This is a genomic window from Mesonia profundi, assembly GCF_031085155.1.
GTDB classification, from domain to species: domain Bacteria; phylum Bacteroidota; class Bacteroidia; order Flavobacteriales; family Flavobacteriaceae; genus Mesonia; species Mesonia profundi.
The window spans coordinates 1-45040 of the sequence record NZ_JAVHUL010000024.1 but is presented as its reverse complement, the minus strand read 5'-3'; the positions used below and the strand labels follow the sequence as shown (position 1 = coordinate 45040).

General features: G+C 35.4%; 39 protein-coding genes, 2 pseudogenes and 2 riboswitches. Of the genes and pseudogenes, 24 read left to right on the top strand and 17 right to left on the bottom strand.

Translation table 11 applies throughout. The features are described from left to right. A partial coding sequence (locus RBU60_RS09805) for an integrase core domain-containing protein (RefSeq protein WP_308864729.1) occupies positions 1–423 on the top strand: 423 nt, incomplete at its 5' end. A 40-nt stretch (positions 424–463) separates the two neighbouring features. Here RBU60_RS09805 and RBU60_RS09800 read toward each other — a convergent pair. From RBU60_RS09800 to RBU60_RS09790, 3 genes and pseudogenes are all read right to left on the bottom strand, one after another. Further along, a pseudogene (locus tag RBU60_RS09800) lies at positions 464–571 on the bottom strand (pirin family protein); the annotation flags it as partial. 93 nt (positions 572–664) lie between these two features. Beyond that, the gene (locus RBU60_RS09795; RefSeq protein WP_308864727.1) at positions 665–1189 is read right to left on the bottom strand and encodes a YceI family protein; all 525 of its coding nucleotides are present in this window, start codon (positions 1187–1189) and stop codon (positions 665–667) included. A 255-nt stretch (positions 1190–1444) separates the two neighbouring features. Further along, positions 1445–2038, bottom strand: coding sequence for a Crp/Fnr family transcriptional regulator (locus tag RBU60_RS09790; RefSeq protein WP_308864726.1), 594 nt, complete (start codon positions 2036–2038; stop codon positions 1445–1447). Positions 2039–2529: 491 nt separating this feature from the next. On the opposite strand from RBU60_RS09790, the gene RBU60_RS09785 reads away from it, so the two are divergent. Then, positions 2530–2706 carry a histone H1 gene (locus RBU60_RS09785; RefSeq protein ID WP_308864725.1) on the top strand — a complete coding sequence of 59 codons (177 nt, stop codon included), beginning with the start codon at positions 2530–2532 and terminating at the stop codon, positions 2704–2706. Positions 2707–3508: 802 nt separating this feature from the next. On the opposite strand, the gene moeB is transcribed toward RBU60_RS09785, so the two are convergent. Genes moeB through thiS form a run of 8 tightly spaced genes read right to left on the bottom strand, consistent with a single transcriptional unit; the run spans position 3509 to position 10584 of the window. Next, positions 3509–4588 (bottom strand): molybdopterin-synthase adenylyltransferase MoeB, encoded by a 1080-nt coding sequence (moeB, locus tag RBU60_RS09780; RefSeq protein WP_308864724.1) that lies wholly within the window; start codon positions 4586–4588, stop codon positions 3509–3511. Between the two features lies 1 nt (position 4589). After that, on the bottom strand, positions 4590–5711 hold the full coding sequence (gene thiH, locus RBU60_RS09775) for a 2-iminoacetate synthase ThiH (protein WP_308864722.1): 1122 nt from the start codon (positions 5709–5711) through the stop codon (positions 4590–4592). Then, on the bottom strand, positions 5704–6477 hold the full coding sequence (locus tag RBU60_RS09770; protein ID WP_308864721.1) for a thiazole synthase: 774 nt from the start codon (positions 6475–6477) through the stop codon (positions 5704–5706). Before RBU60_RS09770 ends, thiH begins: the two co-directional genes overlap by 8 nt. Position 6478: 1 nt before the next feature. Next, complete coding sequence (gene thiE, locus RBU60_RS09765) at positions 6479–7129, bottom strand: thiamine phosphate synthase (RefSeq protein WP_308864719.1); 651 nt, start codon at positions 7127–7129, stop codon at positions 6479–6481. Further along, positions 7126–7890, bottom strand: coding sequence for a hydroxymethylpyrimidine/phosphomethylpyrimidine kinase (locus tag RBU60_RS09760; RefSeq protein ID WP_308864718.1), 765 nt, complete (start codon positions 7888–7890; stop codon positions 7126–7128). Before RBU60_RS09760 ends, thiE begins: the two co-directional genes overlap by 4 nt. After that, entirely contained in the window at positions 7883–8473 is a 591-nt protein-coding gene (locus RBU60_RS09755) for a thiamine phosphate synthase (RefSeq protein WP_308864717.1), read from the bottom strand. Before RBU60_RS09755 ends, RBU60_RS09760 begins: the two co-directional genes overlap by 8 nt. 3 nt (positions 8474–8476) lie before the next feature. Beyond that, positions 8477–10336, bottom strand: a complete 1860-nt coding sequence (gene thiC / locus RBU60_RS09750; RefSeq protein WP_308864716.1) for a phosphomethylpyrimidine synthase ThiC — start codon at positions 10334–10336, stop codon at positions 8477–8479. Positions 10337–10380: 44 nt separating this feature from the next. Then, positions 10381–10584 carry a sulfur carrier protein ThiS gene (thiS, locus tag RBU60_RS09745; RefSeq protein ID WP_308864715.1) on the bottom strand — a complete coding sequence of 68 codons (204 nt, stop codon included), beginning with the start codon at positions 10582–10584 and terminating at the stop codon, positions 10381–10383. Between the two features lie 117 nt (positions 10585–10701). Then, positions 10702–10797, bottom strand: a riboswitch (TPP riboswitch). An 869-nt stretch (positions 10798–11666) separates the two neighbouring features. Between thiS and RBU60_RS09740 the strand changes: the two genes are divergently transcribed. From RBU60_RS09740 to RBU60_RS09720, 5 genes are all read left to right on the top strand, one after another. Then, entirely contained in the window at positions 11667–12641 is a 975-nt protein-coding gene (locus RBU60_RS09740) for a ribonucleotide-diphosphate reductase subunit beta (RefSeq protein ID WP_308864714.1), read from the top strand. Between the two features lie 423 nt (positions 12642–13064). Continuing rightward, positions 13065–14711, top strand: coding sequence for a ribonucleoside-diphosphate reductase subunit alpha (locus RBU60_RS09735; RefSeq protein WP_308864713.1), 1647 nt, complete (start codon positions 13065–13067; stop codon positions 14709–14711). 396 nt (positions 14712–15107) lie between these two features. After that, a complete protein-coding gene (gene sbnA / locus RBU60_RS09730) occupies positions 15108–16103 on the top strand; it encodes a 2,3-diaminopropionate biosynthesis protein SbnA (protein WP_308864712.1) in 996 nt (331 codons plus the stop codon). 14 nt (positions 16104–16117) lie between these two features. Beyond that, positions 16118–17875, top strand: coding sequence for an FAD/NAD(P)-binding protein (locus RBU60_RS09725; RefSeq protein WP_308864711.1), 1758 nt, complete (start codon positions 16118–16120; stop codon positions 17873–17875). Further along, positions 17865–19322: a type III PLP-dependent enzyme domain-containing protein gene (locus RBU60_RS09720; protein WP_308864710.1), complete on the top strand. Its 1458-nt coding sequence runs from the start codon at positions 17865–17867 to the stop codon at positions 19320–19322. Before RBU60_RS09725 ends, RBU60_RS09720 begins: the two co-directional genes overlap by 11 nt. A gap of 722 nt (positions 19323–20044) precedes the next feature. On the opposite strand, the gene RBU60_RS09715 is transcribed toward RBU60_RS09720, so the two are convergent. The 4 genes from RBU60_RS09715 to RBU60_RS09700 all read right to left on the bottom strand — a co-directional run bounded on the left by RBU60_RS09715 (position 20045) and on the right by RBU60_RS09700 (position 22671). After that, positions 20045–20350: a PepSY-like domain-containing protein gene (locus RBU60_RS09715; RefSeq protein WP_308864708.1), complete on the bottom strand. Its 306-nt coding sequence runs from the start codon at positions 20348–20350 to the stop codon at positions 20045–20047. 89 nt (positions 20351–20439) lie between these two features. Then, the gene (locus RBU60_RS09710; RefSeq protein WP_308864707.1) at positions 20440–21411 is read right to left on the bottom strand and encodes a quinone oxidoreductase family protein; all 972 of its coding nucleotides are present in this window, start codon (positions 21409–21411) and stop codon (positions 20440–20442) included. A 70-nt stretch (positions 21412–21481) separates the two neighbouring features. Further along, on the bottom strand, positions 21482–21988 hold the full coding sequence (locus RBU60_RS09705; protein ID WP_308864705.1) for a DoxX family protein: 507 nt from the start codon (positions 21986–21988) through the stop codon (positions 21482–21484). 98 nt (positions 21989–22086) lie between these two features. Next, entirely contained in the window at positions 22087–22671 is a 585-nt protein-coding gene (locus tag RBU60_RS09700) for a Crp/Fnr family transcriptional regulator (RefSeq protein WP_308864704.1), read from the bottom strand. 854 nt (positions 22672–23525) lie between these two features. On the opposite strand from RBU60_RS09700, the gene RBU60_RS09695 reads away from it, so the two are divergent. The 4 genes from RBU60_RS09695 to RBU60_RS09680 all read left to right on the top strand — a co-directional run bounded on the left by RBU60_RS09695 (position 23526) and on the right by RBU60_RS09680 (position 29688). Beyond that, on the top strand, positions 23526–24629 hold the full coding sequence (locus RBU60_RS09695) for a PepSY-associated TM helix domain-containing protein (RefSeq protein ID WP_308864703.1): 1104 nt from the start codon (positions 23526–23528) through the stop codon (positions 24627–24629). A gap of 95 nt (positions 24630–24724) precedes the next feature. After that, positions 24725–27115 (top strand): TonB-dependent receptor, encoded by a 2391-nt coding sequence (locus RBU60_RS09690; protein WP_308864702.1) that lies wholly within the window; start codon positions 24725–24727, stop codon positions 27113–27115. Positions 27116–27157: 42 nt separating this feature from the next. Further along, positions 27158–28387, top strand: a complete 1230-nt coding sequence (locus tag RBU60_RS09685) for a DUF4374 domain-containing protein (protein ID WP_308864701.1) — start codon at positions 27158–27160, stop codon at positions 28385–28387. A 119-nt stretch (positions 28388–28506) separates the two neighbouring features. Continuing rightward, positions 28507–29688: a PepSY-associated TM helix domain-containing protein gene (locus tag RBU60_RS09680; RefSeq protein ID WP_308864700.1), complete on the top strand. Its 1182-nt coding sequence runs from the start codon at positions 28507–28509 to the stop codon at positions 29686–29688. Between the two features lie 37 nt (positions 29689–29725). Here the strand turns inward: RBU60_RS09680 and RBU60_RS09675 are convergent, their stop codons facing one another. After that, entirely contained in the window at positions 29726–30070 is a 345-nt protein-coding gene (locus RBU60_RS09675; RefSeq protein WP_308864699.1) for a hypothetical protein, read from the bottom strand. A gap of 787 nt (positions 30071–30857) precedes the next feature. Here RBU60_RS09675 and RBU60_RS09670 point away from each other — a divergent pair. The 13 genes and pseudogenes from RBU60_RS09670 to RBU60_RS09610 all read left to right on the top strand — a co-directional run bounded on the left by RBU60_RS09670 (position 30858) and on the right by RBU60_RS09610 (position 44611). Further along, positions 30858–31211, top strand: a complete 354-nt coding sequence (locus tag RBU60_RS09670; RefSeq protein ID WP_308864698.1) for a single-stranded DNA-binding protein — start codon at positions 30858–30860, stop codon at positions 31209–31211. Positions 31212–31287: 76 nt separating this feature from the next. After that, positions 31288–31668: a DUF6876 family protein gene (locus RBU60_RS09665; RefSeq protein ID WP_308864696.1), complete on the top strand. Its 381-nt coding sequence runs from the start codon at positions 31288–31290 to the stop codon at positions 31666–31668. Between the two features lie 12 nt (positions 31669–31680). Beyond that, complete coding sequence (locus tag RBU60_RS09660; RefSeq protein ID WP_308864695.1) at positions 31681–31878, top strand: hypothetical protein; 198 nt, start codon at positions 31681–31683, stop codon at positions 31876–31878. Between the two features lie 430 nt (positions 31879–32308). After that, the gene (locus RBU60_RS09655; protein WP_308864694.1) at positions 32309–32689 is read left to right on the top strand and encodes a BfmA/BtgA family mobilization protein; all 381 of its coding nucleotides are present in this window, start codon (positions 32309–32311) and stop codon (positions 32687–32689) included. A gap of 11 nt (positions 32690–32700) precedes the next feature. Continuing rightward, positions 32701–33752: pseudogene (gene mobB, locus RBU60_RS09650) on the top strand (MobB family relaxase). A 5-nt stretch (positions 33753–33757) separates the two neighbouring features. Continuing rightward, the gene (locus RBU60_RS09645; protein WP_308864693.1) at positions 33758–35341 is read left to right on the top strand and encodes a type IV secretory system conjugative DNA transfer family protein; all 1584 of its coding nucleotides are present in this window, start codon (positions 33758–33760) and stop codon (positions 35339–35341) included. An 86-nt stretch (positions 35342–35427) separates the two neighbouring features. After that, positions 35428–35817, top strand: coding sequence for a hypothetical protein (locus RBU60_RS09640; protein ID WP_308864692.1), 390 nt, complete (start codon positions 35428–35430; stop codon positions 35815–35817). Between the two features lie 69 nt (positions 35818–35886). Further along, complete coding sequence (locus RBU60_RS09635; RefSeq protein WP_308864691.1) at positions 35887–36909, top strand: transporter; 1023 nt, start codon at positions 35887–35889, stop codon at positions 36907–36909. 628 nt (positions 36910–37537) lie between these two features. Continuing rightward, a riboswitch (TPP riboswitch) is annotated at positions 37538–37634 on the bottom strand. 1729 nt (positions 37635–39363) lie between these two features. After that, a complete protein-coding gene (locus tag RBU60_RS09630) occupies positions 39364–39522 on the top strand; it encodes a hypothetical protein (RefSeq protein WP_308864689.1) in 159 nt (52 codons plus the stop codon). Between the two features lie 116 nt (positions 39523–39638). Then, entirely contained in the window at positions 39639–41297 is a 1659-nt protein-coding gene (locus RBU60_RS09625; protein ID WP_308864688.1) for an RHS repeat domain-containing protein, read from the top strand. A 476-nt stretch (positions 41298–41773) separates the two neighbouring features. Next, the gene (locus tag RBU60_RS09620) at positions 41774–43228 is read left to right on the top strand and encodes an RHS repeat domain-containing protein (RefSeq protein ID WP_308864686.1); all 1455 of its coding nucleotides are present in this window, start codon (positions 41774–41776) and stop codon (positions 43226–43228) included. Positions 43229–43236: 8 nt separating this feature from the next. Further along, complete coding sequence (locus tag RBU60_RS09615; RefSeq protein ID WP_308864685.1) at positions 43237–43905, top strand: hypothetical protein; 669 nt, start codon at positions 43237–43239, stop codon at positions 43903–43905. Positions 43906–44119: 214 nt separating this feature from the next. After that, the gene (locus RBU60_RS09610; RefSeq protein WP_308864684.1) at positions 44120–44611 is read left to right on the top strand and encodes an RHS repeat-associated core domain-containing protein; all 492 of its coding nucleotides are present in this window, start codon (positions 44120–44122) and stop codon (positions 44609–44611) included. A 6-nt stretch (positions 44612–44617) separates the two neighbouring features. On the opposite strand, the gene RBU60_RS09605 is transcribed toward RBU60_RS09610, so the two are convergent. After that, positions 44618–45040, bottom strand: a 423-nt coding sequence (locus RBU60_RS09605; protein ID WP_308864683.1) for an integrase core domain-containing protein, incomplete at its 5' end; no start/stop codon positions are given.

Below are 45040 nucleotides of genomic sequence, written 5' to 3'. Positions count from 1 at the left end.
GATGATGCCAATCGCGAAGTATTGTTCGTAGAGTCTGACTATTCTTTGGCTAGTAAACGAGTGCTTTGGGTGTTAACTCACCTGATCAAACAACGAGGGAAACCAAAAAATATTCGGATGGATAACGGTCCGGAGTTTATTGCAACGATAACAAAAGATTGGAGTGAGGCCTACGGAATAGTTTTTAAATATATACAGCCTGGAAAACCCACACAAAATGCTTTTATAGAGCGTTTTAATGGTTCATTCCGTAGAGGTGTTTTAGATGCTCATATTTTTAAAACCATACATCAAGTGAGAGAAATCACAGCAGTTTGGGTGGAGGATTACAATAATTTTAGGCCACACGATAGCTTAAAAAATCTTCCTCCAATAGTCTTTGCTAAAATCCATTTGAACCAAAATCAACGTCTAAATGAATAATATTTTCTAATTTAGCACTGTCCTAAAAAGGGGAAGTCTACATATTCATTCGAAAACCACTCGGTTTAAAATTATGCACTCGAAATCCGTCACCAACAAAATGGGGCTCCCTTGGACTTGCTATCAGTTCTACTGTTTTTGTTTTCATTTTATAAATATTTTAAATTCAAGATATAAAGGTAGGTAGTTGTTTTAATATTAAATTACCCCTACCTATTACCTTTATAATTTATGTTTTCAATTACTGCTTGATAAATTGAAGATTGGCTACCAACTTCACTTTATCGCTCACCACTACATTTCCAGCTTCGGTTACTGCACTCCAGTTTAAATTGAAGTCCTTCCGGTTAATAGTTCCTGTAGCTTCAAAACCTGCTTTGGTCTGTCCATATTGATCATCTGCTATTCCGTTGAAGTCAACATTAAGAGACACCTCTTTGGTTATGTCTCTAATCGTCATATCGCCAATCATGATTTCTCCGTCAAAAGATTTTGATTCAAAAATTAAATTCGGATGTTTTTTTGCATTAAAAAAATCATCTGACTTTAAATGCGTATCCCTATCCTTGTTTTTTGTACTTATAGAGTTGACTTTGGTAGTAAATCTAAATTTTGCATCTTTAAAACTTTCATCGGCTGCTTCAATTTCTGAATCAAATTCTCTAAAACTGCCTGATACTGTTGAAATCATCATGTGTTTTACTTTGAATTCAATATCAGAATGTGATTGATCTACTTTCCAATTTGTTTTTTCAGTGGTTTCCATTTTAATAATTTTTTTGTTAAATGTTATAATTTGATACAAAACTATGTTACAATAGTGTACTGTGCATTGATGTATGGTAAGAAGCTAAATTCAGGACAATCTACCACCTAATTTGAAAAAAATAATGATTCACTTTTAACCTTAAGTTAATCTGATTTGCTCAGCTCTTAAAGTAAGTTAAGGGAAAAGAAAGATGTAGCAGTAGAACGAACTTAAGCGAAGTTCAACTTATTCACATTGATGTAGAGAGGAAAGCTAATTTTTGAGGTTTTTCCGCGTCAGTTTTCTACGGACACGGCTTAAACTTTCTGGTGTAATTCCTAAATAGGAAGCGACCATTGTTTGGGGAACACGCAAAAGTATATCAGGGTACATAGCAACAAACTGGAGGTATCGTTCCTCTGCGCTCGCGCTTAATAACATATTGATCCGGTTCTGCAAATGGCGAATGTGATTGTGGAGTAATTTATTATTAAAATCTGTAAATGAAGGAATTTTTTCTGAAAGTTTATGGATGAAACCCTCATCTATCATTGCTATTTTGCTATTTTCCAAGGCTTGAATATAATAAGCAGATGGTTGATCAAAATAGACACTTTCTCTATCTGTTACAAACCAATTTTGAGGTGCAAAAGATATGGTGTGCTCTTTCCCCTTATCATCTATGGAATATTGTCTTAAAAGTCCATTTTCTACAAAAAATGTATACTTGCAATGTTCATTCTCTCGCAATAAGAACTCCTCTTTTTTGATCTTTTTTACCATACAGTTTTCAGCTAATGATAAAACATCATTTTCATCAATATCAAGGTTTGAAGTGAAGTATTTTATGAGTTTGAGACTCTCCATTATAGTTTAGAGTGTTGTTTTTGATTACTGTCAATTAAGTATATCAATCAAAAATACAATTTTAACCGTAAGTATTTAATAAACAATCATATATTTAACGCACAGTAGCCACTCAGCCTATTCCTCTACTCTCAATACTTCGGGACTACAAAAAGGCTTTTCCTGAGCCTGTTCAAAAGATTACATTCGGGGAAAAGTGCTCTATAACAAAGGTCTTGGACACAACTCCAAAGCTTCCGATTTCCATTTCGCTAATTATGTCGAAAAATAACAGGATTAGTTCACTCCAATTTTCATACTTGATGTTAAGTCCGTTTTAAACTATAGTCCATAAAAAAAATAATCACCTCTTATAACCGCTTTGATAAGTTTAAAAAACAGAAAACCCTTAAAATTGTGACCTAGTCTACTAATTTAATTTAGATGAAAAGTGGAATTTAACTAGAATAAATATATTTTCGCTTTTTAAATAAAAATTTAAACTAAATCTTATGAAAGAACTTATTGAAAACATGCAAAACACTTTTGAATCATTTGAAAGTGATGCTAAAGTACAATTAGAAAACGGAAATAAAGCAGCAGGAACAAGAGCTAGAAAATCCTCATTAGCCTTGGAGAAACTATTGAAAGAATTCCGCAAGGTGTCGATTGCTGAATCAAAAAAATAAACAATGGGAATCCTCTAGCAATAGAGGATTCTTTTTTTATCTCCCAAATAGAAAAAGGATTTTAAAAGGAATGTAAGTTAAAAACAACTCATATTCTGCATTGCACTCGATACTTTGGGACTACATCAAAAGGTTTCTCTTGAGCCCGGTCAAAAAACTACATTCCGAGAAAAGCGCTTTATTAGAAAAAATCTTGAACCCAACTCCAAAGTTTTCGGATTCTATTTCACTTGTAAGCTCATTCCTGATAAAAATCGGAAAACTACCAGACTCTACTTCGATTAAACTCAGCACAAGTATTCCATCTACAGCTTTGAAATCAAGTTCTTTTTAAATACTACTTCAAGAGGATCATCTGTTTTCATTACTCGGTCAGCACATTGCCCATTGAGGAGCAGGAATCGCTTCATTCAATCCAAGATTTTTTTACCTGATTTTAATATCTCAATTTTATATATTTTCCATAGTAAATGTCGTAGCTTTTGGTGTATTTGTTCATTTTCTTTCTTTGTTAAGATTTACTATTGAAGAACACTGAACTCTTATAAATATAGAATTGTCCAACTTATCTTCAAGCGTGAAAATGCCATAATTGCTCAAAAAGTATCATCCGAGGTTATCATCTTAAAATAATTCCTATAAGTTTTAATCTGGATAAGCTTTTCCACTACGATGGTTATCAATTTATTTTGCTTTTGAACCAAAATCCGTTTTGGATATTTCTATAAGCAAACTTTCCGTTAAGGGTCTTGCCTTGTATGCTTCAGGAGTTTTTGGATAAACGCTTCATAGCTACTTTAAACTATTTTTGTAGGTATGACACAGCACTCAATAAACCGCCCTTTAAATTTACAAGCTTTTTTTTAAAACCATCGTTTTGTAGTATTTTGATGGCTATTTTACTTCGCGCGCCCGATTTACAAAAAACCAACAGGTCTTTATTATCTGCTATTTCGGTATATCGTTCTGGTAATTCATCTAAGGGAATATGGATGCTTTCAATGTGTAATTCATCCCGTTCAAATTGGGTTCTAACATCGAGCAGGTTATAGCTTGACGCTCGTTCTTTATATTCCTGAAAACTGATTTCTTTGGTATGGGTATAAACGCCACAGGACACTTGGTAATCTTCTTCCAATGCTTTTATGGTGTTTGCCGTATTTTTTTCAAAAGAAAAGATTGATTGCTTCATGGAAAGCGCATCAAACGTCAATAATTGCCCTGATAATATTGATCCCAAGCCTAAAATTATCTTTAACACTTCATTGGCCTGTAAACTTCCAATAATGCCTGGTAAAACACCCAATACGCCATTTTCTGAGCAGTTTGGGACTTGGTTTGGAGGTGGCGGAGTGGGATATAAACACCGATAGGTTGGCCCGTTCTCAAAATTAAAGACAGACACTTGCCCCTCAAAGGTATAAATAGAACCAAATACAATGGGTTTACCTAGCAATACCGCCGCATCGTTTAGTAAGTATCGAGTAGCAAAATTATCGCTTCCATCCACAATAATATCATAGGGTTTTAAAACTTGAAGCGCATTATTCTTTGTAATCCGTGTTTGGTGGGCATTAAACTGAATAAACGGATTTAATGCGTGTAATCGATTAACAGCAACAGTTACTTTGCTTTTGCCAATATCCTTGTGTGTGTACAATATTTGGCGCTGCAGGTTTGATTGTTCTACGGAATCCTCATCAACAATACCGATAGTGCCCACGCCTGCCGCTGCCAAGTATTGAAGTACAGGACAACTAAGCCCTCCGGAACCTACTACCACTACTTTTGCGTGTTTCAGCTTTAACTGACCTTGCATCCCGACTGCTTCGAGCGATAGATGCCTGCTGTATTGTTGTTGTTCGTCTGTTGTTAGCTCCATGTTAACCCGATTTTGAAAACGTTTTATCCCAATCTTTCCAAACAACCTCGTAGCCTTGCGAGTGTATCATCTGCTTAATTTCTTCCGTGCTCCGTTCATCTGAAATTTCAAACTGCTCCAAGGATTGTGGGGCAACGGCATAGCCGCCCGGATTTGTTTTCGATTCCGCACTTATAGAGGTGATCCCTAAATTGATACTGTGGTTTCTAAAGGTTTCGCTCTCCCGTGTGGACATGGACAGTTCTACATCTTCATCTAATAACCGGTACGCGCAAATCAATTGTACCAGATCGGCATCAGTCATTTCAACTTTGGGTTGCACTTCGCCCTCATGCGGGCGTAATCGCGGAAAAGAAATGGAGTATTTCGTCTTCCAATAGGTTTTCTGTAAATATTTTAAATGCAATGCGGTATAAAAACTATCCACCCGCCAATCTTCCAGCCCAAATAAAGCACCTATCCCAATTTTATGGACTCCGGCTTTTCCCAATCGGTCAGGTGTATCCAGCCGATACTCAAAATTTGATTTTTTACCCTTTGGATGGTGTGTTTTATACGCTGCTTTATGATAGGTTTCTTGATATACCAACACCGCATACAAGCCTTCTTTAATTAAGGTTTCGTATTCTTTTTGATCTAATGGCTGTACTTCTATACTGATATTGGAAAAATACTCCCGGATTAAAGCAATGGCATTTTTTAAATATGAAACGCCAACGGTACTATTGGCTTCGCCAGTAACCAAAAGAATGTGATCGTACCCCAACTGTTTAACAAAGGCTACTTCTTTAAGTATCTCTTTGTCTGTGAGCGTTTTCCTCGGTATTTTATTTGTTAAGCTGAAACCACAGTAGGTACAGATATTTTGACATTCATTGGAGAGGTACATCGGGACGTACATTTGTATGGTGTTCCCAAACCGCTTTTTGGTCAGTGCATGGCTTTTTTGTGCCATCTGCTCAATAAAAGGCTTGGCAGCAGGGCAAATCAATACTTTAAAATCGGCTAAGGTGATTTTATCTTTCAATAAAACCTCTTGCACGTCGTGGGAAGAGAAGCTATATATTTCCTGTTCTATGGTATCCCAGTCGTATAAATTGAATGTGTTTATAAAATTACTCATGTAAAAAAGAAGTTAAAGGGCTGCTTGCGGCTGCCTGGTGTTTTACGGAAGCCAATTTCGCTTTATATGCTATTCTTCCTGCCTGCACGGCCAGTTTAAAAGCAGTCCCCATTTGTACTGGATTTTGAGATACCGCAATAGCGGTATTCACCAAAACGGCATCTGCACCCAACTCCATGGCGTATGCGGCGTGGGAAGGCGCCCCAATACCGGCATCCACTATTACGGGCACATTGCTTTGTTCAATAATAATTTCTAAGAAATCCTTGGTCATTAGTCCCTTATTACTGCCTATTGGAGCGCCCAACGGCATTACGCATGGTACCCCAACTTCTTCTAATCGCTTGCATAAAACAGGATCTGCATGAATGTAGGGCATTACTATAAAGCCCTGTTTTACCAAAGCTTCAGTAGCTTTTAAGGTTTCTATTGGGTCTGGTAATAAAAATTTTGGGTCTGGATGGATTTCTAATTTCACCCAATTGGTTTCCAATGCTTCTCTTGCCAATTGCGCGGCGAAAACAGCTTCCTTGGCAGTCCGCACGCCAGAGGTATTGGGCAATAAATTGATGTGGTTTTCCTTAAGATGAATCAATATATCATCGCTCTCATTTTCTAGTTCTACTCTTTTTAATGCCACGGTAACCAATTCGCTTTCTGAAGCAACAATGGCTTCTTGCATTACTTTTGAACTACTGAATTTACCGGTTCCGGTAAACAATCTAGAGTTGAATGTTTTATCGGCTATCTTGAGTGTATCTGTCATGCTAATTGTTATTATTAGGGATCCAAATTTGTTCCTGTGTAGTAGGTGTTTGCACTATTTTGTTGAAACGTTTCATATTGTTGAAATCTTTAGTAAGCGCTCCCGATACAGCGATTCCATAAACGCCTGTTTTTAATATTTCGGGGACATCTTTTAGGGTAATACCGCCAATGGCAATAATGGGAACCTCTGATTTGAATGCCTTTAAAACGCTTGCATATCCATTCAGCCCTAAAATGGGGCTTAGATTATGTTTGGTATTGGTAAACCTAAAAGGTCCCAATCCAATATAATCCACTTTTTTTTCCATGAGTTCGTTGCAATCTTGAAGGGTATTGGCAGTTCCACCAATTACTTGCCAAGGATGTAAATGTTTTTTGGCAATGGTAGGGCAGGGGTCTGTTTTTCCCAGATGTACGCCGTCAGCTTGAACCGCTTTGGCTATTTTGTAATGGTCGTTAATGATTAAACGGGTTTGATAGTTGCTGGTAATTTCCCTTGCTTTTTCTGCTGTTTTTAATACGGTAGCTTCGCCTGCATGTTTAAGACGTAATTGTACCAATTCGGCGCCAAAAGTGCAGGCTTTTTGTATGTTATCGAGGTGTTGCTTTGGGCTGTCGCCTTGTGAGATATAATGTAATTTAGGTATCATGTTCTTGTAAGATTAGCGTGCTTCTCCAATAAGGAAGGGTGAGAGTTTAAAAACTGTTCGGTGTACAATTTTGCATTTCTACAGGCATCTTCTAATTCAATCGCTAAGTCGAGGTTGCTTGCCAATGCTGATGACAAGACACAACCACTGCCATGTTTTTCTGAAATTTCAGTTAGAGTAGGAGGAATGTGTACCGTCACAATTTTGCTATGATGTAATTGATCCCAGCCTTTTTTATCTTCTTTATGCCGGCCTTTTAAATGAACGTTTGTAAAACGGCTGATGTGCTGAAGGGTTTCTTCCAAATACATTTCGGGATATAAATCCTGAATTTCATCGTAATTTGGAGTAATGATATCACACAGTTTCCAAATTTCATTCAAGACATCTTGTTGTTCGTTTGAATGAAAATCAAAACCAGCACTTGCCTTAAAAACAGGATCTAAAACGACTTTTATAGAAGGATTTATGGTGTGCAGTTTTTCTACTATAAGGAGTAATGAATGCCAAGATTCTATAAGTCCGATTTTTACGGTATTGATTTCAAAACGTTCAAATAAAGTATCTACTTGTGCTAAAATTGTTTCTGTAGCAACCCAGTCACACTGTTTAAACGCTATATCGTTTTGAACCGTGACGGCTGTACAAACCGATAGTCCATAGAGACCGTGCGCTTCAAATGTTTTTATGTCTGAAGTAATCCCGGCACCGCCACTAGGATCGTGCCCGGCGATGGTTAGTACATATTTACGGTTATTCAAAATGCTGTTTTATGTTTTTAAAAGCTTCTACCGGTTTGCTGTTGTTCCAAATGCCTCCTAAAACACCGACGCCTTTATATCCTAGCGACTTAAAAGCTTCTATGTTTTCTGAAGAAACACCACCCATTCCTACAATTGTTTTATCAATGTGATTTACATCGAAACCGCGTCCCTTATATCCTTTTTTAGATATCGAGGAAAATACAGGGCTTAGTAAGTGATAATCAAATTCAAATTCACAGGTAGCGATGTCTTCAGGTTCATGAAAAGAAGAGCTGATTGTTTTATCTACCATATTTAGGTTTTTAAAATACTCTAATGGCTCATTTTCTATGGTATCTCTTCTTTTTTGTTCCTGAAAATGAATTCCTTTTAAATTGAATTCGTTTACTAATTCGTGAAACAAATGCACTACAATTCTGTTATGGTAGGTTGCGTCTATTTCCTTCAAATAAGCGACGTGTTCTTTATAGTCTTTTTCTGGTTTCCGAAGGTGATAGCACGCCAGACCCGCTTCGAAAAGCAGGTGTAGCGTATTTATCTCATCTTTGATATCCGTTTCAGGAGCAATAACAACTATCATAATTTATAGATATACTTCAGAACCTTTGTCTTTAAACTCTTTCGACTTTTCATCCATTCCTTTTTGAATCACTTCATTATCCACAATATCATTTTCTTTGGCGAAATCACGGACTTCCTGTGATATTTTCATAGAACAGAACTTAGGACCACACATAGAACAGAAGTGCGCTAACTTCGCACCGGCTGCTGGTAGGGTTTCATCGTGGTATTGTAAAGCACGCTCAGGATCCAACCCTAAGTTAAACTGATCTTCCCAACGGAATTCAAAACGAGCCATACTCAACGCATTATCCCGGTGTTGGGCACCTGGATGTCCTTTTGCTAAATCGGCTGCATGGGCAGCTAACTTATACGTTATCACACCCACGCGAACATCTTCTTTATTGGGTAATCCTAAATGTTCTTTTGGTGTCACATAACATAGCATCGCACAGCCAAACCAACCAATCATAGCGGCACCAATACCAGAAGTAATATGGTCATAACCAGGAGCGATATCTGTGGTCAATGGGCCTAACGTATAGAAGGGAGCTTCGTCGCAGACTTCAATTTGCTTTTCCATGTTTTCCTTAATCATATGCATAGGCACGTGACCGGGACCTTCAATAAAGCACTGTACTTCGTGCTTTCGGGCGATTTTTGTTAATTCACCCAAAGTTTCCAACTCTGCAAACTGCGCTTTATCATTTGCATCGGCTATAGAGCCTGGGCGCAAGCCATCGCCTAATGAAAAGGCAACATCATATTTTTTTAAAATTTCGCAAATGTCCTCAAAATGGGTATATAGAAAACTTTCTTTATGATGTGCCAAACACCATTTTGCCATGATAGAACCGCCACGAGAAACAATCCCCGTTACCCGGTTGGCAGTCATAGGGACGTAACGTAGCAACACCCCAGCGTGGATGGTAAAATAATCGACACCTTGTTCGGCTTGTTCGATTAGCGTATCACGGAAAATTTCCCAGGTTAAGTCTTCGGCAACGCCATTTACTTTTTCCAAGGCTTGGTAAATAGGCACCGTCCCAACAGGCACTGGCGAGTTGCGTATAATCCATTCGCGGGTTTCGTGGATATTTTGACCGGTAGAAAGGTCCATAATATTGTCTGCACCCCAACGGCTAGCCCACACCGCTTTTTCTACTTCTTCTTCAATGGAAGAGGTGGTGGCGGAGTTCCCGATATTTGCATTTATTTTTACCAAAAAGTTTCTCCCTAAAATCATAGGTTCGGCTTCTGGGTGGTTGATGTTTGAAGGTATTACAGCACGACCTCTAGCCACCTCGTCTCGAACAAATTCGGGTGTGATTTTATCTGGAATGGAGGCACCAAAGTGCTCCCCTTTGTGTTGCTTTCTAATCTCGGTCATTTCATCGATTCGTTGGTTTTCACGAATGGCGATATACTCCATTTCTGGAGTGATGATTCCTTTTTTAGCGTAGTGCAATTGGGTTACGTTTTCACCTTCTTTAGCACGGAAAGGCTTTTTCAATAATGAGAAACGCATATGGTCCAACTCTTTGTTGTTTAAACGCTGGTTGGAGTAATCTGAAGAAAATGCATCTAACTGCTCCACATTGTTTCTGTCTAAAATCCATGGCTCACGGATCCTTTCAATACCTTGGTGAATGTCAATCTCCTTGTTGGGATCAGTGTAAGGCCCCGAAGTATCATACACGGTCACGGGTTCGTTAGAAGTCATCTTTCCTGTTATAGAATCTTTCGTATCGCTTAGCGCTATTTCACGCATCGCAACTTTTATGTGCGGATGAATTTTACCAGATACGTAAACTTTTTTAGAATTAGGAAACGGCTTTCTTGTGATGGTTCCTTTTTTAGGTGCGGTGTCTTTATTTTTCATAATGGAATGATGTTATGCGAATATGTTAGTATTGAATGGCGTTATTATCCACCTTGGGTGGCTTGAATTATTAAAACAGAATCATCTTTTGATAATGTTTTAGACGCCCATGATTTTTTTGAAATAATGGTATTGTTAATGGCTACGGCAATCCCATCTTGCGGTGATTTAAGTTGCTTGAGCAGTTGTAGGATGTTGAAATCGGTATCGATTTCTAAGGGTTTCTCATTAACGTGTATAGTAATCATAGTACAGTATATTTTTAAATATGCTGTAAATTCTAAAGGTTTGGAGAAAGGGTTGCTTTGAAATGAAAGTACCCAAACGGATACTCTTATGAAAAGGAGTGTAAACACATGATATAATGTGTTTTTTCGACTTTTCCCTTCGCTGGTACTAACCAGATCAGGTTCAAAGGGTTTTTCTCAGTTCTAAAAATTAGAACACCCCTAAAGTTTACACTACAAACCTATTAAAAAATTAACTCTTAATCGACTTTATTTACTTTTTTTCATAAAATGCAAATTATATTTAAAAAATAGGAAAAATAAAAGACCCAAAATTGGGGATTCTAATAGTTATTTATTTAAATCTGTAATCTTTTGTTTATCATGCAATTAAAGGCGTTTGAGCTTAGGTAGTCTCATAGGTTGAGATAAATTAGTATCCTATATAAATTTAAATTAACAGATTATTAGAAGCCAAAGTCTTGAGTAATCAAATAAAAAAGGAATGAGAGATTAAAGCTTTATAAAATTAGCGATAGATCGATCATTTTAGTTTGGATGATGAGCTTTTCAGCTTTAGTGTATACGAAGTTAGAACCAGTTTATTAAGGGAGTAGAGGGGAGCACAAATAAAATTTAAGCTTTTGGAAGTTCATCTAAAATAAAAAGATAATCATTTACAGGTGGTTTATTTGATTTCTTAAGTTGAATTATTTCTACGGGTAGACTGAATTTTATTTAAAAAATATTAATTAAAATTTGCTTACAAAATAGATTGTTAGTTATGATTTATTAACAACTGTTAAGAAGTTATTCGAAAGAATAGTAATAAGTTTTCTAACTTTGAGGCATCTAAAGTAAAAAAGACGACACCATTTAATTCTATAAAAATGAGTCGTAAAATAGGAGAATCGTGTTAGAATCACGAACTGTTGCGCAACTGTAATTGGGGTACTCCCATAAGTCAGATCACCTATCTTTTTTATCAGGATTTGTTTTCGCATAAGAAGCAAACTCCGTCACATAAGTACCACAATCTAGGTGGTATTTGTCTGCGTATATTTTGCCTTTTATGTACACGTTTAACTTTAAAAAACTACATAATGAGCATTTTTGACAAGAGAACCAATTACAAACCTTTTGAGTATCCCGAGATCCATCAATTTACTGATGCCATCAATAAATCTTTTTGGGTACATTCTGAAGTTGATTTTACTGCTGATGTGCAAGATTTTCACTCGCACCTATCAGCCAATGAAAAACAAATAGTTAAAAAGAGCTTACTGGCTATTGCACAAATTGAGGTAGCTGTTAAATCTTTTTGGGGAGATTTGTATCATCATTTGCCCAAACCTGAATTTAACGGACTTGGAAGTACTTTTGCCGAATGTGAGTTTAGACATTCGGAAGCTTACTCGAGGTTACTTAGCGTATTAGGGTACAATCATGAGTTTGAAAAATTGATGGAAGAGCCCGTCATTAAAAAACGTTTCGAATACCTTTCTGATGCTTTAGTTTTTACTAAAGAAAATGATAAGAAAAAATATGTATTTTCACTTATTTTATTTTCAATTCTTATTGAAAATGTATCCTTATTTAGTCAATTTGGAATTATACTATCTTTTACGCGCTTTCGTGGTTTGATGAAAAACGTGAGTAATATTATTGCTTGGACGTCTGTAGATGAGCAAATTCACGCAAATGCTGGAATGTATATTGTAAATGAAATTAAAAAAGAATTCCCAGATTTCTTCGATGAGGATACCCAAATACAAATTAAAGATATCGTTTGTCATTCAATTGATGTAGAAGCAGAGATTCTTGATTGGATTTTTGAAGGGGGAGCCCTAGACAGTATAAGTAAAACAGATTTGCTCAATTTCATGAAATTTAGAGCGGATGAAAGCTTAGAGAAAATAGGTTTAGGAAAAATATTCCATATTTCTCCAGAACAATACAAACCTATGCAGTGGTTTGAAGAAGAAATATTTGCTAATTCTCTAGATGATTTCTTTGCGAAAAGACCAGTAGATTATACCAAACATGATAAGAGCATTCGGGCTGTAGATTTATTTTAATGCGCTAACTTATCTTGGCATATTAAACAAGAACTTCTTAAGTAAGTTTTTAGAGGAATTTAATCCGTAGACATCGGTCAATTAGGCCAATCAATAATGATTTTATTAGAATCTAAAAATAATTTAGTAGCAGATCTAAGTGACTAATAATATAGGTCACTCACTTTCTCTACTATTTAAAGAGGTATTTTTAAACACTTCCATGGATTAGGATAAACTGTTTAAAGAAACAACGATCAACACTTACAGGCTGAGGTTGTAAAAGTTATAAGTACGAGTTTAAAGGTTAATGTACAGATTTGTTAAATAGAAAGGTATGAGGAGAATACCTAAAATAAATCGATTAAGGGTTTATTCAATTTAATTGCCTTGTCTATACATAAGAATCCTATAAAAATTATTGATTAATAAAAAAAACATAGAATGGAAAGACTTTGGTGGTTAAACGAAGAAAGTGAACAAATATTAAATAGAGGTTACCTGTTAAAAGGAGAGACTGTTAAGGGAGCTATTGAACGGGTGGCGACTGCAGCATCTAAACGTCTTTTTAAGCCAGAACTTAAAGAGCCTTTTATTGCGTTAATCGAAAAGGGATGGATGAGCTTGAGTTCTCCAATTTGGGCAAATATGGGAACAGAGCGGGGGCTTCCAATTTCCTGTTTTAACGTACATGTGCCTGATCATATTGAGGGAATAACCCATAAATTGGGTGAAGTGATCATGCAAACGAAAATAGGAGGAGGCACATCTGGTTACTTTGGAGATCTCCGCGGACGTGGAAGCGCAGTAACGGATAATGGTCGCAGTAGTGGAGCCGTTTCTTTTATGAAATTGTTTGATACCGCTATGGATACCATTTCACAAGGTGGAGTAAGACGTGGCGCATATGCCGCTTATTTAGACATAGATCATCCTGATATTTTGGAATTTCTTCAAATTAAGAGTATTGGGAGTCCGCTACAAAATTTGTTCTATGGTGTTTGTGTTCCTGATTATTGGATGCAAGATATGATAGATGGCGATATGGATAAACGGGAAATTTGGGCGAAAGTATTGGAGTCTCGCCAGCAAAAAGGTTTACCCTATGTATTCTTTACAGATAATGTTAATCGACAAAAACCGCAGGTGTATAAGGATAAAAATCAGCAAATAAACTCAAGTAATCTATGCTCTGAAATTATGTTGCCCTCCAATAAAGAAGAATCTTTTATATGTTGCTTATCCTCTATGAATTTAGAATTATATGAGGAGTGGAAGGATACTAATGCCGTACAATTGGCTATCTATTTCTTAGATGCTGTCTTGCAAGAGTTTATTGCTAAGACGGAAGATAGTTATTATTTAAAGTCAGCTAACTTATTTGCTAAAAGACATCGAGCACTTGGCTTGGGTGTTATGGGGTGGCATTCTTATTTACAAAAAAACAGCATTCCTTTTGAAGGTTTGGAAGCGAAACAACGTACGGTACAAGTTTTTAGTTTTATAAAAGATCAAGCTGAAACCGCTTCTAAAGAATTGGCTAGCATTTATGGAGAACCAGAAATTTTAAAAGAATATGGTTTGCGAAATACTACTTTATTGGCCATTGCACCTACCACTTCATCTTCGGCAATTTTAGGTCAAGTTTCTCCCGGGATAGAGCCATTTAGTAGTAATTATTATAAAGCAGGATTGTCTAAAGGAAATTTTATGCGGAAAAATAAGTACCTCAAAATAATGTTGGAGGAAAAAGGATTAGACAATGAGGAAGTATGGCGAAGCATTATGCTAAATCACGGAAGTGTACAACATTTGGAGGGCTTAACTGAAGAGGAAAAACAAGTCTTTAAAACATTTAAAGAAATAAGTCAGTTAGAAATTATTCAACAAGCTTCTGTTAGACAAAAATATATAGATCAATCTCAAAGTTTAAATTTAAATATTCCATCCAATTTATCGATCAAAGAGGTAAATACCTTAATGATTGAAGCTTGGCGTCTAGGTGTAAAGAGTCTTTATTATCAACGCAGCCAGAGTGTATCTAAAGAGTTTGTAGGTAATCTGGTAAACTGTGTTAGCTGTGAAGCTTAAGTGGGGAATATGATGTTTAGGGCATTGTTTTTAAATTTAATGTTTAGAGTGTAGACTTTTGATAGGGAGGTCTACACTCTTTCAACAGGCAATACGGTGTTCTTGTGTACTCTTCTCGGAAACAAAAAAGCTTAGAAATTACTACACTTTTTTATTATAATGATTTGTCCACTTCCTTTTCATTTGCTAGATTCCAGGCAGGATTCAAGTCTTAAATGCGACATTTCGATTAAACAATAAAATATAACACTTTAAAAGATAGTAAATAAAAATTATTGTTCCCAAAAGATATATATCTTACTTTAGCTAGAACTATGATTGGATGTGTGAGAGGTTTTATTTTTAATACATCACCTTTCCTAATCTCAATAATTTAAATAATGCTTACAAAACCATATGATATCAATTACTAAATCTAAAACTTCTTCTGAATATCAAGTGGCCAAATCTATTTTGGAGGTAATCGGCAGTACACCTTTGGTAAATTTTTCGAGAATATCAAAAGAAACCGGTTTATCGGTTTATGGAAAACTAGAGTCTTCTAACCCTGGGGGGAGTATAAAAGATAGAACTGCATATTCTATTATTAGTAAAGGTTTATCTGAAGGAAGCATTAATGCAGACTCCACATTAGTAGAGAGTAGCAGCGGTAATATGGCCATTGGATTAGCTCAAGTGTGTAGTTATTTTAAATTACCCTTAATTATTGTTGTAGATACTAAAGCTAATATCCATACACTTAAAATTTTAAAAGCTTATGGTGTTCAAATTGAAAAGGTTTCAGAACCATTTGAGAGCGGGGGGTTTTTAGCTGCAAGATTAAAGCGAGTGCAGCAATTATTAGATAATAACCCTAAAGCCGTTTGGACTAATCAGTATGGAAATGAAGCCAATCCAATAGCTCATCATAAAACCATGCACGAAATATCAAATACACAAGTTGGTCAATTTGATTATGTAATGATTGCTACTAGTACTTGTGGCACTTTGATGGGATGTGCAGATTATATAAAGCGGCATAATTTATCTACTAAACTTATAGCAGTGGATGCTGAAGGAAGTGTGATTTTTGGTCAAAATTCTGAAAAGCGTTTAATACCGGGTCACGGAGCTGGGTTACCCTCTCAATTCTTAAAAAAGAATGATGTAGATGGAGTAGTACATGTAAACGATTGGGATTGCGTGAAGGGCTGTCATATATTACTACGTGAAGAAAGTATTATGGCAGGAGGTTCATCTGGAGCTATAGTTTCTGCCTTATTTAAAATAACACCTCAATTGCCTAAGGAAAGTAAAATTGCGCTTATAATATGTGATAGGGGAGAACGGTATATAGAAACTATTTATAACCCAAAATGGAGAAAAGAACATTTCGGAAAAATTTACGTTTAAATATTTAAAAAGCTTTGAAGAATAATGTTTTTCACATTGGTATCATAGGAATGGGACCAAAAGGGTTTTTGGGTTTCGAGCGCTTATTGGCGAATCTCGAATCAATTTCAAAGGTTAAAATTGAAATACATCTCTTTAATCTTAACCGTTTATTTGCAACAGGTTGGATTTACGATCCTCAGCAACCTGATTATTTAAAAATGAATTATCCCAATATACACATATCATTACAACCTCTCACGGCACCTTCACCAATTCTAGACTTCTTATCTTTCTCCCAGTGGCAAGCAAAGCAACATGGGACTAACGTGGAAGAAGAAAATTATAAAATAGCTTCAAGGGCAGAAGTAGGTGCGTATTTTCATCATTATTTTCTTCGATTAATGGAGCTTGCACCTAAGAATATTACAATTCATACTTATAAGAACAGAGTAGAATCAATTGATAAGAAAGGGAGAAATTATTTGATTTATACTAGTGACACGAAATTTAAAAGTCCGTATTTTTATTCTCTTTTGATAACTACAGGACACTCAACAAGTATTTTAAGTAAGAAGAATGAAAACTCTTCCAACGAGAACTTTGTGCCTTTTATCTATCCCATTCAGGAACAATTGGGTTCATTACCATCTAACACTATTATAGCTTGTAAGGGTATGGGGTTAACAGCTATAGACTCTGTATTGGGTTTAACCGAGGGCAGAGGAGGAGAATTCAAATTAAACGCAAAGAAAGAATGGAGTTATATTAAATCAGGAGAAGAACCATTAAAAATTTATCCTTTTTCGCTTTCAGGTATTCCTATCATTCCTAGAAATCCAAATCCTATCGGATCACAAAAAAGTTTTTTCTTTAAGAGGTTTATAGAAGATGATACATCAAAGACAAAAATTTTTGATTTTGAAAAAGAATTACTTCCACTTATTAAGCAAGATATTTTGGGGGAATACTATTTTCAATTGTTTAAAAATTACGATATTTTTCTGAATCTTAATCAGCAATTCGATAGGGTGGAAGAGGAGATAAAAGAATTCCATCTTCTACATGCTTCAGAAAAAAAGTTTAAAGCTGCTGATTTGTTTTATCCTTATTTTAATGATAAAGAATTGAATTTAGAATTACCGCGTTATTGGAGAATGTGGTTAGCAGAGTTGAAAAAAAACAATAGTCCGTTAGTTGCAGCTGCTAGAACTTGGAAAAATATGAGTGCAGATTTTAATAAGCTTTATGCTGCGGATAGATTAACCCCATCTTCAAAATCGAAATTTATTAAAAAGTATTTTTCACTGTTTAATAGAATTTCTTTTGGACCACCTGTAATTAATATTAAAAAGATGCTAGCAATAGGTGATCTTGGTCTTTTAGACTTTTCATATGCTAAAAATCCTACTGTAATTAATAGTAATACAAGTACGTTAACTCTTAACCAATGTACAACCCTTTTTGACATCCTAATTGATGCTCGTATTCCCAGAGGATATAACAAGGATTGCAAAGTGCTTTTTAATGAAATAAATTCAAAACCTATTTTTAACTATGACAATGCTAAGCTTAACTTTAACCATGCTGACACTATAATGTGTAATGAACAAGGAAATCCTTTAGATGAACAAGGAAATCCAGACACTAAGATCACTTTATATGGAACTCCAACCGAAGGATTTTTATTTGATAATGATACCTTGTCAAGGAAAAGAAATGATACCGTAAGCCTATGGGCTAAAAATGCAGGTGAACTTTTAAAACAACAAAAAGATAGTTATGAAAAATAATATCCCCCTTTTAGAACCAATTACTTCCCCTTGGATGGAGTCTATAGTGAATGATTTTAAATTACAAGAAGATTTATTAGAGAGATATGATTCTCCGTTAAATATTCATAATCTTCATTCATTTCAATCTAATATAGGAGAGTATTTAGCTTTTTTCAAACAGTATAACTTCAAAAGTAAAATTTTTTACGCGAGGAAAGCAAATAAATGCAATACTTTGGCCACCGTTGCTTTTGAAAGCGGAATAGGTGTGGATACCGCAAGCTTTGCAGAACTTAAGCAATGTTTAGATTTAAACATTAAACCTGAAAATTTAGTGCTTACTGCCGCCATAAAGAATACTAAATTATTGCGTCTTGCGATTCGACATGAGGTTTTAATAATAATTGATAATGAGGATGAGGCAAAATTAATTTATAAGTTATGTTTAGAAGAAGATAAACAAGCGATGGTTGGAATACGTATAAGTGGATTCGAATTTCAAAATAAAAAATTAAAAAGTAGATTTGGAGTTGATATGGAGAGTGTGGGAGGCTTTATACTTCAGTTTTTTGATGATGAAAGCGTACGTAAGAGCATCAGATTTACTGGTTTTCACTTTCACCTAGATGGGTATAATCCGCAGCAAAGAGGCGCTGCTCTTCATCAAACTTTAGACTTAATAAAAACCTTAAGAACTTATAATTTTGATCCTCGGTTTATTGATATTGGCGGTGGGATTCTCATCAACTATTTAAAAAGTAAAGAGCAGTGGAATAACTTTCAAGACGAACTTAAAAATGCGCTATTGCATGAGCGAGACCCTATTACTTACCAAAATAACGGGCTGGGTTTTATTGAGCGAGATAAGAAAATAGAAGGGCAATTAGCTACTTATCCTTATTACAATGAAACGCCTAAAGCAAGTTTCATTAAAAGTATTTTAGAAGTTAACAATCGAGAGAAAATATCGGTTTGGGAACGTTTGGAAAAAATGGATATTGAACTCCGATTGGAACCAGGACGCAGCTTATTGGATCAAGTAGGAATAACGATGGCAAAAGTAGCTCATAGAAAGCAAGATGCAGAGGGCAATATTTTAGTTGGATTGGAAATGAATATGACTCAGATGACAAGCTCTAGTGCCGATTTTTTATTAGATCCTATGGTGACCTATTCTAATCCAGATGAAAACAAAAAAGAAGTGGAGGTTTATTTTACTGGAGCGTATTGTTTGGAGCGAGATTTTATTCTTAAGCGTAAGATAGCTTTACCCAAACTTCCAGAAATAGGGGACGTTGTTACTTTCGTAAATACGGGCGGTTATATGATGCATTTTTTCGAAACCGAAGCACATTTATTTGAACTTTCTCAAAACATCTTTGGTTTAAATATTTCGGAACATACAGAAGCAATTAACTTTTTTAAAGATGAGAATAATCTAAAAGTTAAGCAAGTATACCTCTAAAAATTGATGCACCATTTGAAATAGGTTGCAATAAATTAGAATGACAATATACTGATTAGAATAAAAAGTGAATTGGAAAAGACTTTGATAAACTAGTATTTCTTTTTGGTTTAATTCGCTTTTAAACAATGCATCATTTAAGATAAAATTGCTGAATTAAATATTCATACAATAAGAATAAAAAGCTTAATACTCATAATCGCAAAGCTTTCAAATGGCAGCCACTACATAAGCAATCCTTTTGGAAATAACATTTGGAGCATTGATTTTCGCTAATTGGGTGACCGATTCCCAAGAAAATCTGTAGCCTTTTGGAAAAGTACAGAATAGTTTCAATTGGTATAAAGAACGATTGGAAAGATGGATTATGAACCGCCGTATACGAGACCCACTAGGTTTATCCTGAGCGAAGTCGAAGGGTAAGCTGGTACTTCGACAAGCTCAGCAGAACTGTGAGGAGGCGCGGTGGCGACCGTTAGGTCGTCACCCGTCTACTCGATGTGTGTTGGCCTTATTCTTCAGTGTTACTTCTATTAATGATTTTAATATCAAACTAACGTCATTTATATTTTTTTTAAATTTAAAGCCCCTTGAATTCAACCCATAAACGCAACTTTTAGATTAAACTCTAAATCTGTGCCATTATCAAGTTTTACCTGTTGGTTGCTGTCATCTAATTCCCAGTCAGTAATTACATTGTTTGGATAATTTGTTTTTACATATTAGAGAATTTGAGCTGGGATTACCTCATTGGGTAGTTTAGATTTTGACTTAATTTCCTTGATTTTGTAATCTGGGCTGAACTCTAAAGAAACCTTGTCTGTTAAAGAAATCTCATATTTTTTATAAACTGGATGGTTATCGAATGATGCTTTTAGCACGGCATTGTTTGGGAAATAGGTCGCAATAAAAGTTTTGATTTGTGTAGGAATCTGGTCTTTAGGGATTTTTCTATCCTGTGCGTTAGCAATAAAACTCATAGAAGTCAACATCATTACGAACCACAATTTATTTATCTTACTTTTCATTTTTTTCTAGTTTAGAGTTATTCAATATAGAAAAATTCGGTCTACATTTTTTTTCAGCTTACAGGTGTTGATAGAGACTGTTTTTTTTGTTAAATTAAAACTACTAATCGCTTTCCACCTTCAATCTTCCTATCCCAATATTTTTCTATCTCCTTCAAATCAACATTTACGGTTTCAATTTTTAATTTATTGTCTGCTGCAAGTTGGAATACTTCAGGAAGTATTTCTGTAAACAAAATTTTTACTTCTTCCGGTGCCCAAGTACCCAAACCTGAGCCTGAAATTTGAATGTCTGTTCCTCGTAAAATTGAAGATGAAAGAGTAATTGTGTCACCGCTCATTCCACCAACTGTTATAAAGCGTGTGCGATGTGAAAATCTACCATCACCTGTTAATGATGATAAAATCAATTCAGCACTATGTCCCCACAAATAGTCAATTACAACGTCAATTGGGTTTTGTTGGTGTTCCTTTTTGATTTGTGAAACAAAGCTTTCATCATTTTGCTTGATTGAAATAATTTCGTCTGCTCCAAGTGTCAATAGTTCTTGTAGAGATTGTTCATTTCTTCCTGTTGCAATTACTCTTTTCGCACCATAATGTTTAGCAATCTGAACTGCTACTTTTCCTGTAACGCCTGTCGCACCATTTATTAAAACAGTTTCTCCTTCTTTTAATGAAGCTCTAAAACGAAGCGCCAATGCAGAACCCATAACAGCATTTGGTAAAGCCGAAGCAGAATCATCGTCAATATTTGCTGGTAATTTAACGACTCTATTTTTATCAATAATCGCTTTTTTAGCAATCATTCCACTTATGCCCATTCCATAAACACGTGTTCCGTCTTCAAGTAAACCAACTCCATCACCGCCTACTACAATTGGCTGGTCAATAGTTTGCATTGAATAATGTTGTCCACTTGCACGCAACTTATCGAGGTTTTTTACTGCAGATGCTTTTACAGTAATCAATAATTCATTTTCGTTTTGAACTTTTGGTTCCTTAAAATCTGTAACATATTTTGGTAATTCTCCTTTTTGAAACACTACTGCTGCTTTCATTTTATCTGTTTATTTGATGTTATGTTGTCCTCTTAAAATTCTGCCTAACGTTTTTATTATTTTTCTTCTTTCACTTGTATCCGAATGACACTAACCCCATTGTTGGTAACAATTCTTTTCGATTTAGATTTTGTCGAACAAAGTTATCCAACTGTTTTTTACTTATCCAATTATCGATTGAATATTTCCCTGCACCAACAATTGCAATCACCAAATAAATTAATAGGTAAAGGAACGCTAATTCTTGAGCGGCAAACCCATTATTTCCGTGTACCAAGAATGCAGCAATAAGCATTGTTACTATCAATGATAGGGCTGAAATTCTTGTTGCTATTCCTAAAATTAAAAAAATAGAACAGAATACTTCAGCAAAAACTGCAAGTGCTAAAGATGCAGTTAGGCCAATACCTAAAGGGTCCGGAAATGAAATTGGATCATTGCCAAGAAGCATTGATAGTTTTCCTAAACCGTGCATTAACATCATTGCGCCAATGACAACTCGAAGTATTAATAATGCTATTGCTAGTGTATTCTCTGAAGTATCAGAACTAAAGCTGTTTTGAATTATTTTTTTCATTTTTCTATTGAATTAAAATATTGTGGTGCAAATATCCAGAACATTAAAGCATTAGAAAATGAAGTAGATTATGAAATGATGTTAAACTAGATTAACAATCATTGCTTTTGAATGAGTTCGCTTTTAATTTTGCTTAAAAACTCCTTGGTAATACCTAAATATGAAGCGATCATATATTGAGGGACCCGTTGATCTATTTCGGGATAGGTTTTCTTGAAAATTTGGTATCGTTCTATCGCTGAAAGACTAAAGTTTTGAATAATTCTTTTTTGGGAGGCCACAATTGCTCGTTCTGCAACCTTTCTAAAAAAACGTTCGAGTTTTGGTATTTCAATATATAAGGCTTCAAGACTTTCTGTGGTGAATTGGATAAGCTGGGTATTCTCTAAACATTGAACATTAAAGTCGGCAGGAGTTTGAGTTATAAAACTTCCCAAATCAGATGTCCACCAATCTTCAATGGAAAACATTACTATATGTTCTTGACCTTTTTCATCCATATAGAATGTTTTTGTACATCCCGAAATAATGAAATTAGTGTGTTTACAGGTGTCTCCTTGCTGAACTATATATTGATCTTTAAGATAATTTCTGTGCACGACTTTAGAAAACAGAATGGCTTCTTCCTCAACGGTTAAGTTGATATGTTTATTTATATAATCTAATAAAGTTTTATGATTCATTGGAGTGAAAATCTATTTTATGTACAGCTTTTGTCTTTCTCTAAGTATAGCCTAAAAGTTTTAATTTTTAGTTAGCCTATTGCAGGAATTGGTATTTTTTTTAGGTTGCAGATAACGTGTTTGTGTATTGAGTTTTGTAGGTTGATATTCAGTTAATTATCGGCTTATAAATTACTTTTATTGATTGTGGAGACCACCGAATTTAAGTCTAAATCCGCTATGTTTTATATACATTGTGTGTGCCCAGTATGGGCATCTTTTATTTACCGAAAGGTAACTAATTAATTTAGAGGGTGCAAGTCCCTTATGGGCAGGAGTAAGCCTTCGGCTTTAGTTTATCCTGAGTTTTATCGAAGGGCTCAGAGAAGCTCATTGAACCATTAGTAAGCTGCAAGCTTGCTATCTGTGAAGATAGGACTGAACGCAATCCTTTTGGAAATTACATTGGGAGCATTGATTTTCGCTAATTGGGTGACCGATTCCCAAGAAAATCTGTAGCCTTTTGAAAAAGTACAGAATAGTTTCAATTGGTGTAAAGAGCGATTGGAAAGATGGATTGTGAACCGCCGTACCTGCCTGCTGGCAGGCAGGTACGAGATGAAATTACTACTCATTTTTTATTTTACAATAGTTTATAAAATTACTTACCTCCGAGTTGTCACTATTTCGACTTTTCACCTTAAAAGTAGAATCTTAAGGAATCATAGGATATTTTGATGTTGAACCGAAATTATTCTTGAAATACAATTTAATTTCCTTTTTAGTTATTTATACTCGGTATAAATAATACTTTTGCAGCTCTAATCAAATCTCTCTTAATTTTTATAGTAAACGCGGAGATGTAATAAGTAGGAATGAAAAAAAAGAGAAAAAAATTATGGAAAAAATTAGCAAGTAGAATTCATTTATGGCTTGGTATGATTTCTGGACTCATTGTTTTTGTGATTGCGGTTACGGGCTGTATCTATGTATTTCAAGACGAAATTAAGGATGCCGTCTTCTCTTGGCGATTTATTCAAAATGAAGATAGGGATTTTGTAGCACCTTCAATATTATTTCAAAATGTAAGAGAGGCGATTCCTGAAAGCAATCCCAATATGGTGGTTTATCATGATAAAACAAGGCCTGCTGCTATTTCTATAAATGTAGATGATATCCCTTATGAAGTTTATCTAAATCCTTTTTCTGCGGAAATAATCCACGTTCAAAATCTGGATACCGACTTTTTCATGATTGTGGAACATTTGCATCGATTTTTGCTGTTACCAGAAGAAATAGGCAAGCAGGTAACCGGTGTTTCAACAATTATTTTCTTGATAATGTTGGTGAGCGGCTTGATACTTTGGTGGCCAAAAAAATGGAAAAATTCTGCCCAAAACTTTAAGATAAAATGGAAGGCGAGATGGCGTAGGAAAAATTACGATTGGCATCGCGCTACCGGCTTTTACTTAATAGTTCCAGCAATCATTGTTGCGATTACGGGTTTGAGCTTCTCGTATGAATGGGTTCACGAAGGTTTGTTTGAAGTTGGAAATGCCGTAAGTAACGAAAGAAATTCTGAAGCCATTCCCATATTCCCAAAAACTGACAAAATAACTACAAATAGCGCTTTGGATATTTCTTTTGAAAAAACTTTTTCACTTATGCCAGATAAGGGAATGTACTTTGTTTGGGATCAAGGCGAAGGCTTACCAATCATCACGGGCGTTTATCCTAAATCATTGGCTTTTGACCATCAGTCTAATTTTTATTTTGAATCTGAAACGGGTGATTTGCTTTTTAGCCAATTCTACAGGGAAAAAAATACGGGTATAAAACTTCAGGAGATGAATTTTGGTCTTCATACAGGACAATATTTTGGGATATTCGGAAAAATAATGGCATTCATCACTAGTTTATTCGTAGCAACACTTCCAGTTTCAGGATTTTTGATATGGTTTGGAAGAAGAAAAAAATAATTTGAAATTTTTCAGCAAATAACTTTCAGAAACTAAATCTGTCTATTACATTTGCGTATTATTTTAATTTATTCTAAATAAGTATAGCGAGTTTAATGCGAGTCTTCATCCTAATTTTAATAAGTATTTTTGTTGCAAATACCTCAGTGGCCACTGCTCAAACACAAACATCCACAATTCAGGGCAAAATTACCGACACTTATGGAACGCCATTGCTGGGAACTACAATTTTACTGAAAGAATCAAATCATGGTACTGTAGCAGACGTAAATGGGAATTATAACATTCAAGTTGCAAACAATAAAATTATCACCCTTCAATTTTCGTACGTAGGTTTTAAAACGGTAAACCGCACAGTTGATTTGCAAAACGGCGAAATTAAAACGATAAATATTCAATTAGAGGAAGATGCAGCTGCGCTCGACGAGGTAAGTATAAAATCCAAAAGCGAAATCCGTATAAAAAGGGAAGAAGCATACGCAATAAATGTTATAAATGCTAAAGAGCTCTACAATAGCGGCACAGATATTAATAAAGTTTTAGACCGCACAAGTGGCGTTCGGGTTCGTCAGAATGGGGGATTAGGTTCAGATTTCACGTTTTCATTAAATGGATTTTCAGGCCGGCAGGTAAAATTCTTTTTAGACGGAATCCCGATAGATAATTTTGGTTCTTCGCTAACCTTGAACAATTATCCTGTAAATCTTGCTAAACGTATCGAAATATACAAAGGTGTTTTGCCAATTAGTTTGGGCAGCGATGCCCTTGGCGGCGCAGTAAACATTGTAACACGCGACGATGCAAATTACCTTGATGCTTCTTATGGTTTTGGTGCTTTCAATACACATCGGGCAAGTGTAAATCTCGCTTATACCAATCCTAAAAATGGTTTTACGGCCAAGCTCATTTCGTTTTATAACTATTCCGATAATAATTATAAAGTTAAAGTGCGTCCGATAGATTTACAGACCAATCAACGTTTACCAGAACAAGAAGTAGAGCGTTTTCATGACGATTATGAATCTGCAACCGCACAAGTTGAAATAGGAGTTAGAGATAAACCGTATGCCGACAAGCTTTTGTTGGGTTTTATAGCTTCTGGTAACGACAAGCAAATACAGACGGGCGTTACGATGAATCAGGTTTTTGGCGCGCGTACTTCAAATTCAAGAGCGTTGATACCTACTTTAAAATATAGCAAGGAAAATCTTTTCGCAAATGGTTTAGATGTTAAGTTCTACGGCGTTTACAACAATATGCGCAACCGTTTTATAGATACAACCCGTGTTCGTTATAATTGGTTGGGGGAAAATATACCAAGTACGCAAGCCGAATTTTCCCGAACACAATTGGAAAATAAGGACAAGGAATTATTGACGACTACAAACGTTTCGTATGCCATAGATGAAAATTACGGGTTGTCTATCAATTATCTTTTTACAAACTTTAAACGGACATCAAGTGATGTTGAAAATCCCAATTCTCCAACCTTGCAATTTCCCCAGTCGCTAACCAAAAATATTTTAGGCTTAGCGTATCAAGCTAAACTTGAACGATTTACGGGAACTGCCTTTGCCAAAGCCTATTTTTTGAATGCCGAAACTTTTGTCAGCGATTTTAATGCTTCCGGTGAAACACAATTTGAAAAGACAAATTCAAATACCGATAATTATGGATTTGGTGCTGCCGCATCCTATTTTATTTTACCAAAATTACAGGCCAAAACTTCTTATGAGCACACCTATAGATTGCCGCAACCAACCGAATTATTGGGCGACGGTTTGTTCACCACAAGAAATTCAAACCTAAAACCTGAAACAAGCGACAACTTGAATATCGGTGTCAAATATGAATTTAATGTTGTAGAAGTCAATACCATAAGTGTAGAAGCAAATTACTTACTACGGAAATCGAAAGATTTTATTCGATTGGATCAATCGGTTTCCCAGCCTGTTGCAAGGCAATTTGTGAATCTTGGTGATGTTGTGACTAATGGTTTTGAAATCGATGTTCAATATAAATATAAGAGCAACCTTCGTGCGGGACTCAATCTGACTTACCAAAGCATTATTGACAAGCAGGAATTTTTGAGCAGTAGCAATTTGGGAGGGACAACGCAATCACCAAATTTCAATTATGGGTTTAAAGTGCCCAATATTCCCTATCTCTACGGAAATGCAAATGTTGATTATACATTCAAAAAATCTGAAAATTCTAAAAGTCAGTTCAATATAGGGTATTCTTTAAATTATGTTGAAGAATATTTTTTCACCCCGAATCAGATAGGAGCAAATAATCAAGATAATATTCCGATGCAATTGTCGCATAATCTTAGAGCTGGTTATAGTTTGGCAGATGGAAAATTTAATATCAGTTTGGCACTTGATAATATTACAAACGAAGATTTATTCGATAATTATTTATTACAAAAACCCGGAAGAAGTTTTTTCCTTAACCTCAGATATTACATAGACAAACCTTTTTAATTAAACAAGAAAATGATAAAAATGAAAACAATTTTAAAAACAATGTTAGTTGCAAGTGTTATAGTATTTGCAAGTTGTTCAAGTGATGACGATAATACCACAACTGAAACTACAACTCCAACAACGAGTAAGTTTGTATTAGGTTTAGGCGTTACAACTTCAACTGAAACCACAAACTTTGTGCTTGGTGTTGACGATTTAATGACGGGTACCATCGACTTACAAAACCAAGGAATACTTCAAGATGGATATAGGGATTATGCAACCGGCGGCAATACATTTTACAGTATTGGTGGTTTGGGCGTAACAGATGTTAATGCATATACCCTCGCAACAGATGGCGGATTAAATGTAAACAACAGTCTAACATTTCCGTTGCAGTTAGACGGTTTTGAACAGATTAATACTACTACAATGTTGGGTATTTCAGTACCACAAGATCAAACAGCAAATGCTGCGATACAATTTTATACTATTGATATTGAAACGAATGCCATAGTAAATACAGGACAAGTACCATTTGAAGGCGTTAATCCAGATACTGCAAACAATAGGATTTTCCATACGGGAATGCAAATAAGCGGTAATAAATTGTACCAAACTTTTTACCTGGTCAATAAAGACGATTTTAATACGCCCAATACAGATACGCAATACGTAGCAATTTATAACTATCCAGAATTTACATTAGATCGTGTAATAAGCGATAACCGCTTTGGCCCTGCTGGCGCGTTTAATACGCAAAGTGGAGTTTACACAACAGAAAACGGTGATATTTTTACGGTTTCTAACAGTAATTTCGGTTTTACCCAAGCAACCAAAGAGGCAGGAATCTTAAAAATACCAGCTGGCGGAACTCAATTTGACCCCAACTATACGTTTAATACTGAAAATGTTACCAATGGTGGAAAAATAATTCACGCAATATATGCTGGAGACGGTAAATTATTTGCAGCAGTTTCAACAAAGGTTTTAGAAGGTCCAGATGGTAGCAATGGCTTCGGAAATGTTTACAGCGACACCAATTTAAAGTTGGCAATAGTAGATTTAAATTTAAAAACGATTACCAACGTTTCAAGCGCACCAGAATTTACAGGCAATGGTGGAAGAAGCTTTGCAGCTTTTAAAGATGGTAATAGTGTATATACTGCAATTACCGATGCAAATGGAACAACGAATATATACCGTACAGATTTAAACAATGCAACCGCTACAAAAGGTGCACAAGTTGATGCAAGTTTTGTAGGTGGAATTTCAAAAATAGCACAATAAAAATTAGTAGTTAGTCAATATAAAACCGGTCATTTATTTTGGGATTTCCGGTTTTATTCTTTCTGAAATGTTTCAAAAGCAAGAATCTTTATCTTCAAAATAAGATAGTAAACCATTTTATGGCAAGGCAAAAAGGCAAAATAAAAAACCGATCATTCCTTTATAGATTTAGTCTTTGGCTTCATTTATGGCTGGGTTTGATTTCGGGCGTTGTCATTGTTGTCGTAAGCCTAACAGGAGCTGCCTTAGTATATGAAGAAGAATTGCGATTGCTTTTACAGGGTTATCAGTCCGTTGCTCTTCAGGATGAACAATTTTCACCACCTTCTCAAATCGCAGAAAGTGTAAAGCAGCAGTACAAACTCGACGGTGTTTCATCGGTGATTTATCGTGGTGCAACACGGTCTGCCATCGTACCATATTATGGCGATAGAGAAAATCAGGTGGTTCATTTTGTAAATCCATATTCAGGAGAAGTTTTAAAACAACAACGCTTAGATACCGATTTTTTTAGGCAAATGGTTATTGGGCATTATCAACTTTGGTTGCCAAGAAATATTGGCAAACCCATTGTAGCTTACGGAACTTTAATATTCGTAATCGCTTTGATTACCGGAATGATTCTATGGTGGCCAAAAAAATGGAAAAAAAGGGAGGTTAAAAACGCTTTAACTATAAAATGGAAAGCCAAGTTTAAACGTGTTAATTACGATTTGCATAATGTATTAGGCTTTTATTCTTTGTTGGTAGCCTTGATTCTGGCACTTACAGGAATGGTGTATGGTATGCAATGGTTTAAAGATGCAAGTTATTATGTGGCTTCCGCCGGAAAATCACAACCAGAGTTTAAAAGGTTTGTTTCAGATACAACTGTTGAAAGCAATTATTGGCAAGCAGATGAAGACCGATTGTTAACACAGGCCATAAATGATGGTGTTGACTTACAAACCCATCAATTTGCGATTTACTATCCAAGAAACAAATCAGCCGTTTGGGGAACTGAAACAAACCCAACCACCAAATCACGGTGGAAGTCTATTAAAGCTAGCTATGAGCAAGGATCTCTGAAAAAACTGAATGTAGACTTGCCTTTCTCTGAAATTAATGGTGGCGATCAATTAATGCGCATAAATTATGATCTACACGTTGGCGCGATTGGCGGCCAATGGACAAAAATCTTAGCATTTCTTGTCTGTTTAATTTCAGCAAGTTTGCCAATAACGGGATTTATTGTGTGGTGGAAAAAAAGCAAGAACAAAAGATGGCGAGCACTGCGTTTTCCTTTATTTTCAGATAGATAATCATGGATTTTCCCCAAAATAAAGTGCATAGTTTTAACTATTCCTGAGACCAATAAAGAATTACTACTTTTAAAGAGGTATTTGAGTATCGAAATGCACTCAGCCCATTCCCCTCCATTCCGCAGAAAAAGCTCCAATCCGGGAAAAGCGCTTCATTAAAAAAGATCTTGGACACAACTCCAAAGCTTCCGATTTGCATTTCACTTGTCCACTCATTCCCGAGAAAAGTCGGGAGGTGGCCAAACTCTACTTCGATTAAACTCAGCACAGGCATTTCAATCTGCACCTTTAGAGTCAAGTCCGCTTTAGATCCTGCTTCAGATAATAAACCTATAATCATCCCACTCAGCCCATTCCCCTCCATTCCGCAGAAAAGCTCCAATCCGGGAAAAGCGCTTCATTAAAAAAGGTCTTGGACACAACTCCAAAGCTTCCGATTTGCATTTCACTTGTCCACTCATTCCCGAGAAAATTCGGGAGGTGGCCAAACTCTACATCGATTAAACTCAGCACAGGCATTTCAATCTGCACCTTTAGATTCAAGTCCGCTTTAAATCCTACTTAAATAAGATAATTCGTTTTCATAAGCCGTTCAGCACATTGCCACTTCATTTCGCGCTCACCTGCCGAAGGGGCAGGAATCGCTCCATTCCGGGCAAAGAGCTTCTCTGCAAATGTCTTGGACACCACCCCCGATTTCTACTTTTCATTCCGCTTGTCCGATCCGCTATGCTGGAACGGGACGCTTCATTCCCAATCCGAAATCGTGAACGGAGTCCGCTTCATCGGAATTCCATTTACCATTTAGTCCCGCTTCCTATGTTTTTGTATTTCAAAAAAGGCATTTAAACCAACTCCCAAACCACCGCTGTACCAACCGTTTTTTTGTAAGCAAAATACCAATAGTTGGAAGTTAAACGGAGTGCATAACCGGTCGTGTCTCCCTTTTATAACTCCTTATTAATTCCAACTCTTAGCAACTATATCAGCAACAAAAAAAGGTAACAGCGGACGGCTCTATGGGAAGTAAATCGAATAGTATGAAATCTTACAAAAACAAAAAAAGGAAAACGCTCTGGATATAATAAGTAAATCATTTCAAAAAAATATAAACGCAAACTATCTGAAGAGTTCAGGGAGCATTTTAATTAATTCTTAAATATTTTATTATGAACACTTTAAAAAATCACGTACAGTTAATTGGAAATGTTGGTCAAGAGCCAACCATTACGAACCTTGAAAGCGGTAAAAAGGTAGCCCGTTTTTCACTTGCCACAAACGAGTTCTTCAAAAACACAAATGGCCAGAAAACACAAAATACCGAATGGCACACCGTAGTAGCTTGGGGCAAAACTGCCGAAATTATCGAGAAATATGCCAGAAAGGGCAAAGAAATCGGAGTTAGCGGAAAACTTAAATCCCGTAGCTATGAGGATAAGGACGGTATTACAAGATATGTTACCGAAGTAGAAGCCAACGAAATTCTTTTGTTGGGAACTAAGGACGGCAATAATGCTGAGTAATATTTAAAAATAAAGAGGGCGTTTCCGTCTAAAGTAGCGCCCTCTTTTTCATTATTAACTCTTAAATAAAATTAATATGAAATCACAAGTTAACGAAATCAAAGAAGGTTTACAACATTTTCATGGAACGGAAATGTTTTATCAAATCCCATTAATTAGAACACGTTTTACAGACGGTCTAAAATACCTTGCCCATGTGGCGGATTGTTTTTGGCTCATTACGGACACTTCCGTAATTGCAAAAAGTCTGATGAACCGAAGCGAGTTTATAACCATAGACTTTAAAAAATTGTCAGAAGAAAGACAGAATTTTACAGGCTATGAAGCCGAAATCATTTACAGCGATGGGAACAACAATATTTTGGAAAAACACGGCTATTGTGTCACGGATTTTCCGCTCGATGAACTACGATTATTTTTTGTAAATGATACCTTGATGTTACCAAGCGAATATTAAAAATTAAAAGTTATGGTATATCTTAATTTTACAGACTTGAGCGAAGAAACTCAAAACCGACTTCTAGAGGATTCTAAAAAAGATGTGGAACGAAAATTTGGCGATGATATTCGCAAATACGTAAGAAAAAATTACACTTGTTTTGAAACGATGATTGAAGAAGAAGCAATGCGAAATTTGTACTCCTACACGTTTGTATTCAAGATTTAATTTTTTGAACTTAATAGTTAAGCACCTCTAAATTTTTAAAGGTGTTTTTTTGTTTAATTATTTCCAGTTTAAGAAAAAAACGTATCTTTATTTCGCTGAAATTCAGCATTTAAATTACGTAGGGTTATCCATTTTTGACTTTCGCCGATAACCGTACCCATCGAAAAATAACATATCGGAAAATAATTTTCCTTGAAAATGGCAATCGGCTTTATAGTCGGATTGTATGAAATTTTTGTTCGCCTATGGCGAACGAAAAGGAATAGCAAGAGGGTAACACGCTGCGCGATGTTTCGGATTCCTTTTCGTTTATAATCAACTGATTATCAGTTAATTAATTATGTTTTAATTTCCTAATAATCAACGATTTGCGACAAACGGGTTGGAAATACCTCATTTCAGGGAAAAATTTGCGACAAATCGGCGAAATATGGACTCATTTATCGGCATTAGATTCAAAAAGGAAACAGCCAAACGTTTTCAGGAATTTTCACGCACACACTTCAAATCACACACCGAGGCCATGGCTACGATGCTCGATTTTTTCTTCTATAATGAGATATCGCCAAAGGAAAAATTAGGTCCGACAGGACAAACCATCGAAGCCAAATTACTAAAAAGAATTAACGCGGTCATCGCCATAATGCGAGATGTGGAAAAGACACAAACTAAACCTACGGTAGCTATGATTCAATCACTTTTTCAGACGGAGGAACCAGACCATAAACCCTTGATTTTAGAAAAGAAATTTGTAGAGAAAAACAAGCAAGTCAAGATTCAAGAAAAGCGAAATCAAAACAACAAACTTTAATTTCTTGAATTATGTATATCACTATCACACCTCAAAAATTAGGCGGGAATTACTCACAAAGTTCTTCTGATTTTGTGGCTTATTTAGAGAAAGAAAATCATGGTTTGGAATCTCAGGATTTGCTCGTTGGACAGGAGGGAATGGAGCACTTTTTCAATCAACATGGCGAGGAGATTTCCGGGAAGAAGTAATAAAAGAAATTGATGGAAATACTGCAAAATTAAAAAATAAAGAGCCTAAATTTTACTCCATTACGGTCAGTCCTTCAAAATATGAATTGAGAAAATTGCAGAACAATAGCCAAGATTTAAAACAATACACCAGAGAGCTAATGAAAGACTATGTGGCATCGTTCAACCGAGAAATAAATGGACGACCTCTTACAATCAATGATATAAAATACTACGCCAAAATAGAACATCAAAGAACTTTTAAGGGAACGGACATACAGGTTAAAGAAAATCAATCTTTTGCCACCAAAATATTACAGCTAAAAAATGAGATTAGAACCGTAGAGCAGGGCAGAGGGGAAGGAAGTATAAGGAAGCTACAAAAGGAAATCAATGCATTGGAAAAAGCGGCACCACATCAAATAAACGGAAAACGCATAGTCCAAGGAATGCCAAAGCCGGGAAATCAAAGTCACATTCATATTATCGTGAGTAGAAAAGATGCTTCCAATTCGGTCAGCCTATCCCCAGGAAGTAAGTACAAAGCTTCAGAAGTTGAAATGCACGGTAAAAAGGTAAAACGGGGTTTTGATCGAGATAGCTTTTTTACGAAAGCAGAGAAGACTTTTGACAAGACTTTCGGGTACAAACGCAACTTTGCGGAAACCTATAAATCGAGAAAAGATTTTATAAAAAACCCCAACCTTTATTTTGCAGCTTTGATGAAACTACCAGCAAATGAAAAAGCATTAGCATTTAAAATGATAACAAAAACAGGTTTGCCATTGGTTTCAAATATTCCAATTAGTCAAGCACAAATCGCGCTTAGAATTTTTAAACGGTTGAGACGTGGGGTAGAAGTAGCCATTAAATCAAGTTCCATAGGAATCTAATTAGTATGCACATAGACAATTTCATAACCACATTTATAATTATTGGCCTAGCCTGTACTATTTTCTATGTGATGTTTCGGTTAAGTAAATTTGCGTTTCTTTTAAATACCATTCTGCTTTCAGTCTTTGTATTCTATACATCTGAAGTAAATGAATTAGTATCGATATTACTCTATTTAGTTTGTCCGCTGATGTTAATTAATACGGGACTATATGTGTTTTTGCATAAGTCTGAAAACGTACAAAATGTCGAGAATAAATACCAAGTTAACTTTTTAATTACTAGAGGAAATTTTAAATTGGATAATATCAAACGCGGTGCTTCTATTATTGGTTCTGCAGGAAGTGGAAAGACCGAGAGTGTGGTTTATGGATTTTTGAAGCATTTTCAAGAGCATCAATTCTGCGGAATTATCCACGACTATAAAGATTTTGAGTTGACAGAAATGGCATATCCACTTTTTAAGAATGGTGAGATTCCGTTTAAGATCATTTCCTTTGACAAAATCATCCATAGGGTAAATCCTATTGCTCCAAGGTATTTAGAGAATGAGGAAAGCGTAAATGAAGTTTCAAGAGTGCTTATAGAGAATCTTTTGGAACAGCGGGAATCTGGAACAACAGGGACGACGAAATTTTTCAATGATGCGGCGGAAGGATTGATTGGCGGTTTGATCTGGAAACTGAAATCGTCCTATCCTCAATACTGCACCTTACCGCACCTTATCGCTGTTTACCAATTTTTAGACACAAAGAGCCTTATCGCATTTTTGGAATCAAACACGACCTCTCGTGCAATGGCAGATGCCTTTATCAGTGGAAAGGATTCCGAACGACAAACCGCTGGCGTAAAAAGTACCTTAGCCAATGCGCTAAAGCGAATTAGCACCCAACGGATTTTTATGGCATTATCCGCAGATGAAGTTCCGCTGAATATTAATAATCCTGAAAACCCTGCGGTAATTTCAATAGTAAACAACCCTAAGTTTGAAACCTCTTATTCTCCGGTTATTGCCACCATCATTCACACCATTACAAAGCAGATGAGTGTGCGAAACTCTAAACCGTCTTTCCTCCTGATGGAAGAGGCGCCTACAATTCGTTTATTGAATATGCATCGTATTCCGGCAACGCTGCGGAGTTATGACATTGCTACGATTTATGTGATGCAGGACAAGATTCAAAACGATATGATGTATGGCGATAAGGCAAGCAAAGCAATTTTGAGTAATCTTTCCTATCAATTTTTTGGAAAAGTAAACGACCCAGATACCGCTAAATATTACGAACGCTTTTTTGAAATTGTAAAAGATCCTACCAAAAGCGTAAGTCGCGGGCATAATTTAGATTTCGATACTCGAATAACCACGGGTGAAAAGGAAATACCCAAAATACGGGCGGATGTGTTTTTTAGATTAAAACAGGGTGAGTTTATTACCTATGCGGATGGGAAGGATAAGAGAGTGCAATTTAAGCTGCAAAAGATTCAGAAAGAGCTCTCCGAAGAATCAAAACAATTTACCCAAGCTGATTTAGAGGCCAATTTTGAAAGGGTTTATGAGGAGGTGAGGACGATATTTGAAATATGAAGGAATGCCATATTTTAATCTTTTATAGCAAGCATTTATAACGACCTTAGAGACAATAATATTAACTTTGCATTTGTTATAAAAAGTTGGAAATAATTAGAGTGAGACCGAGAATAGCTTTAGGATTATTACTTATCTTCTGTTTCATAGAAGTAAGATCTTTATTGCCTTTTTTAGACTACTGTGTTAATTATGAATATATTTCAGAAGTCCTTTGTATTAATAAGGACAAACCAATGTCAAACTGTAATGGGAAGTGTTACTTGAGTAAACAATTGGAAGAAGTCCAAAAATTGGACAAAGATGATAAAAAGTTGCCAATCGTTGAGCAGGAAAGAATCCCTATGATTGTTTATAATTATGAATTTCCAAAGTTTGAAATTAGAAATTTACACTCTAAAAAGCATAACATCTTTTATCAATCTTCAATAAGAGACTTAGTTATTCCACCACCAACACCACCACCTCAATGTTAATTAGCATATTAAGAAAGTTTCTATTGAATTAGAAACAACACATTTTAATTTTCAATTAACAAAAAAATAATGAACAATAAAATCATATTGCCCATAATGGGTATCATTTTGCTATGCTCTAATATAGCATTAGCACAGGAAAATCAATGGAGTTCGGCAAGACCAGATGGCCACGCACCCATAAGCGTTATAGGAGACCATTATCACAAAAAAGGGGAGTTTATGTTCTCTTATAAATATATGCCAATGTGGATGGACGGTAATCTGCAATCCACTAGAGACATATCCAATGAAAGTATTTATGGAAATTTTATGGTTGCACCAGAAAAAATGCAGATGGATATGCACATGCTTGGCGCAATGTACGCACCTTCGGATTATGTTACACTTGTGTTTATGGGAAATTATATTTCTAACTCTATGGACTTAAAAACAGGAATGGGAATTGATTTCAATACAAAATCAAGTGGAATAAGTGATGTTTCTTTGGGTAGTCTAATTAAGATAATGAACCGTAATAGGCAGTCATTGCACGCTAATATTGGCATTTCAATTCCAACAGGGGACATTGACCAGCGGGATGCAACACCTATGATGAATGATGCTCCATTAGCCTATCCTATGCAACTGGGAAGCGGAACTTGGGATCCAACTTTAGGATTAACATATTTGGGGCAATTGGAAAGGTTTTCTTGGGGAGCTCAATCAATGTACAAATTTAGATTAGGAGAGAACGCTGAAAGCTATAGTTTTGGTAATCGATTTGACATGGTAGGATGGGGAGCAATTAAAGTTTCTGATTACTTTAGTTTTTCTACAAGTTTAAGTTATTTTGATACACAGAAAATAAATGGTATTGATGCAGACTTAAACCCCATGATGATGCCTTCGTTTAATACAGCAAATTCAGGAAGGAATCAGTTGGATATTGGTTTAGGAACAAATTTATTAATACCAAAAGGAAGTTTTAAAAACTTAAGATTGGCAGCAGAAATAAAAGTTCCTGTCTATCAAAAAGTAAATGGGATTCAAATGAATAATACTTTAATGGCAACAGTTGGAATTCAATACACCATTGGTCATCATGAATAAATATTCTTGGTGAAGGTCTATTAAAGCAATAGCGGTTCGAGTGCAAATTCGAACCGTTTTTTATCTAGTAGGCTAAACCACTTTAAACGATCTGCTTACCTATTTTTGGTAAAGTTAATGATCCCTATGCCTCATTATACTATGGATTTTTTTTATTTGAAGCAGGACGAGTTTATTATCGATGCCGATGTAAAGGGTAAGAAGGGTAAGAAGATTCAGTTTAAATTGTAGCCGAAACAACTCCAACTTTTTCTACACTTGATAGCATCTCGAGCTTCTCTTTTAAACTCCATTTTCTGGTATTTCATATTTCAAAAAAATTAATTAAATTTTAAAATATCACTCCGAACTATTAAGGGGCTAAATTATACAGTAAGAATACATTCATCTTTAGGGTATCTTTCCCCCCTAGAAATGGAAATTAAATTAAGAGGAAATGCTAATAAAGCGGCTTGATAAATTTCGTCACAAAATGAGTAGGAATTCCATATTAACGTGTATAGTAATCATGGCACAGAATATTTTTTAAATATGCTGTAAATTCTAGAGGTTTGGAGAAAGAGTCATTTTGAAATCAAAGTACAGCTTAGGAGCGCGTACAGTTATAAAAAGTGTATACACATATAGGAATATGTTTCTTACTTTTCCCTTCGTTGGTACTAACCGAATCAGGTTCAAAGAGGCTTTCTCAGTTCTAAAAATCTAGAACACCCCTAAGGTTTACACCACAAACGTATTAAAAAATTAACTCTTAATCGATCTTAATGGCTTTTTTCATAAAATGAAAGTTAAAGTTGGAATATAAGATAAATAAAAGACTCAAAATTGGGTGTTAGTTTTGATTTATTAACAACTGTTAAAAAGTTATTAGTAGGAATAGCAATAACTTTTCTAACTTTGAGGAATCTAAAGTAAAAAAGACGATAGCATTTAAATTCTATAAAATGGAGTCGTAAAATAGGAGAATCGTGTTAGAATCACGAAATGTTGCGCAACTGTAATTGGGGTACTCTCATAAGTCAGATCACCTATCTTTTTTATCAGGATTTGTTTTTGCATAAGAAGCAAATTCCGTTACATAACTACCACATCTTAAGTGGTATTTGTCTAATAATGCTTTGATCATTCGTTATGAATATGCGGAAGACCCTGTACAAGGCTTGATACAAAACCTTAGTCAAGATGAATATATGCTAGATAAACAATAGGCTTTCGAGTCGGTCTCTACCTCTGCCGAGTATTATGCGGTTACGCGGCATTTTGATCCGCTGAAGATCAATAACCAGTTCCTTAGCGTAAGTATTGTTGATGGTCTAGTGTGGACTATGCCCGACGTTCAGAAAGGTTCTAGTTATAGATGTCATATCCGCGACTATCAGTGTAGGAGTAAATACCAACCTTTAAAGCAGGATGTTCCTCCATCCCAATGATCAACTTTTCTAATTCGACCCATTCTGATGATCTGATATTAAATTTGTCAAAATCAAAGTAACTATTACGCAAATTGAGCGTTTGAGCAAGATCTGTTCCCGGGGTGAGTTTAAGCTTATTTGGCTGCTCTTAGACGATAAACGCTAAAGTAATCTATTTCTATTTCAAAATGTTCGTGTTCATCTCATCGGTAGAAAAGGAGTCATATACATCTCCATTTTCTTGATAAAATGTAATCATAGTACTAACAAGGAGATCATCACTTTCAGCGTCAGTCACAGTAATTTCAATTTTTGCTTGATATACATTAACGATGGGTTTAACTTCTTTTAGACTGTAAATATTGTCATAAATAAATTGATTCTTTTCATCTAGATTTATTTATAATAGTTTTACTAAGACAACAGTTAATAATGAACCTACAGTCAATAATTAGTATATATTATTAAGGTTAAACTCCAGTTGAACTAATAAAGAAAAATCTCCTTTTTACTATAATATAAGTTTGTGATGAAACCCCTAGTTACTTCGAAATGAAACATCAGTCAAAACATAATCAATACATACTGTACCACATTTTTAGTGGGAAAATGTAAATACACTATGGTTTGGGTGTGGACTCAGTATGGTTTAGGTATGACTTATCTATAGGGGAGCTATGCTGTATCCCTGTCCTTATCTCAAATATAAGAGGTATATTCTATAATTAGTTAAAAAGCTCAATAAGTAGAAATTTAATTTAGTTTAGGGCTGCTTATAGTTTTGATTCAAATTGAATACGGTAACGAAACCACCACCAATTATAGTTATGATTATAGACGAAGAATGAAAAAGATTACCCATGCTTTTACTAATTTCAATTTGAAGAAGCAATAGGAGTATGATGAAGTTTCCAATATTAAAAAAATAAAAACTATATCACCTTCTGCTAGCTTACCTACATTAGGGCAAATAGGAGGCCCTGTAGAGCATACTTATACGTATGATACATATAATAGGCTGGTAACCGCTAACGGAACTTATGTGGGCCCTAATGATGAGACCACTCCTTATTTAAAACAAGCCTATACTCTAGAAATGGAGTATAATAATGATACCAACCCAAACCTTAACCCGCATACCATTTTAAAGAAAACCCAAACCCATATGAGTGGTACAGTTACTAGTGTAGGGGTAATATGAACAACCCGCAAATTAATTTTAATACCAATTATACGTTAAATTATGAAGAATAAGGCGGAGCTTCTGGTTTTACGGGAGATTATGGCTACCAACAACCCAATACCTTAAGAAAAATTGTGGAACAACCCGATGAAAATTGTTGCAATGGAGACGACCCTAGGATAAAAACACGTGAGATAGACTATGATGCCAATGGTAACCAATTAGAAATAAAGGAAACCATAGGGGAGTTGGAGGTAAGTTTGCGTAAAAATCTATGGGATGAAGAAAATAGATTAACCGCTGTTAATTTAAAACCAGACTCCAACACACAACACCCTATAGGAGTTTACACCTATGATGCAGGAGGCGATAGAATCATAAAAAGAAATCTAAATCGCTTAAAGATACGGTCTAACGCAAAAGAGCAAGAAGATGTAGAAGAAGATAATGTAATGCTTTATCCCAGCGGACTTATCATTGCAAAACCAGACAATAAGAGTAAAAGAAATAGACCCAGTGTAAGTTACACCAAACATTATTATGTAGGGAGTGAACGAGTAGCCTCAAAAATAGGAACTACAGATGAATTGGGAGGAATACCCAATGTTATAAATACTGTAATTCCCAATTTGAATATAGAAGAAATTCATTACTGGAGTACTACAAGGCTTATTGAAGCTGGCGCGGCTTTACAGTCCGTTTACAGTACGTTTAATCTACAGCCTCCAACTTTAAATCCTTTAACTCAATATAGTGGAATTGGCTTTTCCCACACAGGCGACTTAGAAGTTTTCTATTTTCATCCTGACCATTTGGGAAGTTCTAGTTATATCACTAACTTAGACGGAAATGTGACTCAGCATATGGAATATTTACCTTTTGGCGAGACCTTGGTAGATGAACATACCAACTCTAACAACTCTCCGTTTAAATTTAATGGGAAAGAATTGGATGAGGAAACTGGGAACTATTATTATGGGGCACGTTACTACAATCCAAAGTGGAGTATTTGGTTAAGTGTAGATCCTATGGCGGAGAAATACCCTTCCTTTAGTAGTTATGCGTATACGTTGCAGAATCCTATACGTTATACAGATCCAACAGGAATGGTGGTGGAAGAAGGAAAGGCTGTTCCTCCAAATTGGTATCGTAATAAATCTACAAATGATGTAGAGTATTATGAAGGGAGTGGAGAAAAAGATGGTTATGAAAATCTTGGCGCATCAACTAATTTAGTTGCTTCCAATTATGAGAACCATGAACACTATAGTTTAAATGAAAACGGGAGTTTTACCAATTCGGATACTGGTAAAAATTATAATAAAGGTGAAAGTCGTGAAACCATAAGCGGCACGGGTATAAAATCTAATTTAACGCTTGGAGAAAAAGCAAGTCGTTATAGTTCTAATATGGCTGCCTTTATTGTAGAAGTTCCACAAGATATTGGGATTGGAATAATAAATCAACTAGATAGAGGTTTTAATCTTGCTATATCTGGAGAAGACAAAGCTGTTATGAATAATTACTTAATACAAAACTCATATAACCTTGACAACTGGAGTATTGTAAAAGGAAGAAGTGCATCTAGCACAGGTAGACCAACTTGGGAGGAAGGAAAAAGAAAAATAACAAATACTTTATCAGCTGTATTTATTCCTTTGACATTATATAAACCAGTGTTTAATACTGCAATTCCAGCTGTCAATAAATATGCGCCAACATTAATAGATGAAGCAATTAAAGCAGGTGTAACTGAAGGTACAAATAGAACACTTAATTCAATTAAAAAATAATGAACTTTATCTTAACTGTCATTTTTAGATTATTAGTAATTTTTATTTTGAATTTTCCAGGAGCATTAATTCGTCGGCTATTCCTAAAAAAACCATTGAAAATTATTTTAAATGACAGACCATATTTAAATGCATCAATTTCATTTCTAATTCTAATACTAATTCTAATTATTTATCAATTTGTTATTTAGTTTTATCTGATTCCCCGCTAGCGCTCGTTTATAACGAGTGCCGTTTATGCTTTTAAAAGTTAGAAAATAGGATATAACCTTGCGTAAATTGCAGGGCTTTTTCATTTACATAATACTTTGCAGTTTGGTTTGCTTCAAGAAAGCATCAAGGAGAGCGAAAACGTGTTGTTTTTCGTTCTCTTTTAGTTTTTGGATATCAAGAACACGATTAACAATATTCTTTTCTAAAAGTATATCTGTAGAGCCAACTAGTTAATTTAAGGATACTTCCAGAGCTTCGGCTAATTGTTTAAACATCTCAATAGACGGTTTTACTTCGTCACATTCGATGCCGGGGGCGAAAGAATTATAAAAAGAAATCTAAATCGCTTAAAGATACGGTCTAACGCAAAAGAGCAAGAAGATGTAGAAGAAGATAATGTAATGCTTTATCCCAGCGGACTTATCATTGCAAAACCAGACAATAAGAGTAAAAGAAATAGACCCAGTGTAAGTTACACCAAACATTATTATGTAGGGAGTGAACGAGTAGCCTCAAAAATAGGAACTACAGATGAATTGGGAGGAATACCCAATGTTATAAATACTGTAATTCCCAATTTGAATATAGAAGAAATTCATTACTGGAGTACTACAAGGCTTATTGAAGCTGGCGCGGCTTTACAGTCCGTTTACAGTACGTTTAATCTACAGCCTCCAACTTTAAATCCTTTAACTCAATATAGTGGAATTGGCTTTTCCCACAAAGGCGAACTAGAAGTTTTCTATTTTCATCCAGACCATTTGGGAAGTTCTAGTTATATCACTAACTTAAACGGAAATGTGACTCAGCATATGGAATATTTACCGTTTGGCGAGACCTTGGTAGATGAACATACCAACTCTAACAATTCTCCGTTTAAATTTAACGGGAAAGAACTGGATGAGGATACAGGGAATTATTATTATAGTGCTCGTTACTATAATCCTAAATGGAGTATTTGGCTAAGTGTTGATCCAATGGCGGAGAAATACCCAAGCTGGTCACCGTACAGTTACACACTTAATAATCCTGTTATTTATACAGATCCAACCGGGATGGTGGTAGAGAGTCCCGATACTGATTATGGTTTGAGTAAGGATGGTAAGATTACACAAATAGGACCTACAAACGATGATCCAGATAGATTATTTGCATTGGATGATAATGGGAATAAAAATACAGAAATAGATCATTTGGTTGTAAACGATAAAAATGTTTTAAGTAGTTTATCTGAAGATGATCCAAACTTTTGTCAACCATATGAAAATACTGATGGTGAGTTACAAGGTCAATACGCCATAACTAATAACAAAAAAGAAGCCTTAAACATTTTTAAATTTGCGGCAAAAAATAATAAAAGTGAATGGGCTTTGCACGGTAGAAATGATGGTAAATGGGCATTAGGAACTTTAGGAGCTGATGACCAGTCTCCTGTATTTGGAGAGTTGGGTTTTAATAAGTTTAATACCACACAGCATTATCATAATCATACGGGTACGGCTAGATATGATTTTTATCCATCAGGAAGAAATAAACCTGGTGATACAGATTTCTACAGAAATATATTGGAAGCAAGTCCTAATGCAAAGTTTTACATATATATGCCAAAAATCACAAAAGAAATTTACAATAATGTTATTCCAAGAAGCTGGCCTAAAATGACAAGAGAACCTAATAAGATGCTTAAAATTGACAAAAACAATATTAACAATTATTAATAAATTCTATGAGATACTCATTATTTTTTTTCTGTTTATTTATTTTTATTGGATGCTCCTCAAAGAAAACAAATAGCCTGACTAATTTGAACCTATCCTTGAATGAAAAGGAAGAAATAAAGGGGAATGAATTAAAAAAAATAGTTGAAAGTAAAAAGTTTCAAGATGGTGATTATTTATATATTACGGATAGTATTAATCTAGAACTTAAAAAAATTCAATTAAAAGTTTTTTCAAAACGTTTTTCCCCTACAGAACCATATATTGATAGGTATATTTTTGATATATGTATTAATGCGAAAGATTCCATAATTGTTCTATCTGAAACTAAAAAAAATAATGGTTCTCTTAGTGAAGAATTTGTTAATGAATTTAATAACACTGTGCCTCATTCCTTAAAAAAAGAAACTCCTTACCTTCATGTATCTATTAGTTGTCCAGCCTTGATAAATAAAAGTTTTGATGCGTGGAATAATTATGCGAAGACTATTAATTCAATAATTCATGCATATAAAACTATAAGGATAAAAGATTCGCAACTTTTTTTTAGGAAAAAATATTCTAATTTGACATTTAATGAAAAACTAAAAATTGTTAAATCAAAACCTATTTCCATATATTTGACATTTAATACTCGATGTAAAAGCACTCCTCCTCCTCCTCCTCCTACAAATTAGTGCTAATTCTTAGATAAAATTCAAGAAACTCCGCTGGCACCCGTCTGATACCACTAAATTAAAGTTGTATTGAACTCCAAGCCTTTGACCCTTTTATTTAATATTTTGGAGTTAGCTTTCATCACACAGGCGACTTAGAAGTTTTCTATATTCATCCCGACCATTTGGGGAGCTCCAGTTATATCATAACTTAGACGGAAATGTGACTCAACATATGGAATATTTACCGTTTGGCGAAACTTTGGTAGAGGAGCATCTTAATTCTAACAATTCCCCGTACAAGTTCAACGCCAAGGAGTTTGATGCTGAAACGGGCAATTACTATTATGGCGCACGTTACTATAACCCAAAGTGGAGTATTTGGTTAAGTGTTGACCCGTTGGCGGAGAGTATGCCCGAGTGGTCGCCGTACAACTACACTATGAACAACCCATTACGATATGTTGACCCTGATGGTCGTGCACCGGAAGACATAATTGTAACCACGAGCGGAGGGAAAGAATTATTTAGGTTAGATGATGGTAAGACCGAGATAACTCGAATGACTGCAAAACAGGTCTATGCTAAAGGCATTCAGTGGTTTGAATCTACTGCAGATAATTATATGCCATTACTTTCAAAATCAGAAGGGCTGTCATCTTTTTCTGAACTAAAACATTTTTCTTGGAATTGTAGACTTCCCCTTTTTAGGACAGTACTAAATTAGAAAATATTATTCATTTAGGCGTGAACTTTGGTTCAAATGAATTTTAGCAAAAACTATTGGAGGAAGATTTTTTAAGCTATCGTGTGGTCTAAAATTATTGTAATCCTCCACCCAAACTGCTGTAATTTCTCTCACTTGATGTATGGTTTTAAAAATATGAGCATCTAAAACACCTCTGCGGAATGAACCATTGAAACGCTCTATAAACGCATTTTGTGTGGGCTTTCCAGGCTGTATATATTTAAAAACTATTCCGTAGGCCTCACTCCAATCTTTTGTTATCGTTGCAATAAACTCTGGACCGTTATCCATCCGAATATTTTTAGGTTTTCCTCGTTGTTTGATCAGATGGGTTAACACCCAAAGCACTCGTTTACTAGCCAAAGAATAGTCAGACTCTACGAACAATACTTCGCGATTGGCATCATC

Bases quoted from the DNA above. Each gene is read 5' to 3' on its own strand.
- RBU60_RS09680 (WP_308864700.1), top strand. From the start codon at position 28,507: ATGGCAAGGCAAAAAGGCAAAATAAAAAACCGATCATTCCTTTATAGA.
- RBU60_RS09705 (WP_308864705.1), bottom strand. From the start codon at position 21,988: ATGAAAAAAATAATTCAAAACAGCTTTAGTTCTGATACTTCAGAGAAT.
- RBU60_RS09615 (WP_308864685.1), top strand. From the start codon at position 43,237: ATGAGATACTCATTATTTTTTTTCTGTTTATTTATTTTTATTGGATGC.
- thiS (WP_308864715.1), bottom strand. From the start codon at position 10,584: ATGATTACTATACACGTTAATGAGAAACCCTTAGAAATCGATACCGAT.
- thiH (WP_308864722.1), bottom strand. From the start codon at position 5,711: ATGAGTAATTTTATAAACACATTCAATTTATACGACTGGGATACCATA.
- RBU60_RS09695 (WP_308864703.1), top strand. From the start codon at position 23,526: ATGAAAAAAAAGAGAAAAAAATTATGGAAAAAATTAGCAAGTAGAATT.
- RBU60_RS09690 (WP_308864702.1), top strand. From the start codon at position 24,725: ATGCGAGTCTTCATCCTAATTTTAATAAGTATTTTTGTTGCAAATACC.
- moeB (WP_308864724.1), bottom strand. From the start codon at position 4,588: ATGGAGCTAACAACAGACGAACAACAACAATACAGCAGGCATCTATCG.
- RBU60_RS09665 (WP_308864696.1), top strand. From the start codon at position 31,288: ATGAAATCACAAGTTAACGAAATCAAAGAAGGTTTACAACATTTTCAT.
- RBU60_RS09700 (WP_308864704.1), bottom strand. From the start codon at position 22,671: ATGAATCATAAAACTTTATTAGATTATATAAATAAACATATCAACTTA.
- RBU60_RS09685 (WP_308864701.1), top strand. From the start codon at position 27,158: ATGTTAGTTGCAAGTGTTATAGTATTTGCAAGTTGTTCAAGTGATGAC.
- RBU60_RS09740 (WP_308864714.1), top strand. From the start codon at position 11,667: ATGAGCATTTTTGACAAGAGAACCAATTACAAACCTTTTGAGTATCCC.
- RBU60_RS09710 (WP_308864707.1), bottom strand. From the start codon at position 21,411: ATGAAAGCAGCAGTAGTGTTTCAAAAAGGAGAATTACCAAAATATGTT.
- RBU60_RS09660 (WP_308864695.1), top strand. From the start codon at position 31,681: ATGGTATATCTTAATTTTACAGACTTGAGCGAAGAAACTCAAAACCGA.
- RBU60_RS09790 (WP_308864726.1), bottom strand. From the start codon at position 2,038: ATGGAGAGTCTCAAACTCATAAAATACTTCACTTCAAACCTTGATATT.
- RBU60_RS09770 (WP_308864721.1), bottom strand. From the start codon at position 6,477: ATGACAGATACACTCAAGATAGCCGATAAAACATTCAACTCTAGATTG.
- thiE (WP_308864719.1), bottom strand. From the start codon at position 7,129: ATGATACCTAAATTACATTATATCTCACAAGGCGACAGCCCAAAGCAA.
- RBU60_RS09670 (WP_308864698.1), top strand. From the start codon at position 30,858: ATGAACACTTTAAAAAATCACGTACAGTTAATTGGAAATGTTGGTCAA.
- RBU60_RS09645 (WP_308864693.1), top strand. From the start codon at position 33,758: ATGCACATAGACAATTTCATAACCACATTTATAATTATTGGCCTAGCC.
- RBU60_RS09785 (WP_308864725.1), top strand. From the start codon at position 2,530: ATGAAAGAACTTATTGAAAACATGCAAAACACTTTTGAATCATTTGAA.
- RBU60_RS09795 (WP_308864727.1), bottom strand. From the start codon at position 1,189: ATGGAAACCACTGAAAAAACAAATTGGAAAGTAGATCAATCACATTCT.
- thiC (WP_308864716.1), bottom strand. From the start codon at position 10,336: ATGAAAAATAAAGACACCGCACCTAAAAAAGGAACCATCACAAGAAAG.
- RBU60_RS09720 (WP_308864710.1), top strand. From the start codon at position 17,865: ATGAAAAATAATATCCCCCTTTTAGAACCAATTACTTCCCCTTGGATG.
- RBU60_RS09610 (WP_308864684.1), top strand. From the start codon at position 44,120: ATGGAATATTTACCGTTTGGCGAAACTTTGGTAGAGGAGCATCTTAAT.
- sbnA (WP_308864712.1), top strand. From the start codon at position 15,108: ATGATATCAATTACTAAATCTAAAACTTCTTCTGAATATCAAGTGGCC.
- RBU60_RS09635 (WP_308864691.1), top strand. From the start codon at position 35,887: ATGAACAATAAAATCATATTGCCCATAATGGGTATCATTTTGCTATGC.
- RBU60_RS09755 (WP_308864717.1), bottom strand. From the start codon at position 8,473: ATGATAGTTGTTATTGCTCCTGAAACGGATATCAAAGATGAGATAAAT.
- RBU60_RS09715 (WP_308864708.1), bottom strand. From the start codon at position 20,350: ATGAAAAGTAAGATAAATAAATTGTGGTTCGTAATGATGTTGACTTCT.
- RBU60_RS09655 (WP_308864694.1), top strand. From the start codon at position 32,309: ATGGACTCATTTATCGGCATTAGATTCAAAAAGGAAACAGCCAAACGT.
- RBU60_RS09735 (WP_308864713.1), top strand. From the start codon at position 13,065: ATGGAAAGACTTTGGTGGTTAAACGAAGAAAGTGAACAAATATTAAAT.